Origin of the sequence: Erwinia sp. MYb375 (genome assembly GCF_037479175.1) — a bacterium.
Classification (GTDB): Bacteria; Pseudomonadota; Gammaproteobacteria; order Enterobacterales; family Enterobacteriaceae; genus Erwinia; species Erwinia rhapontici.
Window position 1 is genome coordinate 1 of sequence record NZ_JBBGZS010000019.1, and the last position, 52,992, is coordinate 52,992.

A 52,992-nucleotide genomic window follows, 5' to 3' on the forward strand; every position below is an offset into this window, starting at 1 on the left:
CTTCATACACGCGGCATGGCTGCATCAGGCTTGCGCCCATTGTGCAATATTCCCCACTGCTGCCTCCCGTAGGAGTCTGGACCGTGTCTCAGTTCCAGTGTGGCTGGTCATCCTCTCAGACCAGCTAGGGATCGTCGCCTAGGTGAGCCATTACCCCACCTACTAGCTAATCCCACCTGGGCACATCCGATGGTGTGAGGCCCGAAGGTCCCCCACTTTGGTCCGAAGACGTTATGCGGTATTAGCTACCGTTTCCAGTAGTTATCCCCCTCCATCGGGCAGTTTCCCAGGCATTACTCACCCGTCCGCCACTCGTCACCCGGGGAGCAAGCTCCCCTGTGCTACCGTTCGACTTGCATGTGTTAGGCCTGCCGCCAGCGTTCAATCTGAGCCATGATCAAACTCTTCAATTAAAAGTTCGATTTGCTGCAACAAGTGCAGCGATGCTCAAGTGTAAAACGTCATAATGAATTTCATTATGTGTTCACTCTTAAGACTTGATATTTTTTGTCACCCTAAGGTGACTGATATCAATCCTGCGAGTGCCCACACAGATTGTCTGATAAATTGTTAAAGAGCGGTGCAATCAGTGCCGAAGCTTCCTGTTGCGAGGTGGCGTATATTACGCTTTCCTCCTTCGGAGTCAACTTCTTTTTGAGAAGTTTTTCCGGCGGTTCAGATACTTCCTGAACCTCCTGACACGTTGACTTGTAAGCCGTTGTTCCGTGTCAGTGGAGGCGCAGTATAGGGATTTTCTGGAGAGTGACAAGGGCTAATTGCAAAAAACTTTTCACATGCTTATTTTTCATGCAAAACCCGCTTTTAACCTCGATTTATGCTGCTTTAATAAACAGAAATGGGCCAAAGGCCCATTTCTGTTACTTACCGTGATTACTGATGTGCGACGATTACGCCATCCTGCACATCCATTTCTATGGTTTTCCCCGGAACCAGCGCACCAGAAAGTATCTGCTGTGCCAGCGGGTTCTCAATTTGCTGCTGAATTGCACGTTTCAGTGGCCTTGCGCCATAGACTGGGTCATAACCATTTTCACCCAGCTTCTGCAGCGCAGCTTCAGAGATATGCAGAGCATACCCACGATCGTCCAGACGCTGATACAGGCGTGCAAGCTGGATGCGTGCAATAGACGCTATATGTTGCTCACCCAGCGGATGGAACACGACCAGTTCATCGATACGGTTAATGAACTCCGGACGGAAGTTCTGGCTGACAACCGACAACACCAGTTCTTTCATCTCAGCGTAGCTCAATGCACCGAAGCGTTCCTGGATCAAATCAGACCCCAGGTTCGATGTCATGATCACCACCGTATTACGGAAATCGACCGTCCTGCCCTGCCCGTCAGTCAGACGACCATCATCCAGCACCTGCAACAGGATGTTAAACACATCCGGATGCGCCTTTTCTACTTCATCCAGAAGGATGACAGAGTAAGGTCTGCGGCGAACCGCCTCGGTCAGATAGCCCCCTTCTTCATAACCGACATAGCCCGGAGGTGCCCCGACGAGACGAGACACTGAGTGTTTTTCCATAAACTCGGACATATCGATACGCACCATCGCGTCATCGCTGTCGAACATAAAGTTAGCCAGTGCCTTACACAGCTCAGTTTTCCCTACCCCAGTTGGCCCAAGGAAAAGGAACGAACCAATCGGGCGATTCGGATCGGCCAGGCCAGCACGGCTGCGACGAATCGCATTCGATACCGCTTCCACGGCCTCATTCTGACCAATCACCCGCGTATGCAACTCCTGCTCCATACGCAGTAACTTGTCACGCTCACCTTCCATCATGCGGTCGACAGGAATACCAGTCCAACGCGCTAACACATCAGCAATTTCAACATCGGTAACACGGTTACGCAGCAGCCGCATGGTTTTACCTTCGGTCTGCGTTGCGGCAGCAAGCTGTTTTTCCAGCTCTGGAATTTTGCCGTATTGCAACTCGGACATCTGCCCGAGGTCTCCCTGACGACGCGCCTGCTCCATGGCCAGCTTCGCCTGTTCTAACTCAGCTTTAATATGCTGAGTACCAGAGAGCTCCGCTTTTTCAGCTTTCCACTCTTCTTCCAGTTCTGAGTATTCACGCTCTTTCTGGTTCAGCTCAGTTTCCAGCATCTCCAGCCGTTTGATACTGGCGTCATCAGACTCTTTCTTCAGCGCCTGCTGTTCCAGTTTCAGCTGAATGATACGTCGCTCAAGTCGGTCAAGAGACTCTGGCTTCGAGTCGATCTGCATACGAATACTCGACGCAGCCTCATCAATCAGGTCAATCGCCTTATCCGGTAACTTACGGTCGGAAATGTAGCGATGCGATAAAGTCGCCGCTGCCACGATAGCCGGGTCAGTAATCTGCACATGGTGATGCAGCTCATAACGCTCTTTCAGCCCACGCAGGATCGCGATGGTATCTTCCACACTCGGTTCAGCAACAAAGACCTTCTGGAAGCGTCGCTCCAGCGCAGCATCTTTTTCTATATACTGGCGATATTCGTCCAGGGTGGTGGCCCCCACACAGTGCAGTTCACCTCGCGCCAGTGCAGGTTTCAGCATGTTGCCCGCATCCATCGCGCCATCAGCCTTACCGGCACCGACCATGGTGTGCAACTCGTCAATAAACAGAATGACATTGCCTTCCTGTTTTGACAGATCGCTGAGAACCGCTTTCAGGCGCTCTTCGAATTCACCACGATATTTGGCACCCGCCACCAGCGCCCCCATATCAAGTGCCAGTACCCGGCGGCCTTTCAGACCTTCAGGCACTTCACCATTAATGATGCGCTGCGCGAGGCCTTCAACGATGGCGGTTTTACCAACACCAGGTTCACCGATCAGTACCGGGTTGTTTTTAGTACGGCGCTGCAAGACCTGAATCGTACGGCGAATTTCTTCGTCACGGCCAATAACCGGGTCAAGTTTACCCAGCTCCGCGCGCTCGGTCAGATCGATGGTGTATTTTTTCAATGCCTGGCGCTGATCTTCAGCTCCCTGGTCGTTCACGCTATCGCCTCCACGCATCTGGTCGATCGCTTTCGTCAGCTTATCGCTGGTTACCCCCGCAGATTTGAGCAAATCTGCCAGAGAACCACGCGAGTCGAGCGCCGCCAGAACGAATAATTCGGATGAAATAAAGTTGTCAGCACGTTTTTGCGCCAGTTTGTCACACAGGTTAAGTACCCGTACCAGGTCAGCAGAAGGTTGAACATCACCCTCGGTGCCTTCGACCTGCGGTAAACGGCTGAGTGCCTGTTCAATGTTGGTACGCAGTGAAGCGACATCAACACCGGCAGCGGTCAGTAAAGGACGAACGGATCCGCCATCCTGATTGAGCAATGCGCTCATCAGATGCAGAGGTTCGATGAATTGATTGTCACGGCCGAGGGCCAGAGATTGAGCATCAGCCAGAGCCAGCTGAAATTTGTTAGTAAGACGATCCAGACGCATAATTTCCCCCTATCAGGTCAAATTGCTACTGGAGATTAAATGAGGTCATCCCTCAAATTTTTCAAGGTAATGACCTGACATTTTGGAGAAAAAAACATCAATCCGGACCGTCTTATGGCGCTAGGTTATATCAGCCAGATCAAACTTGCCATACGGCCAGTGACGCCATCGCGTCGGAAGGAGAAAAATTGCTCACTTTGATTGAGGGTACATTGGCCGTGACCCCAGACGTGGCGCACGCCGATGGCCTCTAAACGCTGTTTTGCTAAATGTCCGAGATCGGCATAAAACTTTTCACCTTTTGGAAGAAAAGCGGCTGCGGCGGCTGGATTTTGCGCAATAAAAGCCTCACGCACTTCCGGCCCGACCTCAAAAGCATCCGGACCAATCGCCGGGCCAAGCCAGGCGAAAATCTGCGACGGAGGGGCAGAAAAGGCATTAATGGTTGCCTCCAGCACGCCGTCACATAATCCACGCCAGCCAGCATGCGCGGCAGCCACTTCCTGGCCATCCTGCGAACAAAAAAGTACCGGAAGACAGTCAGCCGTCATCACTGCACAGACAACGCCTGGCGTGCGGGTATAAGCCGCATCCGCACGCAGTGAAGCCGGTACCTTCCAGTCCAGCGTCAGAACTTCTGTACCATGTACCTGCTCAAGCCATTGCGGCATGGACGGTAAATCAGCCAGTTCCAGCAGGCGCTGACGGTTAGTCTGCACATGCTGTAACTCATCGCCCACATGAGCACCGAGGTTAAGACTGTCCCACGGTGCCTGGCTGACGCCCCCCTGACGCGTACTACTGCACGCGCGAACGTTAGCGGGGGCCGACCACTTAGGTACAATCAGGCTCATTACCAGTCCAGTTGCTCTTTAAATTCTTCGGTATCCGCTTTCAGTGCATTGATCAAATCGACCATGTCCTGTGGCAGCGGTGCATGCCATTCCATTTCAATCCCGGTAATCGGGTGATAGAGACGGAGCATCGTGGCGTGCAGGGCCTGACGATCGAAACCACGCAGCGTACTGATAAAGGCATCTGATGCCCCTTTCGGTGGGCGTGGACGACCACCGTACAGCGGATCACCCACCAGAGGATGATTAATGTGCGACATATGCACACGGATCTGGTGAGTACGGCCAGTTTCCAGACGCAGGCGTAAACGCGTATGGGCACGGAAATGCTCCATAATGCGGTAATGCGTCGTTGCTGGTTTACCCATCGGATGCACTGCCATGTGGGTGCGTTTAGTCGAGTGACGACTGATCGGTTGATCAACCGTACCGCCTGCTGTCATACGACCAATAGCCACGGCTTCATACTCGCGCGTGAATTCGCGCAGTTGGAGTGACTCCACCAGATGCGTCTGCGCAGGGACCGTTTTCGCCACCACCATCAGACCTGTAGTATCTTTATCCAGACGGTGCACAATGCCAGCACGAGGCACATCAGCAATCGCCGGGAAATGATGCAACAGTGCATTCAGTACCGTGCCATCAGGATTACCGGCTCCCGGATGAACCACCAGATCGCGCGGTTTGTTAATCACCAGAATGTCGTCATCTTCATAGACGATGTTCAGTGGGATATCCTGCGCTTCCCAGCGAGCTTCTTCGTCAATTTCCGCATCGATGATAATTTGCTCACCGCCGAGCACTTTTTCTTTCGGTTTGTCGATAATTGCACCGTTGACGGTGATGCGACGGTCGAGAATCCATTCTTTTATGCGAGAACGTGAATAATCAGGGAACAATTCGGCCAAAGCCTGATCTAAGCGTTGTCCGAGTTGCGATTCGGATACCGTTGCGTTGAGTTTTACTTGTTGTGCCATAAATAAACAGCTTCTTCGTTAACGTTGGGTTTTCACGGCGATGCCGTTTAATATAATGTGCTATCGTACCTGGTCACTATCGGAAGCTTAACGGACAGCTTCCTGAATAACACTCTGAGGATAAGCAAATCGTCATGACGCGTATGAAATATCTGGTGGCTGCAGCCACGTTGAGCCTGGCATTAGCTGGATGTTCCGGCTCCAAGGATGTGGTGCCTGACAGCCCGCCTTCCGAGATTTATGCCACTGCCCAGCAAAAACTGCAGGACGGTAACTTTAAAGGAGCAATAACGCAACTGGAAGCGCTTGATAACCGCTATCCATTCGGCCCTTACTCCCAGCAAGTTCAGCTAGACCTGATCTACGCATACTACAAAAATGCCGATTTGCCGCTGGCGCAAGCCGCCATTGACCGCTTTATGCGCCTGAATCCAACGCATCCGAACATTGATTACGTTATTTATATGCGTGGTCTGACGGACATGGCGCTGGATGACAGTGCATTGCAAGGCTTTTTTGGTATCGACCGCTCAGACCGCGATCCAACCCATGCGCGTGATGCTTTCAAAGACTTCTCGCAGCTGCTGCGTGGCTATCCAAACAGCCAGTATGCAACCGATGCACGCAAGCGCCTGGTGTTCCTGAAAGATCGTCTGGCAAAATATGAGTTATCCGTGGCGGAATTCTACACTAAACGCGAGGCGTATGTCGCTGTGGTTAACCGTGTAGAGCAAATGCTGAAAGATTACCCGGATACAATGGCTACGCGCACTGCACTGCCGCTGATGGAAAATGCATACCGTCATCTGCAGCTGAATACAGAAGCCGATCGTGTGGCAAAAATCATTGCAACCAATCAGGCTTGAGTCTGACCTGACAAAAATGGCAGCCTCTGGGCTGCCATTTTTTTTGACTAAAAACGGCAAAATGCCAAATTTCCAGTCAGGTTAACCTATCAACAATGCCACTGAAAATGCCCCTCGACAACCCCCTTAGCCTTATTTACCAACCCGTCTCACAGTTTTGTCCTTCTTGACAAAAAGCGACAAAATAACGTGATTTTGATCACACATTCTCACACTTTTCGCGGTATGCTGGGTTCACCAAGACGGAAATGACAGAGAGGTAAGCACTATGGTACTGAACATTACCAGCAAGCAAATGGAAATTACTCCGGCTATCCGCCAACATGTCGAAGACCGTCTCGCCAAACTTGAAAAGTGGCAAACTCATCTGATAAATCCACATATTGTTCTGTCAAAAGAGCCGAAGGAGTTTGTTGCCGATGCAACTATTAATACGCCAAACGGCCCGCTGATCGCCAGCGCCAAGCATGAAGATATGTACACAGCCATCAACGATCTGATTAACAAGCTGGAACGTCAGCTGAATAAAGTTCAGCATAAAGGTGAAGCGCGCCGCGCCACCGCCAGTGTTAAAGATCTGACGGTGGTTGAGACAGACGAAGAGTAATCGGGTTAAAACCGTCATAACGCGCCTACGGGCGCGTTTTTTATTGACAGAATGAAATTGCAGCGGTTACTTTATCCTTCCAGACATCATGGATAGCACAATGAAATCAGCACCGTTTTTCTTCGCATTCTTTTTTACCTTCTTTACCTTCCCCTGATCTGGGAGGCAATTCGTCGTGTAAGAGTGAATGCGAAGACGAACATTAAAGCCTCCCAAACGGGAGGCTTTTTTTTTAGTAACATCTGACAGGTAGCAAATATGAATCCCGAAAATCCTTTGCTGGCCCTGCGCGGTAAGATCAGCGCACTGGACGAACAACTGCTGGACCTGCTGGCCCAGCGCCGTGCGCTGGCTGTAGAAGTTGCTGAGGCCAAAATGGCCACCCACCGTCCCGTCCGTGATATCGACCGCGAACGCGATCTGCTTGAGCACCTGATCACTCTGGGCAAAGGCCATAAGCTGGATGCTCATTACATCACACGCCTGTTTCAGCAGATCATTGAAGATTCCGTGCTGACTCAGCAGGCGCTGCTGCAAAAACACCTGAACAACACCAACGCTCACTCTGCGCGCATCGCCTTTCTCGGGCCAAAAGGTTCTTACTCGCATCTGGCATCACGCCACTATGCCGCACGTCATTTCGATAACTTCATTGAGAGTGGCTGCCTGAAGTTTCACGATATCTTCAATCAGGTTGAAACCGGGCTGGCTGACTACGCCGTGCTGCCGGTTGAGAACACGACTTCGGGGTCAATCACTGATGTCTATGACCTGTTGCAGCAAACCAGCCTGTCTATTGTCGGTGAGATCACTATCCCTATTGATCACTGCGTCCTCGTCTCTGGTAATACTGACCTGCAGCAGATTGAGACCGTCTACAGCCACCCGCAGCCATTCCAGCAGTGCAGCCAGTTCATCAATCGTCATCCGCACTGGAAAATTGAGTACACCGAAAGTACTGCGGCTGCGATGGAGAGAGTCGCCGCCATGAATTCACCCAAAGTTGCCGCGCTGGGCAGTGAAGCCGGAGGTGAGCTTTATGGTTTACAGGTGCTGGAGCGGAATCTGGCTAACCAGCGCCAGAATATTACCCGCTTCATCGTACTGGCCCGTAAGCCGGTCGAGGTTTCACTCCAGGTTCCGGCAAAAACTACGCTGATTATGGCCACCGGCCAGCAGGCGGGCGCCCTGGTGGAAGCCCTGCTGGTGCTGCGCAAACATAATCTGACAATGAGTAAACTGGAGTCGCGCCCGATTAATGGTAATCCGTGGCAGGAGATGTTTTACATCGATTTCCAGGGCAACCTGAATACCGACGACGTGCAGCAGGCGCTACGCGAGCTGACGCCAATCACACGCTCCCTGAAGGTACTGGGCTGCTACCCTAGCGAAAACGTCGTCGCCATCGATCCACAGTAACGCCTGACCCCTCGCCAGCCCAATCGCGGCTGGCGATTTTCCCCTTTTGCCACAGAGAATCATTTACCCTGTGATGTCGATCGCTATATCATAAGATATACAACGATACTCAGGCAGCGATGATGACTTCCCTTTTCCGCCCTTTTGCCGCACTTATTCTTTCTGCTTTATTCGTTTTTTCTGCGCAAGCATCACGCCAGGTCACCGATCAGCTCGGTCGTCAGGTGACATTGCCCGATCGCGTTGACCGGGTCGTCGTCCTTCAGCATCAGACCTTAAATTTACTGGTACAGCTCGATGCCACGGAAAAAATGGTCGGTATTCTCAGCAACTGGAAACAGCAGTTGGGCGACGGCTATGCGCGTCTGGTCCCCCCGTTGAATACGTTGCCGATGCTGGGCGATCTGACCCATGTTGATCTGGAGAAGCTGGTTGCCCTGCATCCGCAGGTGGTGTTTGTCACGAACTATGCGCCCCAGGAAATGATTAATCAGATTCAGGATCTCGGCATCGCTGTTATTGCCATCTCTCTGCGTACAGACAGCGACACACAGCAGGCCCAGCTCAACCCACAGTTAGAAAATGAAGAACAGGCCTACAATGATGGCCTTGCACAGGGTATCCGTCTGATTGGCGAGGTGGTCAATCAGCAAAAGCAGGCCGACGCTCTGGTTGCAGCCACCTTTAAACAGCGTCAGCAGGTTGCCGACCGGCTGAAAGACATTCCGGAAAAAGAGCGTATTCGTGTCTACATGGCTAACCCCGACCTGACAACCTATGGTTCGGGTAAATACACCGGGCTGATGATGGCGCATGCCGGAGCAATGAACGTTGCCGCATCGACCGTTAAGGGCTACAAGCAGGTTTCAATGGAGCAAATTCTGGCATGGAATCCGCAGGTCATCTTTGTCCAGGACCGTTATCCAAAAGTACTCGACGAGATTAACCAGCAGCCCGCCTGGCAGGTCGTGGATGCCGTCAAAAATCACCGGGTTTATCTGATGCCAGAGTATGCCAAGGCCTGGGGCTACCCGATGCCGGAAGCGATGGCACTGGGAGAATTGTGGATTGCGAAGAAACTGTACCCGGCCAGATTTGCGGATATTGATATGCAGCAGCAGGCAGACAGCTGGTATCAACGTTTTTACCGTACTCACTACCACAGCAACAACGGATGAAGCCTTTACAGGTATTGGCCGCGGGCAGCCTGCGTCACGTCTGGCCAGGCGTGGTAAGTGCATTCCAGCACCATTACCCGGCGGGGATAGAAACGCAGTTCGGTCCAGCCGGAATACTGCGTCAGCGTATAGAGCAAGGTGAGGCCTGCGATTTGTTCGTCTCTGCCAGTATTGCCCATCCGCAGACACTGTTACAGGCAGGGCTGGCACAACGGACAGGCGTATTCTGCCATAACTTTTTGTGCCTGAACGTTCGCAGCGATCGCGTCGATTCGGCGGCTGACTGGCTCGATCTGTTGCGCAATCCCGCCCTGCGCCTCGCCACCTCAACACCTGGCTGCGATCCCTGTGGCGATTACGCCTGGCAGCTATTCGAACGTATTGAACAGCAGGAGACTGAACTGGGCCAACGGTTAAAGCAGCGTGCGATGCCACTGGTCGGTGGAAAGGATTCCGTACCCGTACCTCCGGGGATGCAGGCTTCAGTCTGGTTACTAAAGTCAGGGCAGGCCGATCTCTTTATTGGCTACCACAGCTATGCGCATCTTCTTCAGGCGAATGAGGGTATTACGACGTTGTTGATACCTGAGGCGTGGCAAACTCGCGCTGACTATGGCTATGCCGTTTGTCAGCCCGCAGGCCACAAGCTCGCTGAGCTGTTGTTAACTTGTGAGGGACAGGAGATTTTCGTCAAGGCGGGGTTTGGTACGATTAAAACGGAGGGGCCAGATATGTCGGCCCCTCCTGTTAAACACTAGGGTCTGCTGTCATTTGCCTGACGCAGTAACGTGCGGCTTTCTGCCTGGAAGCGTTTCGCGTGGTCGCCAAACCAATGCTCTACCCGGCGGAAGCTGTCGATAAACGCCTGCTTATCGCCCTGCTCCAGCAGCTTTATTGCCTCTCCAAACCGCTTATAATAGCGTTTGATCAGGGCCAGATTACTTTCTGACGACATAATAATGTCGGCGTAGAGCTGTGGATCCTGAGCAAACAGACGTCCGACCATCGCCAGCTCCAGTCGGTAAATCGGTGATGAAAGCGCCAGCAGCTGGTCCAGTTGAACATTTTCTTCTGCCAGATGCAGACCATAAGCAAACGTAGCGAAGTGGCGCAATGCCTGAATAAACGCCATATTCTGGTCATGCTCCACGGCACTGATCCGGTGCAGGCGTGCGCCCCATACCTGAATCTGTTCCAGGAACCACTGATAGGCTTCCGGCTGACGACCATCACACCACACCACCACCTGCTTCGCCAGGCTGCCACTGTCCGGCCCGAACATGGGGTGCAACCCCAGTACCGGTCCGGCGTGCGCAGCCAGCATGGCCTGCAACGGTTTATTTTTCACCGAGGCCAGATCCACCAGGATGCAATCCTGCGGCAGCGGAGGCAGTTCACCAATCACCTGCTCGGTCAGATGGATAGGAACGCTAATAATCACCATGCCCGCGTTGGCCAGCATCGCTTCTGCGTTATCCCAGTCACCTTTATCGAGGATCTGTACCTGATAACCCGACAGGGTAAGCATCTTCTCAAACAGACGCCCCATCTGCCCCTTACCGCCAACAATCACTACCGGACGCAGTTCGGGACAGAGAGTTTTAAAGCCTTTATCGTTTTCGCTGGTGTAGGATTCACGCATCACGCGGCGCAGAACATCCTCGATCAGATCGGGAGGCACGCCCAGCAACTCCGCTTCATGACGGCGTGAGGCCAGCATCGTGGCCTCACGCTCAGGAACATAAATCGGTAACCCGTAGCGGCTTTTTACCTCGCCGACTTCGGCGACCAGCGTCAGCCGTTTCGCCAGCAGATCCAATAGCGCTTTATCGACTTCATCAATTTGATCGCGTAACGCGGTCAGTTCAGCCACCATAACTCATTAACCCTCTTACGACAGACGCGCCGCCAGTACTCCGGTCAAATCCTGATGAATTTCACGCAGCAGGGTTTCCGTTGTTTCCCAGTTAATACAGGCATCGGTAACGGAAACGCCGTAGCGCATATCACTGCGCGGCTGCTCAGAAGACTGGTTGCCTTCGTGAATGTTGCTTTCCAGCATCAGGCCCATAATTGAACGGTTGCCATCTTTAATCTGCGCAACGGCAGACTCGGCCACGCCGGACTGGCGACGAAAATCTTTGTTAGAATTGCCATGACTGCAATCTATCATCAAGGAAGGACGGAGTCCCGCCTGCTGCATCTCTTTTTCGCACTGCGCCACATCGGCCGGACCGTAGTTCGGGCTTTTCCCACCGCGCAGGATCACATGCCCGTCAGGATTACCCTGGGTTTGCAGCAGGCACACCTGCCCTGCCTGGTTGATACCGACAAAACGATGTGGCATCGCGGCTGCACGCATCGCATTAATCGCGGTGCCAAGGCTGCCATCGGTACCATTTTTGAAGCCTACCGGCATTGAGAGGCCCGACGCCATTTCGCGGTGTGTCTGCGATTCGGTGGTACGTGCACCGATGGCCGACCAGCTGAACAGATCGCCAAGGTATTGCGGGCTGTTTGGATCCAGCGCTTCCGTTGCCAGTGGCAAACCCATCTCCACCAGATTCAGCAGTAGCTGACGGGCAATATGAAGACCGGCTTCCATATCAAAGGTGTTATCCATATGCGGATCGTTGATCAGACCTTTCCAGCCAACTGTGGTACGTGGCTTTTCAAAGTAGACGCGCATCACAATGTAGAGCTGGTCTTCCACCTGGTCCGCCAGTGCTTTCAAATCGCGGGCATAGGCCAGTGCAGCTTCAGTATCGTGGATAGAACAAGGGCCACAGACCACCAGCAAACGATGATCTTTTCCGCTGATGATATCGGAAATAGTCTGACGTGAAGCGGCAACCTGCCCTTCCAGTACGCTGTTCAGCGGAAACTGTTTTTTCAGCTCTTCCGGAGTAATCAGAATCTGTTCGTCAGCGATGTGAACGTTATTCAGCGCATCTTTTTGCATGATCATTATCCTGGGTCATTCGTTTAATAGGGATCCTCAGTGAGGTTGCTGACAACTGTACCAGAATACGTACATAAAACAATATCTTGATGTACAGATTTATTACCACAAAGGAAAAAACCACACAGGAAAATACATTTAAATGAATAAATACAATAAGATAAACAAAAGAAACAAACAATACATCACACCTATAACTGTAATTATATCTTTACACAAAGTATTTCAACATAAAAAAAGCCCATCATTTCCAACACCTGCCCTCCTGAGACGCGCTATCATTTCTGTCCGTCAGGAAAATAATCCAGAGTAAATCATGAAAATAGTTATACGCCCATTCGAACACAGTGATGCTGCCGCCTTCGTCGAGGCCGTCAGGGAGTCACTGAAGAGTTTAATACCGTGGATGGTATGGGCGCATGAAGATTACACCGAAGAGGACGCACTGAAGTGGTTCAGCTACACCCATTTACAGCGTCGTCAGGGCGTAGCGAATGAATGCGGGTTATTTACAGAAGACGGGCGGCTTCTGGGGGGCGTGGGGCTGCGTTACAGCAGCGGACCCGATATCCCTGCCGCTCTTGGTTACTGGGTACGACGTAGCGAACAGCGTAAAGGTATTGCCCGTCAGGCTGTGTGCCAGATTGCAACGCAGGCTTTTGAACAACCGGATATTGATGTCATCGAGATCCTGGCGGCTGAAAGCAATATCGCCAGCCGCGCTGTTGCCATCCGCGTAGGCGCAGAGCTGATTGCCATACGCTACGGGCTTATCGTATTAAAGAGTGGGCCAATTAACACTGCCATCTATCGGCTTTATCGCCCGCATCAGGTTGCTGAGTGACTGTCGCTGCTGCCCACTGGCATCAATATTCTCTGCAGAAAGCCACTGAGTCAGCACCTGGTTAATCGCTGGCCACTCACTATCAATAATCGAGAACCAGTCTGAATCTCGTGAACGTCCTTTGCGGGCCATCATTTGACGAAAGGTTCCTTCCCAGGTAAACCCCAGACGCAGTGCTGCCTGACGTGAGGGTTCGTTGAGAGAGTCACACTTCCATTCACAGCGGCGATACCCCAGCGTAAAGGCATTGTTAATCATCAGCCAAAGCGCTTCCGTACCGATCACCGTACGTTTCATCAAAGGTGACCATGTGACACCACCAATCTCCAGCACGCCGTTAGACGGGTCGATACGTAAATACGATACCAGGCCGACAGGCTGATCACGCTTTGCACAAAAGAGGGTAAAGGTCACAAAATCTTTCTGCGCTGCACGCTGACTGAGCCAGATACGAAAGGCCTCCAGCGATTCCGGGCGTTCTTCCGTCAGCCAGGTCCAGTCCCGACCATCAGGCGCTGAAGCATAGGCCGTATAAAGGTCCTCGCAATGAAGCTCAACATTCAGGGGTTCTAATCGGCAGTAAATGCCGACCATACTGTTTGCTTCTGGTGCCGGCACAGGCTGCCAATAAGGCAATGCCGGGCCGACTGGTTGGCCAAATTCATTCACACGCTGCGTCATGTCTCTCTCCGTAGTCTGCACTGATTTTCAGCTTAGAAATAAATTTAGCGGCTTGCCAGCATCATGACTGTGCAGTAGCATCCTTTTTTACCTGCACAGGAAACACTCATGATCCGTTTAGCTCTGGTTGGCGACTATCGCCCCGATGCCGTTGCGCATCAGGCCATTCCAAAAGCAGTTCAACTCGCCGCACACGCCCTTCAACGAGATATCAGCTCGCAGTGGCTTCCCACTGAATCCATCAATGATAGCGGGATTTTGCAGGAATATGATGCCCTGTGGCTAACGCCGGGTAGTCCGTATATTAACGACGAGGGGGCATTCCTCACTCTCCGTTATGCCCGGGAAAACAACGTGCCCTTTCTCGGCTCCTGCGGGGGGTTTCAGTATGCCATCGTTGAGTACGCGCGTAATGTCATGGGTTGGAGCGATGCAGGACATGCCGAAACCGACAGCGGTGGGCGCCTGGTGATCGCGCCATTAAGCTGTTCGCTGGTAGAAAAAACCGGGGATATTGTGATTGAACCTGGCTCGCTTCTGGCACAGGCTTACGGTAAGACAGAAATCAGCGAAGGCTATCACTGTAACTTTGGCGTCAACCCGGATTTTGTTGCCGATCTAAAAACGTATCCGCTGCGACTCACCGCCTGGGATCGTGAGGGTGATGTGCGGGCAATGGAACTACCGGGACACAAATTCTATGTAGCCACATTATTCCAGTCCGAACGCGCTGCGCTGCGTGATGAGCTGTCGCCACTGGTCGTCGAACTGCTGCGCGCCGCCAGATAAGGAGCTGCCTCGCCGGGGATGGCCGACGAGGCAGAGCATCTTTCAGCACGCTCAGGGAGCGCTGATGACAACCGCTACACGACGATTTTCTGCCCGGCCCTGTGATGTTTTGTTGCTCTGTACCGGGTCGCTGTCACCCAAACCGCGGGTCGTGATATTGCTGCGTGGTACACCCGCTCCGCTTGCCCAGGCATCGGCGACCACGTTGGCACGCTTCAGTGACAACGCCTGGTTATATTTCTCATCACCATAGTTATCGGTATGTCCATCAAGGCGCGCGTGATGCAGTCCAGTGCTGGAGAGTAACTTCGCCATGCGCTGAACGGTCGCCACACTCTCCGGCGTCAACTCTGACTTATTTTTACCAAACAGGATCTTCTCAGAGATCCCCAACATCCATCCTTCCGGGATTTCACTAAACCCCTGTGACCGCATAGCGCTGATCTGTTCAGGCGAGAATTTACCCTGAGGTGCGCTCTGGCAGGCCGCCAGTAACAGCGCCAATACGAGTCCAGTCATCATTCTTATTTTTTTCATCATATCTCCCATGATTATCACTAAGAAGCAGCACGCTGATGATGCTGCTGCTTCTCCAGATACATACTGCGATCGGCCGCTTCCATCACGCCTTCGGCAGTCGCAGCCTGGCTGGCTACCGCGCGGCCAATACTTAATGTCATCACCACGGACTCACCGCCCTGAAGATCAATCGGCTCAGCCATGCGCAGATTAATTGCGTCAATCACCGCCTGGACTTCATTATCATGGCTGACATTTTCAAGGATCATGGCAAATTCATCCCCCCCGAAACGGCAGACAAGATGGGTGTTTGCAGCACAGTCAGACAATCGCTGCGCTATCGCCATCAGGACTTCATCTCCTGCTGCATGCCCCCAGGTATCATTGATACCCTTAAAGTTATCCCCATCCATAAACAACAGCGCAGTATGGGTTTTACGGGCACTATCACTCAGCACGCTGTCCAGTGCACTGCGAAATGCAGCACGATTGGCCAGCCCGGTCAGCGGATCGTGCAGCGCGCGTTTCAGCAGAGAATCTCGCTCCTGTTGTTCACGCAGTTGCCACTTTTCAATTTCGGTCAGCAGGCTGTTAAAATCCTCACCGAACACGTGCAGTTCATTAATTTTTGACGGAGGAACCCGACGTGAAAAATTACGCGTGGCGCGAATATCATGCACAACACCGGTCATGCTCCTTAATGCCGCGATCAGCCCACTGAATAAATGACGAGTAAACAGGAGTGCGACCAGCGAGGCCAGCAGCAAACAGATCGTCAGCACACTCAGGGAGCGGTAGACAAAGTCCGTCACGGTGGCATCTTCGCCTGTTAGTGTGATATTGCCGACTTTTACGCCATTATGCAGGATGGGTTGCTGTACCGGTTTGGGGAACAACCAACCGGAGACCGCACGCGCCAGTGGGTCTGTATTGATTTCATGTTCATTCCCATCCCCCCAATGGGCAAGTTCATTGCCTTGTATATCGGTCACCACTGCCGAAGAGAACTGTCCCTGTTTTCCCAGCTCATTCAGGGTGTCCATAGCGGCATTACCGTCACGAAATACCACAGCAGCTTCCAGGCTGTGGCTGACGGTATAAGCCAGCAGTTGCAGATTCTTATCAGCATACTGACGGAATGACAGCATTGAGGTGGCGGAAATAAACAGCCACGCTACTGTCATCGTGGTCACGACGCTGATCACACTGATACGTAACAGCGTATTGCGAAAGCTGGCCCTGTTGTAATCTGCCGAGGATTTATCCATGTCGCTTACTCCCTGAAGATGCCAGCATTAATACATCGGGATGCACCCGAACGCCGCTTCGACCCAGCGAGTCGAGGTTCACCGAGAAACTCACCCGGTGATTAATAAATTTAAGGCAAAATGCGCTGCCGGTTGCGCACTCAGGGGTTTGTTCTGCGATGGTGAGCAGCGGGCGCATCTGATAGCTGTTAATCAGCTCAACCTGCTGCTGCGAAGATTCACGGCCAAAGTAGAGAATATCGCACTGCGAGACCAGCGCCTGTTGGGCATCCTCTACGGGGATTGCCTGCCAGACAGCAGGAGGATGCTCAACTGAGGCCTCGGTGAGCGCAGGAGCGAAGTAGGCAGAGCGAAAGATACACAGGCGGGGAAGCCCGGTAAGATGTGGCCATCGGGTATAACTGATAATACCTGCGACGGTCTGGCGCACGTCTGCTGCTGACACGCCCGAAGGTGCATCCGTTAACGTTTCACTCCTGATCGGCAGAGTGATGCTACTCAGCAAGAGCGACAGTAACAGCACGCGTATTTTCGCCATGAAACCTCTATCATCCCGGCCATTAATTTGGCCCCGTCATCACGGGTTTCATCACCCCACCTCTATTCAGAAATATCCTAACATTCTGTGAAACATTCGTCATCATGTGGCAAATGACAAAAAAGGCCAGCCTCACGGCCAGCCCATTATTCACCCCGGCTTATTGCACTCTCAACCGCTCACATTTAGCGGCGTGATCGCCCGGCGATGACGCCGTTCAAAGTACATGGAAATCACCCCACCGGTCACAACCAGACCCGCCCCGAAAATAGTCGCTAACTCTGGCAATGTGTCCCAGAACAGATAGCCAATAAATACCGACCAGATCAACGTACTGTAATCAAACGGTGCCAGCAAAGAAGCATCCGCATATTTCAAACTCAGGGTCAGCAGGATTTGCGTAATCCCTCCCAGCAGACCGCAACCAAGCAATAGCATCAGTTGCCTGCCATTCGGTATCGTCCAGCCAAACCACAGTGTGAAAAGCGATGTCAGCGTGGTGGTTATCGCAAACCAGAAAGCGATGGCCCCTGGCTTCTCAATACCATTCAGATAACGGATCTGGATTGATGCACCTGCAATGCACACCGCTGCCATCAACGCCAGAATCATGCCAAGCGTAGACAGCCAGCTCACCGAGCTTAATGCCCCTTCCCGGCCAAAAAATAGCTGGCCAGACATCATCACCAGGATACCAATAAATCCGGCAATCACTGCCACCCAGCGATGATACTTCACCTTCTCACGCAGAAAAATTGCCGCCATGATCACGGTAATCAACGGCGCCGCATAGTTGATGGCTGTCACATCGGTCAGGGAGATATACAGCAGTGCAAGGTAGCTAAAGTACAGGCCACCCGTTCCCGCCAGACCACGGAGAAAATGCCCCTTCACATTGCGGGTTCGAATGCCATCAAGGATATTGCCCTGGCACCAGAGCCAGATAAACAGAGGGATCAGCGCACCAGAAGAACGAAAGAAGATCACCTCTCCGACCGGAATGGTGCCATCCAGTCCTTTAACGCAGGCCATCATCAACGTAGAGGTCAGGGCACCGGCGATTTTCATCGACACACCGGTCGAGGGACTGGGCGAAGGGCGCATAGCGTGCAGAATTCCTGGCAGTAGATAGGTATCTATCAAACATACGCGGAATTTTTTTTATATCAGCTTAAATATCAGCAGGAAACGACTTTTTATTTTTTTTCGCGGAGGCAAAAGGCAGTAAATTTCGCGGGATGCGCGCGACCGTGTTACCAGCGTAAAAAAAGGGGCCAACCTTTCGGTCAGCCCCTTTATTGCTATTAACTATCAGATGTCGCTTAAGCGCCCAGACGTTCTTTGATACGTGCAGACTTACCAGTACGCTCACGCAGGTAGTACAGTTTGGCTTTACGTACAGCACCACGACGTTTCACAGCAATCGAGTCGATTACTGGGGAGTGAGTCTGGAATACACGCTCAACGCCTTCGCCGTTAGAAATTTTGCGAACAGTGAATGCAGAATGCAGACCGCGGTTACGAATAGCGATAACCACGCCCTCGAATGCCTGCAGACGCTTTTTAGCACCTTCAACGACCCATACTTTCACTTCCACGGAATCACCCGGACGGAATGAAGGTACGTCCTGTTTCATCTGTTCTTGTTCGATCTGCTTAATAATGTTGCTCATAATTAAATCTCTTATCCTGGGTAAACTGATAGTTAAGGCGAACTAAGCGCTATGCCCGTTCAACCGTATCATCGTTTTGTTGCCTGGGTGTGTTCCCGTTGGAACTCAGCCAGCAACTTTGCTTGCTCTTCAGTCAGAGCCAGGTTTTCCAGAAGTTCAGGTCTTCTAAGCCAGGTACGGCCCAGCGACTGTTTCAGGCGCCACCGGCGAATATCAGCATGGTTGCCCGACAGTAGAACTGGCGGAACCTCCATCCCTTCTAACACCTCAGGCCGGGTATAGTGTGGGCAATCCAGCAAACCATCGGAAAACGAATCTTCCTCGGCTGAAGCCTGTTTTCCCAGTACCCCCGGAATAAACCGGGAAACCGAGTCAATTAGCGTCATTGCTGGCAGCTCGCCACCACTGAGTACGTAATCCCCAATCGACCATTCTTCATCGATCTCGGTTTTAATCACGCGCTCATCAATCCCTTCGTAACGACCACAGACCAGAATTAATTTCTGGTTGGTCGCCAGCTCGCAAACCCCATCTTGATCGAGTTTACGCCCCTGAGGTGACAGATAAATCACCTTAGCGCCTTCTCCTGCCGCCGCTTTTGCTGCGTGGATGGCATCCCGTAAGGGTTGAACCATCATTAGCATTCCCGGTCCGCCGCCGTAAGGACGTTCGTCCACGGTACGGTGCCGATCATGAGCGAAGTCACGTGGACTCCAGCTCTGAATGCTGAGCAGGCCATTTTTTACTGCCCGGCCAGTTACTCCGTAATCGGTAATTGCGCGAAACATTTCAGGAAACAGGCTGATTACACCAATCCACATACTTTGCGCCGGAGTATTACCGTTTTGTTCGGAGCTCAAAAACCAGGATCCCAATCTACCGTGATAACACGAGTAGTGAGATCGACATTCTTGATAACCTGTTCATCGAGGAACGGAATTAACCGCTCCTGCGCACCGAATGCATCCTTCAGGTTTGCCTTGACGACGATAACGTCGTTCGAACCGGTTTCCATCATATCGATGACTTTACCCAGCTCGTAGCCTTCAGTCGTGACCACCTGGCAGCCCATAAGGTCTTTCCAGTAGTAGTCGCCGTTATCCAGATCTGGCAGTTGCTCTGAGTCCACGACAAATTCGCAATTGGTCAGTAGGCCCGCGGCATCACGATCGTCAATGCCTTTGACTTTGATGATCATGTCCTGATTGTGGCGCTTCCAGCCTTCCAGCTCGACAAGCTGCCATTGACCCGCCCGCTGGATAAACCACGGCTGATAGTCAAAAATGCTTTCGGCATCTTCGGTGGAGGAAAACACTTTGAGCCAACCACGAATACCGTAGGCCGAGCCCATCTTCCCCAGAATTAACGGGTTAGCGGGAGGCTGGGCGGTGAGTTGCTTGCTCATGTTGACCACCGTGACAGATTAAGCTGCTTTCTTAGCTTGTTTGATCAGCGCGTTAACGCGATCAGACAGAGTAGCGCCCTGGCCAACCCAGTGCTCAATGCGGTCCAGATCCAGACGCAGTGGTTCAGCCTGACCTGAAGCGATCGGGTTGAAGAAACCAACGCGCTCAATGAAGCGACCGTTGCGAGCATTACGGCTGTCGGTTACGACTACCTGATAAAACGGACGCTTTTTAGCGCCGTGACGTGCCAAACGAATTGTTACCATAACATCCTCTTTAGTTAATAAAACAGCCGGGCCCCATTGAGGGAACGGGGCCCGGATGCAATATAAAAAGCCCGAAAATTTTACTCATTTTGGCGCAAAAAGCAATCTAATTCGCCTGAGTCATTTTCTGGCTAACTTAGCGGCCAGGGAAGCCCGGCGGCATCATACCTTTCATGCCGCGCATCATCTTCGCCATACCGCCCTTCTTCATCTTCTTCATCATGCGCTGCATGTCGTCGAACTGCTTCAATAAGCGGTTAACGTCCTGCACCTGCATACCTGAACCGGTGGCAATGCGGCGCTTACGGGAGCCTTTGATAATCTCAGGTTTTTCACGCTCTTTGCGTGTCATTGAGTTAATCATCGCTTCCATGCGCACCAGCACTTTGTCGTCCATCTGCGATTTAACATTATCTGGCAGTTGGCCCATGCCCGGCAGCTTGCCCATCAGGCTCGCCATGCCGCCCATGTTGCGCATCTGTTTCAACTGGTCGAGGAAGTCGTTCAGATCGAAACCATCCCCCTTCTTCAGCTTACTGGCCAGTTTTTCTGCCTGCGCACGGTCTACTTTGCTTTCAATATCTTCGATCAGCGACAACATGTCGCCCATACCGAGGATACGAGAGGCAATGCGATCCGGGTAGAACGGTTCCAGGGCTTCGGTTTTCTCACCGACGCCCATAAATTTAATCGGCTTACCGGTAATATGACGAATCGACAGCGCAGCACCACCGCGGGCATCACCGTCGACTTTCGTCAGTACCACCCCCGTCAACGGTAACGCTTCGTTGAACGCTTTCGCGGTGTTGGCGGCATCCTGGCCAGTCATCGCATCGACGACAAACAGTGTTTCAACCGGATTAATCGCGGCGTGAATCTGTTTGATCTCGTCCATCATCGCTTCATCAACGTGCAAGCGACCTGCGGTATCCACCAGCAGCACATCGTAGAATTTCAGCTTCGCCTGTTGCAGCGCGCTGGTAACGATATCGACCGGTTTCTGACTGAGGTCTGACGGGCAGAAATCAACGCCGACCTGCTCTGCCAGTGTTTCCAACTGTTTAATCGCCGCAGGGCGATAAACGTCAGCAGACACCACCAGCACTTTTTTCTTGTGCTTTTCACGCAGGAACTTACCCAGCTTACCGACGCTGGTGGTTTTACCCGCACCCTGCAAACCCGCCATCAGTACCACAGCAGGTGGCTGAGCAGCCAGGTTCAGAGTGTTGTTCTCTTCCCCCATGGCAGCAACCAGTTCGTTTTTCACGATCTTGACGAACTCCTGACCCGGGGTCAGGCTTTTGTTCACTTCATGACCGACGGCGCGCTCTTTGACGCGTCCGATAAAGTCACGGACGACGGGCAGCGCGACGTCAGCTTCCAGCAACGCCATGCGCACTTCGCGCAGCGTGTCTTTAATATTATCTTCAGTCAGCCGCCCGCGGCCACTGATATTGCGCAGGGTCTGCGACAGTCTGTCGGTTAAATTATCAAACATCGTCTCTCGCTCAACGTAATGAGAGGCCGCCTCGGCGACACAATGGCGCGGATTATAACATAGAGGCGCTGGGATCTCAGCCATATGCGATGAGATCGTTTGGAGCCAGCAGCCGCTGGCGCTATACTGACTTTTTTCTCCTCTGGCCGATACCTGACGAATTCTATGTCTGTAATTGCGATTCTGGCGCTACTTGCCTACTCATTCAGCCTTGCACTGATCGTTCCCAGCCTGTTGCGTAAAAACAGCACCTGGCGTCGTCTGGCAGTGCTTTCTGCCATCGCCGCCCTGGTGTGCCATGCCGTGGCACTTGAGCAGCGTATTTTCGGGCCAGATGGCGGGCAGAACCTCAGCCTGCTGAACATTGGTTCACTGGTGAGCCTGCTGATCTGTGCGATTATGACGATTGTTGCCTCGCGCAACCGTGGCTGGATTTTGCTGCCGATTGTTTACAGCTTTGCGCTGATCAACCTGGCATTTGCCACATTTGTGCCTAACGCCTTTATTACCCACCTGGAAACCACGCCGGGCATGATGGTGCACATCGGGCTGGCACTTTTCGCCTATGCCACACTAATTATTGCCGCACTGTATGCATTACAGCTGGCCTGGATTGACTGGCTACTGAAGAACAAGAAGCTGGCCTTCAGCAACGATATCCCTCCGCTGATGACCATCGAACGTAAAATGTTTCATATCACCCAGATCGGCGTGGTGCTGTTAACGCTGGTACTCTGTACCGGATTGTTCTATCTGCAAGATCTGTTCAGCCGTGAAAATATCGATAAAGCCGTGCTGTCTATCCTGGCCTGGTTCCTCTATATCGTCCTGCTGTGGGGCCATTATCATGAAGGCTGGCGCGGTCGCCGTGTTGTATGGTTCAACTGCGGAGGCGCATTTTTACTGACCATGGCTTATTTCGGTAGCCGCATGTTGCAGCACTTCCTAACCTCCTGATTGACCACCACAAGGATTTCCCTTGGAACACGTTTCAACCACGTCCCTGATCATTACGCTGGTTATTATGATTTTGGTGTCGGCGTACTTTTCCGGTTCCGAAACCGGCATGATGACGCTCAACCGCTACAAACTGCGTCATCAGGCTAAAAATGGTGACCGTGCCGCACGTCGTGTCGAAAAGTTACTGCGTCGTCCTGACCGACTGATCAGCCTGGTGCTGATCGGCAATAACCTGGTCAATATTCTGGCCTCTGCGCTGGGAACCATTGTCGGCATGCGTTTGTATGGCGATGCCGGTGTGGCGATTGCTACCGGTATTCTGACCTTTCTTGTGTTGGTCTTTGCTGAAATATTGCCAAAAACCATCGCAGCGCTCTACCCGGAGAAAGTCGCTTTCCCCAGCAGCGTGCTACTCGGCCCATTGCAGATTATTATGATGCCGCTGGTATGGCTGCTGAACACCATTACCCGCATGCTGATGCGTCTGGTGGGAATGAAGAGCGATGGCGCAATCAGCGCGGCTCTGAGCAAAGACGAACTGCGTACCATCGTTTACGAGTCGCGTTCACTGATGTCACGCCGCAATCAGGATATGCTGCTGTCCGTCCTCGATCTTGAAAAAGTGAATGTCGATGACATCATGGTGCCGCGTAACGAAATTGTCGGTATCAATATTAACGACGACTGGAAATCGATCGTACGCCAGCTGACTCACTCACCCCACGGCCGTATCGTCCTGTATCGCGACACCCTCGACAATGCCATGAGCATGCTGCGTGTGCGCGAAGCTTATCGTCTGATGACCGAGAAGAAAGAGTTCACCAAAGAGGTGATGCTGCGCGCCGCGGATGAAATTTACTATGTGCCGGAAGGAACGCCGCTCAACGTACAGCTGGTAAAGTTCCAGCGGAATAAGAAGAAGGTCGGGCTGGTCGTCGATGAGTACGGCGATATCAAGGGTCTGGTGACCATCGAAGATATTCTGGAAGAGATTGTCGGCGACTTCACCACGTCCATGTCCCCGACGCTGGCCGAAGAAGTAGTACCACAGAATGATGGTTCGGTATTGATTGAGGGCAGTGCAAACATACGCGAGCTCAATAAAGCCTTTAACTGGACACTGCCGGAAGTCGAAGCCCGCACCGTTAACGGCATGATCCTTGAGGCATTGCAGGATATTCCGCTCGCCAATACCACGGTACAAATTGGCCATTATGCCGTCGACATTCTGGACGTGCAGGACAATATGATTAAACAGGTACGGATTACACCGCAAACGTCGCTAAAGGAGTCGGTGGGATCGTCGTAGGGGTCAGGCATGCCTGACCCAGGCGAAGCATGCTTCGCCCCTACGATTTAGATATGCAGTTCTTTCAGTTTTTCTTTCGGCAGCGCCAGTTCATCGTTACGGTTAACGCGAATGTCGTTGTCGAGGATGTTACGCGCGATGTCCTGCGCTTCATCCAGTGAGTGCATTTCACAGGTCCCGCACTGATAAATATTCAGTTCAGGGATATCACTCTGGTTTTTCACTTTCAGCACATCAGCCATCGCGGCTTTCCATGCTTTTGCTACACGCTGCTCGTCCGGCGTGCCAATCAGGCTCATGTAGAAGCCCGTACGGCAACCCATTGGCGAAATATCAATGATTTCCACACCGTCACCGTTCAGGTGATCGCGCATGAAGCCGGCAAAAAGGTGCTCCAGCGTGTGGATACCGCGTTCGGTCAAAATCTCGATATTCGGTCGGCAGAAACGCAGATCGAAAACCGTGATGGTGTCGCCAGCAGGCGTGTTCATGGTTTTAGCTACGCGTACAGCAGGAGCGGCCATGATGGTGTGATCGACGGTAAAGCTATCCAGCAATGGCATACTTGTTACCTCAACAAATGAATTTATTTTTGAACTGATGAAACTTTCTCGAACGCTGCGCGTCTGAATATATGAAAGACGCGCATTTGTTATCATCCATCTCATCCCTGACAACAACAGAGATGCGAATTTTGGCCACAGTTATGTGGCCTTTTTCTTTTGTATCGCTTAGCTCTTACCTTTCAAAAAGGTTTCAAGGTCAAGCGTATCACTTTCTTCAATGTCCTGCTGACTATCCTGCGAGCGTTGCGCTTCATCGCTAAACTGCTGTTCGCTCAGCACTTCCAGTGACTCTTCGCTTAGCTGAGCACGATACTGCTCGGCCAGGGCCAGCCCGGCACCCGCGATACCGTTCTCTTTTAATATGTCCAGGAATTGCGCGGAATAGGTCAGGTCAGGATCGTCGAATGATGCCACCAGTCGGTCACAAACTTCCTGGTAATGATGTTCGTCACTCTGACTGTCGAGCGTTTCCGCCACGCGACGGAGATCGCTGAACAATGCCTTGCCCACATCAACCAGCAAATGCTGCGACTCTTCGCATCCCATGCTGATCGTCTGACCGGGTTTGCGCCCTTCAAGGATCACTCGATTCCAGTTTTTACGTGTGCAGGCAAGCTCAGCACTGTTCATCTCAGGCGCATCGGCCAGCGTACACCAGACCAGGAACAAGTCGAGGAACCGCACCTGGTTCGCATCCACACCAATCGGTGAGAAGGGATTAATGTCCAGTGAGCGGACTTCGATATATTCAATCCCCCCACGCTGCAGTGCATCCGAAGGTGCCTCGCCAGAACGTGTCACACGCTTTGGTCGGATCGGCGCGTACAGCTCGTTTTCAATCTGCAATACGTTGGTATTCAGCTGTAACCAGTCACCGTTTTCATCTTTCACCCCCATCGCAGCAAACTCTTCCGACGGTGTTTTAATCGCCGCTTTCAGACCAGTTATGTAGTCCGGAAGATTGTTGAAGGTGATGCCAAGATTACTCTGGGATTTATTGGTATAGCCCAAATCGCTCAGACGCAGTGAGGTCGCATACGGCAGTGACAGCATTCCCTTATCACTGCGATCAAACGGCAGTGCGCTCTCCTTGCCTTGCAGGAATGAGGAACAGATCGCCGGTGAAGCACCGAACAGATAAGGGATCACCCAGCCAAAGCGATAATAGTTACGGATAAGGCGCAGATAGCCATCAGAGATAGCCTCTTTTCCGCTTTCAGCATCCTTCACCCCAGCCCACTCCTGCCAGAAGGAGAGCGGCAGTGAGAAGTTATAATGCACGCCAGAGATAATCTGCATAAGCGCACCGTAACGGTTTTTGAGACCCTGGCGATACAGTGTTTTCATCTGGCCAATATTCGAACGACCATACTGCGCCAGCTCGATATCCTGATCGGGAGCGATCATGCATGGCATGCTCATCGGCCACATACGTTCTTCGCCTAACTCACGGGCGACATGGCGATGGATATCCCGCAAGAATGCCAGCAGATGATCAATATCCTGATGGACCGGCGTGATAAATTCTAATAATGCTTCGGCAAAGTCAGTGGTAATCCACTTATGTGTTAAAGCTGAACCAAGAGAAGCTGGGTGTCCGGTAGTGGCAAGATGGCCATCCGGCCTGACGCGCAGCGTTTCGCGCTCAATGCCGCGACCAATACCTTTAAGTGCGTCAGGATGAGCTTCCAGCCAGGAAAGCGCCTGTGATACGTCCGGGATCAAATTGACCTCCCGCTCAGAGAAAAATTTATTATTGTTCAGCATAATGTTAACCGTAGCGCCGCCTTAAAGCGAATCAATGCCACCATTCCATGCCCTGTAGTGTTGCGGCTGCCAGCACCAGATAACGCAGGGTCTTACCGATAGCGAGACATATCACCATCGGCAGCCAGGCGAAACGTAGCCAGCCAGCAAGAACGCATAGCAGATCACCAATCACTGGTAACCAGCTAAAAAGCAGCGCAGCAGGCCCCATTCGGTGCAGCCACGCCGTTGCTGTGTTGTGCCATCGCCCCTGACTTTTTAATGGAAGCAGGCGACCAATAACGATGTTGGTTAAACCACCCAGAGTATTTCCCAGTGCGGCAATCAGGATCAATGCCGTGACAGAAACCTTCCCCGCCAGCAGTAACCCCACCAGTAACGCTTCAGAACTCCCCGGCAATAACGTGGCGCTCAAAAAGCTACTGGCAAACATCGAACCGTAAGCTAACCATTCACTCACAGCAGACGGACATCCACCGCATCCATACCTGCCGCACGTGCCGCCTGTATACCAAAATCAGCGTCTTCAAACACCACACAGCGTGCAGCGGGTACGCCGATCAATTCAGCGCAACGCAGAAATGTATCAGGTTCTGGCTTATGGCGTTTAACATCATCTGCTCCGACAATGGCATCAAAGTGATTCAGTAGCCCCAGATGCTGTAACAGCCCCACCGCCATTGCATGCTCACTGCCAGTGCCTACCGCCATCGGGCGGCGCCCTTTATAGGCCTTCACCACATCAATGAGCGGTAATGGCTGTACGCTGTCGAACAGCATCGTTTTCAGTAATGCCGTCTTTTCTTCGGCCAACCGGTAAGGATCAAGATCGCTTTGCTGGCTGGCAATGATCACCTGCGCAATGTGCCAGGTTGGCGAACCGTTCAGGCCAATGATGGCCGTTTCATCGAAGGTCATGCCATATTGCCCCAGCACCTGATGCCAGGCTTTACGGTGTGTTGGCTCGGTATCGAGGATGGTGCCATCCATATCGAATATCAGGCCGTCATAAGCATCGTACATTCTCGCATCCATTCTGATAACGGAACGATTACTTTAGCGTAAAAGCACCCTCGTTGTCGCTGTTGGCATGGATCAGCAAATGCTTTGAAAAATATAGGGATTTTGATTATCAGATAAATGCGTGAGATAAAGCGCAGGTTAATTTGAGTTAAGTGAGTAATTCGTAAGAAGGATTTTCAGAAAAGTGCAGAAAGGGGTAATGGTGTTAACCGTACAAAGGGGCTTTTAATCTTGTAAAAGATGGTGCATCCAGGAGGATGATTCGGCTTCGCCTTACCCTGACGGGCCGTCGCAAGCGACGTTATCCTCCTTTGTGCTGGCGTTCACTGCTCTACAACATGCCAGTACAGAGGTGCTTCTAATCCTGCAAAATATGGTGCATCCAGGAGGATTCGAACCTCCGACCGCTCGGTTCGTAGCCGAGTACTCTATCCAGCTGAGCTATGGATGCATTGGTAAAACGTATGACACTGTGTTGTGAAGAATAGGGTACTTCCCATTCTTACAAAATAGGGTGCATCCAGGAGGATGATTCGGCTTCGCCTCACCCTGACGGGCCGTCGCAAGCGACGTTATCCTCCTTTGTGCTGGCGTTCACTGCTCTACAACATGCCAGTACAGAGGTGCTTCTAATCCTACAAAATATGGTGCATCCAGGAGGATTCGAACCTCCGACCGCTCGGTTCGTAGCCGAGTACTCTATCCAGCTGAGCTATGGATGCATTGGTAAAGCTATGCAGTGGTTTACTCTGCAAGGGTAACGCTATTGGGGGAGGTAAAGCGACAAACCTGAGGAGATACTGAAAAATGGTGCATCCAGGAGGATTCGAACCTCCGACCGCTCGGTTCGTAGCCGAGTACTCTATCCAGCTGAGCTATGGATGCATTTTAATTCTTGTATAACGCAGGGTGCTGACTACTCACCGTGACGCAGGGCTGCTAACGCTGCGTCGGTACTACCCAAAATTAAAGCCGCACTAAGCAGCTTTAAAGAAGATGGTGCATCCAGGAGGATTCGAACCTCCGACCGCTCGGTTCGTAGCCGAGTACTCTATCCAGCTGAGCTATGGATGCAAAATGGCGGTGAGGCGGGGATTCGAACCCCGGATGCAGCTTTTGACCGCATACTCCCTTAGCAGGGGAGCGCCTTCAGCCTCTCGGCCACCTCACCACTAGCACTCTTTCGAGTTGTGCTTCAGAACGTTGTATCTGCTCATCGGCACTGCGTGGCGCACATATTACTTTCTGGGCGTTGTAAGTCAAACAATTTCTCCCCCTTTTTTCATCACTCGCGTCTGATTGCACAAAAGCCACGCAAGTCGACCACTTTGACGACAAAAAGAGTGATTTATCAACAAAGAATACCGCGAATTTCAGGTGAAACAACGACGACGAAAATGAGCACAGCAGAAAAATTCTGGCAAAAGAATGACGCAAATGGGGGGTAAATGGGGAAAAAGCTAACAGGAGATAGATAAAGGGGGGCGAAAACCGGTAGCGGGGGGGGGGGGGGGGGGGGGGGGGGGCCCCCCCCCCCCCCCCCCCCCCCCCCAAAACCGGTAGCGCCTCGCTACTGGGAGCGAGGCGCTGGATCCGTTAGTAACTTGTTTGCTGAGTCTTTTCGGCCTGGATGCGCTGATAGATCTCTTCACGATGCACCGAAACTTCTTTAGGGGCGTTCACACCAATACGTACCTGGTTACCTTTGACTCCCAGCACAGTTACAGTCACCTCATCACCGATCATGAGGGTTTCACCAACTCGACGAGTTAGAATAAGCATTCTTTGCTCCTTGAAAGATTAAAAGAGTCGGGTTACGTGCTTCCCGGCATTATCCATCGTACAACGCTAAATGTAGATTATGACAAATACACCAATTGCGCACCTGTCTGCCAATACATTCTGCTGATACTTAGTTTAGCCGAAAACCAGATCATCAACCTGACTTTATGATTACAGGGGCGTATCGCTTGAACAAACGCCCATCCCAGAGGGCCTGAGCGCTTCTCCACGATACATTTTTATAGTGTTACAGTTTTGCAGCCACCCATGCCTCAACGTCAGCCAGAGCCGCAGGCAGCGCCTGCGCATCTGTACCGCCGGCCTGAGCCATATCCGGTCGACCGCCACCCTTACCGCCGACCCGCTGGGCCAATTCGCCCACCAGTTCGCCCGCTTTTACGCGATCGGTCAGGTCTTTAGTCACCCCGGCAATCAGGGATACTTTGCCATCAGCGACGGTTGCCAGCACGATAACCGCAGAGCCAAGCTGGTTTTTCAGGTCATCGACCATCGTACGCAGCATCTTAGGCTCGACGTTGCTCAGTTCGCTGACCAGCAGCCTGGTGCCCTTCAACGCAATAGCTTTACTGCTCAGTGACGCGCTTTCTTGCGCAGCTTGTTGATCTTTCAACTGCTGCAACTCTTTTTCCAGCCCGCGCGCATGGTCAATCAGCGCACGAACTTTTTCGTTCAGATTACTGTTATTGGCTTTCACCAGATGAGCAATATCAAGCAACTGCTCATTCTGGCTGTAAACCTGCGCCAGCGCGCCTTCACCGGTCACCGCTTCAATACGGCGTACGCCTGCGGCAGTGCCCGACTCTGACGTAATACGGAACAGACCGATATCACCGGTACGGCTGGCGTGAACACCACCACACAGCTCGGTAGAGAAGTCGCCCATGCCAACCACGCGCACATGATCATCATACTTCTCACCAAACAACGCCATCGCACCGTGTGCTTTCGCCGCTTCCAGTTCCATGATGTTGGTATCAATCGGCAGGTTACGACGGATCTGGGCGTTGACGATCTCTTCGACCTGACGAATTTCAACCGGCTTCATCGCTTCGAAATGCGAGAAGTCAAAACGCAGGTACTTATCGTTAACCAGAGAGCCTTTCTGCGCGACATGGTCGCCCAGAACCTGGCGCAACGCAGCATGCAGCAGGTGCGTTGCCGAGTGGTTAAGGCGAATGCGTGCACGACGAGCTTCATTGACCTGAGCCGCAAGGCGATCGCCTACACGCAGTTGGCCGGAAGCCAGTTTACCGATATGACCGATCGCTTGTGCGTATTTCTGTGTATCGTTAACCGTGAACGTGGCACCCTTTTCGCTTTTCAGCTCACCGGTATCGCCTACCTGACCACCGGATTCACCATAGAATGGTGTTTCGTCAAGAACGATCACCCCTTCCTGACCGGCACTGATTTCATCCGCTGCCTGTCCGTCAACGAAAATGGCAGTCACCGCCGCATTCAGCGCTAACTGCTCGTAGCCTTTAAAAGCTGACGCCTGCTCGATACGGATAACATTGTTGTAGTCCGTCCCGAAACCACTGCCACTGCGCGCACGTTGACGCTGCTGCTCCATCGCCTGTTCAAAGCCAGCTTCATCAATTTTCAGGTTACGCTCACGGCACACATCGGCAGTGAGGTCAGCCGGGAAACCGAAGGTGTCGTACAGACGGAAGACCGTTTCACCGTCCAGCGTATCGCCCTCCAGGTTTTCCAGTTCTTCATCCAGTAAAGCGAGACCGCGTTCCAGCGTTTTCGCAAACTGCTCTTCTTCCGTTTTAAGGATTTTTTCAACCAGCGACTGATGATTTTTCAACTCTTCGCCAGCCGCACCCATCACGGCGATCAGCGGAGCCACCAGCTTGTAGAAGAATGTCCCTTCTGCACCCAGCATATTGCCATGACGCACTGCGCGACGAATGATACGACGCAGCACATAACCCCGGTTTTCACTGGACGGGATGACGCCATCAGCGATCAGGAACGCACAGGAACGAATGTGGTCAGCGATCACGCGCAGGGATTTATTCCCCAGATCGGTGGCTCCGGTCTCTTGTGCAACTGATTGGATCAACTGTGCAAACAGGTCGATTTCATAGTTTGAGTTCACATGTTGCAGGACCGCGCTGATACGTTCCAGGCCCATGCCGGTATCCACTGAAGGTTTCGGCAGTGGCAGCATCGTGCCGTCAGACTGACGGTTGAACTGCATAAAGACGATGTTCCAGATCTCAATGTAACGATCGCCATCTTCTTCCGGGCTACCCGGAGGGCCACCCCAGATGTGATCGCCGTGGTCGAAGAAGATCTCAGAGCACGGGCCGCATGGACCGGTATCGCCCATTTGCCAGAAGTTATCAGAGGCGTAGGCGCCACCTTTGTTGTCACCGATACGGATAATACGCTCACGCGGTACACCGATCTCGTTTTCCCAGATGCCGTAAGCTTCGTCATCGGTTTCGTATACGGTCACCCACAGTTTCTCTTTAGGCAGACCGAACCACTCGGGGCTGGTCAGCAACTCCCATGCAAAGGCAATCGCTTCTTTTTTGAAGTAATCACCAAAGCTGAAGTTACCCAACATTTCGAAGAAAGTGTGGTGACGGGCGGTGTAACCTACGTTTTCAAGGTCGTTGTGTTTACCACCGGCACGCACGCAGCGCTGCGAGGTCGTCGCCCGGGAGTAGTTGCGCTTATCCTGACCAAGGAAAACGTCTTTAAACTGGTTCATCCCGGCGTTAGTGAATAACAGCGTCGGGTCATTGTTCGGGACGAGGGAGCTACTGGCTACAACCTGATGTCCCTTGCTCTGGAAAAAGTCGAGAAACGCTTGACGAATCTCCGCAGTGCTCTTGCTCATATTTGTCCTGGAATCACGCTAACGAACGTTTCGTGGGTCTTGCTACGCCGGTATTGCTTTCGCCAGCGACGACACACGAACAAAAAGTGGTGAATAAGATAAATTTTCTTCAGGGGGAAGTAAAATCCCATCGACGGTCAATGATCAAAATTCTCGAAAATTGACCGGATATCTTCCATAAAGAAGCCTTTAGCCATCAGATAACGCTGCACTTTCGCTTTTTCCTTCCATTCAGATGGCAGGGGCAGACCAAACTTACGTTCAGCCAGCATAAAAGCCTGTGCTTGCCAGTCAATTTCTGCGGCAAACAGCGTCTCATCGATCAGCGTTTTATCGATACCCTTCTGCCCCAACTCCATACGAATGCGTTGCGGCCCGTAACCTTTACGGCTTCGCCCTGCCACATAACGCTCAGCGAAGCGGGGATCATCCAGCCAGTTGTGCTGGTAGCACCATTCGACAACACGGTCGATCTCTTCCGGGGCCAGCGGCTCTGGGGATGTTTCTTGTTTAGCGCCCTGCTGTTTCTCGCCCTGTTGTTTAGCGAATTGGGCAGCGCGCTCGCTTGAAATAACCAGCTTGCGGCGAAACTCTGCTTCACTGTGATCGCGCATTGCGAGAATACGCATTGCCCGCTCCAGCAGTTTCGCGTGCCGGGTTCGTTCAGTGGTCTCTGACATAATGCCCCACACAGCGTTGAGTCAATGTAACAGGTGATCAAGGGTAACGTCTGATGGCAGTGCTTGCGAGGAAAATGCGCAGAAAGAGGAGGATAAGTCGCGGGTTTATACGTTTCGGGTGGAGCCAGTCGTTACACAATGAAAAAAGGGAACCACTTTTGCGGTTCCCTTCTGGTACAGCGGGTCGAATCTCATCGCCCCTACCGATAATCAGAGGTCTTCGTTGACTTCGTTTTCTGCTTCATGCGGTGCAGGAACAAAATCAGGCTTGGCATCCGGATTGTTCAGCAGCATTTCACGCAGCTTCGCTTCGATTTCGTTAGCAATAGCCGGGTTTTCTTTCAGGAAGTTACCCGAGTTAGCCTTACCCTGACCAATTTTATCACCGTTGTAGCTGTACCAGGCACCCGCTTTTTCGATCAGCTTGTGCTTCACGCCCAGGTCAACCAGCTCACCAAAGACGTTGATACCTTCGCCGTACAAGATCTGGAATTCAGCCTGCTTGAATGGCGCAGCGATTTTGTTTTTCACCACTTTAACGCGGGTTTCACTGCCCACCACTTCATCGCCCTCTTTGATCGCGCCGATGCGGCGAATATCCAGACGGACAGAAGCGTAGAATTTAAGAGCGTTGCCGCCGGTGGTGGTTTCCGGGTTACCGAACATGACACCAATTTTCATACGGATCTGGTTGATGAAGATCAGCAGCGTACCCGAGTTTTTCAGGTTACCGGCCAGCTTACGCATCGCCTGGCTCATCATACGTGCCGCAAGGCCCATGTGAGAGTCGCCGATTTCCCCTTCAATTTCCGCTTTCGGCGTCAGTGCCGCCACGGAATCGACAATGATGACGTCAACCGCGCCAGAACGTGCCAGCGCATCACAGATTTCCAACGCCTGCTCACCAGTATCCGGCTGTGAACACAGCAGGTTGTCGATATCTACGCCCAATTTTTTGGCGTAAACCGGGTCCAGTGCGTGCTCGGCATCGATAAACGCACAGGTTTTACCTTTGCGCTGTGCCGAAGCAATCACCTGCAGGGTCAGCGTCGTTTTACCGGAAGACTCTGGACCATAAATTTCGACGATACGGCCCATCGGCAGGCCGCCGGCCCCCAGCGCGATATCCAGTGATAAAGAACCGGTTGAGATGGTTTCCACATCCATAGTGCGGTCTTCACCCAGGCGCATGATGGAGCCTTTACCAAATTGCTTTTCAATCTGGCCCAGCGCTGCTGCCAGTGCTTTCTGCTTGTTTTCGTCGATAGCCATTTTTACTCCTAATCATGCGGGTAAAGCACACGTAGATGCTGCTTCGTCTCTAAAATATGCGCTGATTATACTGTATGGTCATACAGTATCAAGTTTAATTTTTGAGAAAATGATCGTGCAAGGTCTGGAGCGCCCAGGCTGTTGCCTGGCGACGAACGGCCTCACGGTCACCGCTAAAGCGCTGCACCAGCGTCAGCACTTCACCGCTGGCAGAAGCGAAGCCAAACCAGACGGTCCCCACGGGTTTTTCGTCACTGCCGCCATCCGGCCCGGCGACCCCGCTGACCGAGATAGCGTACTGCGCCCCGGCTTCACGCAACGCGCCCTGCGCCATTTCCTGCACAACCTGCTCACTGACCGCGCCGAACTGCGTCAGCGAGGCTTCCGTCACACCGATCATCTGTTGCTTGGCGTCATTACTGTAGGTCACAAAGCCGCGCTGGAACCAGGCTGAGCTGCCCGCAACATCCGTCAGCACTTTGGCAATCCAGCCCCCGGTGCAGGACTCAGCCGTGGTCACACTGGCATGACGTGCCAGCAAACGCTCGCCAACACGGGTACTCAATTGGATTAATTCGTTATCGGTCATCGTGCTCTCTGCTCCCTGATAATGAAGAGCCAGAGAGTAGCACTTTTCCCGGGTTCACGCGGCGTCGAAACCCGTTTTTTACGGCGCGGCTTCCAGGCTTTCTATCAGACTTTCTGCGCCACCAGAAACAAACGCGGAAAGGCCAGCAGCAGATTGCCGTCCTGCCGGGGTGGATACGCGCGGGCGATCTCAGCATGGTAGTCTGCCAGCCATAACGCCTGCTCCGCGTCGTCCAGCGCGGCGAGATACGGACGTAATCCGGTTGCACGCAGCCAGTCGATAATCGCCTGTGGCGACGGCATCACGTGATAGTAAGTGGTGCGCCAGAGATCAACACGGCAACCGGCTGTGGTCAGCAGATCATAATAGTCATCGGTCGACAGCAGGCGTTTACGCGCCGCAGCCTGCGGGTCCGTTTTCGCCTGCCAGGCCGGACGTTCTGCCACATGACGCATCAGACGATGGCTTGGCTCGTCAAGATTATCCGGCATCTGTATGGCCAGTACCCCGCCAGGGGCAAGCTGAGTCACCAGATGAGGCAGCAACACCGGATGATCGGTCAGCCACTGAAGTGACGCATTGGCATAAATCACATCCTGCGGCGGCGTTGCCTGCCAGTGGCGAATATCCGCTAGCGTAAACTTACAGTCCGGCAGACGGCGTTGCGCCTGATCGAGCATCGCCTGTGAGCTGTCAAGGCCCGCCACCTGAGCCTCAGGCCAGTTCTGATGCAATAATTCAGTGCTGTTACCAGGGCCGCAGCCGAGGTCGGTGACATACGCGGGGGATAAGAGGGGAATACGGTTGAGGAGTTCCTGCGCCGGGCGCGTGCGTTCAGCTTCGAACTGACGATAAAGATCGGGGTTCCAGTCTTTCATTATTCCTCGCTCAGGGATGAAGTGGCAGTCAGGTCTACTGTAGACCTGGCTACCACTGCGATAAATAACAAAATTGCGTCAAAATACTAAGCCGTGTTTAGCGCGCCTGTTTCACCGCAAGCCCCAGTTGCCACACCGCCATCGCATAATGGTTGCTGTGGTTATAACGGGTAATGGCATAGAAGTTCGGCAAGCCGTACCAGTACTGGTAACGCGTCCCCATATCAAATTTCAACAGGCTGACCTGCTGGTTATTATCCAGAGGGATAACCGGTGACAGCCCGGCTTCTGCCAGCTTAGCCACGGTATAACGGGTTTTAAACCCGCTTTCCAGACCGGGCGCCTGACCATTGGCCTCGACGGCAACGGTACCGTTAGTCAGCCAGCCGTGCGCCTGGAAGTAGTGCGCCACGCTGCCAATCGCATCAACCGGGTCCCACAGGTTAATATGCCCGTCGCCGTTGAAGTCCACCGCGTACTGCTTAAATGCAGAAGGCATAAACTGCCCGTAGCCCATTGCACCAGCAAACGAGCCACGCAGATCAAGCGGGTCATCATCCTCTTCACGTGCCATCAGCAGGAAGGTTTCCAGCTCACCGCTGAAGTATTCAGCTCGGCGCGGGTAGTTAAAGGACAACGTTGCCAGAGCATCAAGAATACGTGTTTTCCCCATCACGCGGCCCCAACGGGTTTCCACGCCGATAATGCCAACAATGATTTCCGGTGGCACACCATAGGTCTGCTCTGCACGCTGCAACGCGTCCTGATACTGATTCCAGAATGCCACGCCGTTCTGCACGTTATCCGGGGTAATAAATTTGCTGCGATAACGCATCCACGCGCCGTTGGGCCCGGTAGGTCCCTGCGCCGTGGGGGTCGGTGCCTGACGATCCATCAGGCGGACAATCCAGTCGAGATTCTTCGCCTGGGCCAGCACGTTGTGCAGCTGCTCGCGTTCAAAACCGTGCTTACGCACCATTTTGTCGATAAATGCATTGGCAGCCTGGTTATTGGCAAAATCGCCACCCAATACGGCCCCGCTGTGGGAGGGTTCCAGCAGGAATCCACCGTTGCCTTTAAACGGATTGCCATGGGGTTCAGCCGGGGCCGTCTTCGGCTGGCTGCTACAGGCGGTGAGTAATGCGAGGACAGGGAGAAGCGAAACCAGATAACGCATTAGATATCCATATTGCCGTTTAATAGTGTCAGAAACAGATGGTAAAGCATTGATGAGGAGGAGTTAAGCGGATTTACCAAACCTGATAAGGGATGGGTGTGAAAATCTCCCCTGCCCGGGCAGGCAGAGGAGAAAAGAGGATCACGCCTGGCAGAAGACGCTGAGATCCTGGTGCTGCGAAAACAGGTCATCCAGCTCGTTCTGATGGGTGATCGCCACCACCGTTGTCCCCGGCAGTTCAGCACGGACAAGCATCAGCAGTTGACGGGCAGCCCCCTGATCGAGACTGCTGGTCGCCTCGTCCAGATACAGAGTATCCGGCCGGGCAATCAGCGCACGAGCAAACGCCAACCGCTGGCGTTCACCGCCGGAAAATACCCGATCCCAGTTCTGCTGCGCCGCCAGCTTGTCACGCCAGGCCGACAATCCGACCTTGTCCAGCACATCCCCCAGGAATGCGCTATCCAGCAACGGTGGCTGCGGATAGCAGAGAATCTCTGCCAGCGTCCCCTGCCCGAGATAGCTCTGTTGCGGCAGCAGCAAACTGCGCCCTTCCTGTGCCTGCCACTCTCCATCGTAATAAGGCCACAAGCCGTTCAGGGTACGCAACAGCGTGGACTTGCCCAATCCGCTGCGACCAGAGAGCTTGTTCCAGCTACCGGGTGCACACTGCAATACCACGTTACGCATCAGCAGCTGCCCCTGCGGCGTAGTAAAAGAGAGACCGCGGACGTTCAGTGCTGGCCCCGTCGGTGGCGGTGCCTGCTGCGTCTGATGCGCCTGGATTTCCATCCGGAACTGGGAAAGGCGTTGCATACTGGCCGACAACAGCGCCAGCTCATGGTACATACGAATAAACCAGCTCAGGCCACTATGTACCTGACCAAAGGCACTGCGGATTTGCATCAACCCGCCCAGCGTCACCGCTTTACTGAGAAACACAGGCAAAGCAGCAAACACCGGGACAATCAGGCTGATGCGCATATAACCCGTGGTAAATAAACCGAGGTTACGCTTTGCATTCATCAGTGAGCGCCAGTTCTGCACAATGGCTATAAAATTACGCGTCAGGTGGCGTTTTTCCTGCTGTTCACCAGCATACTGTGCAATCTGTTCAGCATGGTCATGCTTACGCAGCAGCGAGGCGCGGAAATCGGCTTCCGCCTTCTGTTTATGGTAGTTCAGACCGTGCAATTTTTTCCCGATCAGATGCGTCACCAGGCTGCCCACCAGCGTATAAATCAGCACCACCCACACCAGATAGCCTTTTATCACCCACTCGCGACCCAACAGCGTGAAATGCTGCACGCCGGAGAGCTGCCAGAGAATGATGACAAACGAGAACAGCTGCGCCACCACAATGAGGAAATTGACCGTCAGGCTGACGGTTTTATCGACAAACAGATCCACATCCTGCGCAATACGCTGATCGGGATTGTCGGTATTTCCGGTGAGCGACATACGATAGAACGCCCGCTTTGCCAGCCAGCGGTCCACCAGCTCTGACGTCAGCGCAGTACGCCAGCGAATAATCAGTAGCTCAGTAAACCAATCCTGATAGACAAACACCCCGATATAAATCGCGATATAGACAAAGTAATCTTTGATCAACGACCAGAGCAGGCCGCTGTTATACGCCCCCAGCGCGTCATAAAAGCTTTTCGTCCAGCTATTAAACAGCACATTAAGCCAGACGATGGTGCCCCCCATCGCCACGATCACGGCAATCAGCAGCCAGCCCTGCCAGCTGCGGCGGTTGCCCCAGAAAGGGCGACACAGCGCCCAGAATTGTTCGGCAACGATCTTCACGGTTTACCCTGCTGCGGCAGAGAAATATGGAGCACCCGGTTATCGGCATTAAACAGGCGACCTGCAGCCTCACGCACGCCCGCCAGGGTAATGCTGTCGGCAAGCTGTGCCACGTCGCTCAGATAACGCGGATCGTCGAAGTGGCGATAGCTGAGTTCCAGGCGACGTTGTAGCGTGGTGATATCCTGCTTACGGGCATTTTCAGCACGAATGAAGAGGTGTTTTTGTTCATCCACCTGTTGCTGAGTGATCTGTTCTGGAGGCTGCACAAACACCCGTTCAGCACGCTGCCACAACTCCTGCGCCCGCTGCGGGGAACTGGTAAATGTCACTTCCGTTTCGATGCGCTGATGCAGGTCCGACAGCTCGCTGTTCATTTGCAGGCGATAAATCCCCAGCGCATCGTCACGCAGGCTGTTTTTGAGTGCCTGATTCGCCAGATTACGCGCAATACTCACCTGCACGGCGGCCTGTGGCGACCAGCTGACGGGCGTAAAGCTCCAGGCTTTGACCTCGGCGCGGGGTTCGATATTCACCGCCACCTGGGCATCAAAACGCCCTGTACGCGGCAACTCAGGTGCAGTAGCATTCATCGGTGTGCGTGGAATGGAAGCCAGATAACGCTCTGCCAGTGGCAATAGCTGTTCAGCAGGCATATCAGCCAGTAAATACCAGGTGACCGGGGCCGATGCCGTGATGTGCCACTGCTGCAATAATGAGGTGGACTCCAGTTGCTTTAACGCTTGTGCATCCGGTGCCTGCCATCCTGGCTGACCATAGCGCAACAGACGGATCTGCCGTGCACGGCTATCCTGTACCGTTTGTCTCTGCGTTGTTTGCTGACGGGCCAGACGCAGTATATTGTCTTTCATGATGCGGGTATCAATACCCGGTTCAACCTGCAGCGCATGGCTCAGCGCCAGCAGATTTTCCAGCTCACTCCGCGAACTCTGGCCGGAATACTGCAATGCTTCAGCCTGCTGAGAAACGGAAAGTGACAGCGATCGCTGTTGTTTCCACGCCTGTAGCTGCTCGCTCTGCCAGCCCTGTGGGCCACTTTGACCCACCAGCTGCGTCGCCAGCTGCGCCTGCCACGGGTTCAGCCCCTGTGAACGGAAACCGGCCACACTGCTGCCGGATAACCAGACCTTATCTCCTGCCAGCGGCGTACGCAGCCAGACCAGGCGATCGCCGTTGCTCAGCGTCCACTGCTCCACCTGCTGCGCGGGCCAGGTTTTCACCGCCGTACGTGCCCCCCGCGCCTTAACAGCGTTCAACACCATTACGGTCTGATCCACGCTGCGTTCTGGCGCTGCCAGCGGCGCCTTTTTCAACTGCTGCTCCTGGCGTAAAACAGCCTGAACCGTCGGCAGACTGAAAGGCGTCAGCCCGGGGACGCTGAACTGCACCAGACGATCTGGAATACTTAACCAGCGCTGAAACAGTGCATTCACCTGCTGATTATCAATGCTGTCTAACAGCGCCAGTGCCTGACGGCCGCGCTGCTGGCTGCCGGTATAAGGCTTGTCCTGTGCCCAGACGGTCGCAATCTGCTGCACCCAGTCGGCAAACTCGCGCTGCTCTTCTTTGCGCGCCATGCGCTGAGCGACATCGCGGATATCCTGCTTCACGGCCGCAATATCCACATCACTCAAGCCATAGCGCCGCATACGCTCCTGCTCACGCAGTAGCACCGTCAGCGCGGCGGCATGACCATCGGGCATCACATCGGCAAACAGGCCCAGCGCCTGGGTCGTTTTACCGATATCGGATTTGCGCACCACCAGACTGCTGACCTCCACCGGCAGATCAGACTTCTGACGGCGCATCTGACGGCTCCAGGCTGACAGCGCAATCTGGCTGGTCAGCCGCTCACGCAGCGTGGTTTGTCCGGGATTAAAACGCAGTACCAAAGACACCTGGCTGCTGCCGCTCTCGCTGTCCTGCAGACGTACCACTTTTAACTGCGGTTTCAGCGGCGGCTCATAATAATCGCGTGCCGGGACAGTGCCCGCAGGCAGCGCGGCGAAAGTCCGGTGTATTTCTGCAGCTACTTCGGCCGGTGCAAAATCACCGATAATCAGCAGGCGCATATTGCCAGGGTGATACCAGCGCTGGTAGAACTGCTGAAGGGTACTGGCAGGCGTGGTCCGAATCGAGGCTTCAGTGCCAATAGTTGGACGTTCCGGGTAGCGCGAACCGTGACGAATAGCCTGCACACGCTGCTGGTTCATCCGTGTTGCCACACCCAACTTGCCGCGCCACTCCTCCAGAATGATGCGACGTTCGTCGTTCAGATCGCGCTGCGTCAGGCGCGCATGGCCCACCATCTGACTCAACGCCTGAAAGGCGCTGTTCAGATCCTTTGCACCGCCCGGTGGGCTCATCATATACAGCGTACGTTCGTAGTTGGTCATCGCATTATAGTGTTGCGCCCGCACCCAGCCTTGCTGGTGCAACTGTGTTGCCACGCCCTGCGGGTAAGCCGCGCTGGCACGGAACACCATATGCTCCAGCATATGCGCCACGCCGGACTCATCGTCCTGCTCATCAATCGACCCCACGTCGACGCTCAGACGCACATCCACCCGCTGTTTCTGGCCACTGAGCGGCACCAGCGTATAACGCAGGCCGTTATCCAGAACGCCCTGAGTGATCTGCGGCAGCGGGCTGAGTGGCTCTGCCGCCCGCACGCTGCTGAAAGAAAAGAGCAGGCTGAGGAGTGCCACCAGCCCGCTGAATTGACGCCATTGCTTCATTGCATTTTTCCTGTGCCGGAGTACGCAAGCACGCACTCACGGTGTGCTGACAAACAGGGCAGACCGGATGACCTGCCCTGGTGAGGAGTTACCAGTTGTACGCCACGCCCAGCCAGAACTGCCGCCCGGTTTTGTAGGTCACCGTTTTGCTGTTGCCTGAAGCCGTGGTTTGTGAGGTTTCAATCACGTTATCCAGCACGTTGATCACGTCCAGCGTCAGATCCACGCTCTGATCTTTGTACAGCGGCTGGGTGTAGTTAAAGCGCCAGTCGTAAGTGAAGTAATTTTTGTATTTGGTTTTCTGGTATTCAGTGGCACTCCCCTCGTAGCTACCGCAGGCGCTGTTCGCATCCGGGCAACTGACTGTCACGGTGGTGTAACCGTTATAGCCAGCGGTATAGCCAAAATTCTGATTCCAGTTCAGGCGTAGCGCCGGGAAATAGGTGTTGAGGTTAACGAAGGCGTTCCACGGCGTGTTGAAGTCCAGCGCATCCATTTCGCTTCTTTCCATCAGGCGGCCATCAAAGATCACTTTCTTTTCATCATCCTCGCCACTGCCTGAATCGTAGTAAGCCTGGGCACTGGATTTATTTTTCACATAGCTGGCGCCGAGTGACCAGCTCAGGTCGGCCCAGGCAAAGTGGGTCGGGCTGATCGGTTCCGCGCTGAGGGAGAAAGTGCTGCCGCGGGTTTTAGCATTGTTATCCAGCACGTAGTAACGATCGCCTTCACTATTGGTGATCGTTTTACGGCCAAACTGGTCCTGCCCGCTGCGTCCGGTCCATTTCACCGTCAACAGCGTATCCGCCACGCGCTGAGAGACCCCAAGCGACAGCTCATCGCTGTACGGGGTTTTCAGATTGGAAATATCGTAATCAATCGACGCGGTGCGAACATCGCCGTCAGTCCAGGCGGCACCGGCATTAGAGCGGGTACGAATAGAGTAGGAGCTGATACCGGAGCGCAGCTTGTAGGCCAGCAGGTTCTGCCCGTAGTAGCGGTTGGCCCCACCGAATACGCGGGTGGTACGGTCACCGAACACGTCATAGGAGGCAGCAAAGCGCGGGGCCAGCGTCAGGTTTTTCAGGAAGTCGTCATACTGTGCACGCACACCCGGCGTCACTTCCAGGTTGCCGAAGTTCATACTGTCCTGCAGATAGACCGCATAGTTGGTGTAATTGCCTTCCACTTCGCGGGCAGGATAGAGCGTTACATTTTTATAATATTGTTCACCGTCGATGCAGAAATCATCCCCGGACTGGCAAACGGTATTCGCAGAAACAGTAACGGTGCCACGCGACAACGATACATCACGAAAGCGCTGGTAGCGGGCACTGTAAACATCGACCTGCCAGCCAAGATCAATTTGATGCTGTAATCCTGCCAGATTAAGCGGATTAAGTTCGTAGTCCTGTTTCAGCGTCGTGGTACGTTTCTCAGTCGCAAAGGAACCATAACCACCTATATAGGCACTCTGGAAATTCGCTCCCGGTGTACCGCTACTCCAGTTAATCGTATCAGATACAAAATTGGTTGCTCTGTTATAACGGCGCCAGGACTGATAGGTATCAGCGCCATGATCGATTTTATTCTGCTCAAACTGATAGCCCGCCAGGCTGGTCATTTTCCCCCAGTCAGCATTATGCTCCCATTCCATATTGGCACGGTAACCACCACCGGTATTGGTATAACCGCCGTTCTTCACATCCTTGCGATAATACTTCGACTCATGCGGAGAATACATACCAGTCAGGCGGAACATATCGCCGTTATCGGCCAGATAGCTCCCTTTCAGTAAATAAGTTTCGGCCAGGCGTTCCTGATCGTGCCACTCTTCGAGCCAGGTATGATAATTAGGGATCGTCGACTTCTGACGGTTATAGGCAAAGATAAACCCGGCCTTATCGCTTAGCGGCTGATTAGCGCTAAACGAGTAAAACTCTTTTTTAAACTTCGGCTGCTGCGTCAATTCGGTGGCCAGTTCAAAGGCTTCAGCATCGCTGGCGTCAATATGGTATCGCGTCCAGCTGTCGCGCGTGGTGCGGTACGAAATTTTTCCGGAGGCTTTTTCTAAATTGGGATCTTTTAAGCGTGCATCCACCACGCCGCCGGTAAAGTCGCCGTACTTGGCCGACACGTTGCTGTCGAACACTTCCAGCTGCTCCACCAGCTCAGAGTTAATCCAGAACGACTGCGTACCACCTGCAGGCAGGTCGGTGGGACTGTAACCGTCGGGCGAGTTGCTCAACTCACCGCCGTTCGCACCGGGATTGATGGTGTTATTATTCGATAACCCATCAATCATAAAGTTGTTGTTATAAAACTTCTCACCGTGGAATGAAACATTCTCCGGGGCCAGTTCGCCAGGGGTATTACTGCTGTCCGTGGTATTAGAGAAGCGCACATTGGGATTGTGCTTCAACAATTCGGTAATACTGCCGTTGGCGGTGGGAAACTGCTTAATCTGCTCTGCCGTCAGAATTTGCGTGCCCATCGACTGGCTGGTTGGCGTGGAGCGCACCAGAATCGTATCTTCTGTCTCTGTTGCGTCCTGTTCCTGCTGTGTCTCTTTTTTGCTGCTGGTTTGTTGTTGCGTCAGGCTATCGCCCTGCTGCGCCCAGGTGGCGGCAGGCAATAACGAAACGGCCATTATCAGGCCAAGTTTTTTATTCACGTCTTTCCCCAGAGATAAATAAACCCGTCATACCTCAAGCCTCCTTATAAGGGCTCGAATTATTTTGGGTATACGCTACATAATGAAAATGGTTATTTAGTTTTCCAGCTCAACCTGGCCGTTTAATTTGAAAACGATGGTGACCGTTTGATCGTTCACTTCCGCCTGGGTCTGATAACGCCAGCGGGACATATCTTTGGTGATCGCGGCGGCAAATACGCCGGTCGGTGTTTCAGACAATATGCGCACATCGGTAATCGTACCGCTGGCGGTAATATTGAATTTCACTCTGACGCGCCCTTCCACGCCCATCGCTTTAGCACGCTGCGGGTAATTCACCCGGCGATGTAAGGCTTTAACATTCTGAGTTGCGCTGCTTCCCGCCCCCACCTGCGCACGGCCGCTGTCGCTGCTGCCGGTTCTCGCCGCGCTGACACTGCTGGCGGCCCCTGCGGCCGTATTCGTCTGCGCCGTCTTCTCGCCGGACGTATCTGTCGCTGTCGCGATCGGTGCCTGAACCGGTTTAACCGTCTGCGGCGGGCTCTGTGGTTGGCGCTCTACCCGCCGCGCAGTTGGTACTTCACGAACGGCGTTCTGCTGCGGCTTTTCCACTTTCCGTGGCGCACGCTCACGTTTTTTCTCATTAGTCGCAGGCAGTTTAATCACTGCGTCAGGCTGGGCTAACGCAGGCATTTTTATCGCCCGGGAAGGCAATTCCGTCTCTGTTTTTTCCTGCGGCACAGGCTCCGTCAGCGGTTCAGCGGTCGGGGCCACGGGCAATCTGTGGCTGGCCACGCTAACCATCGTCATTGCCACCACACCACCTTCAGCACCAGCCATTAATAACGCAGGCACATTATCGTTACGCAAAAAACCGGCAATCAGCGCCAGATGCAGCAGTAGCGACACCGCGACAAACCCCGGCATACGCCAGGCATGCCGCGCCGTAAAAGGGGGCATGACGTTTGCGGTAATGGACTGTGGGTGACTCACTGCGCCTTTCTCCTGATCGCCTGCATCCGCCAGACAAATGACCTGGGTCAGGTGAAGCGCGGATCTGCTAAACAAAATCGGGCGACACCTGAAGCAGGTCTGCTTCAGCGCTGACTCATAAGAGTGCAAGTAAGATCAATAAGTTATTAATCGTAATGTTAATGATAATTATTTTACAGATCATAATGATTATCAATTAATATTTACATCTCACACGAAGTGCATGACAAAAAACACGTTAAAAACGGGAGTAATCATCACACAGGTTATTGAATAAGAAAGGAAAGAAGCAATGCTTAAAGATATGTCAATTTACGTCAGCGAGGGGTGAGACAGGAGTGGCACCTTCAGTACCACTCACGTCAGGGGACGAACGGATGATCTCGTCCCGCCAGGGCTGGCGGGAGTCAGGGGTAACGATTAGCGCTTGTAATAAATCTCACCCTGTTTCGCCTGCAGGATTTTTCCTTCAGCGTTGGTGATCAACACGTAGTTGCCGCCCATATAGGTCCAGTGGCTATCGGCTTCCGGTGCTGGCAGGTGGCGCACCTTCCACTGAACGATTTCATATTGTTTAGTGCGATAGACTTCAGGCACCACATCACCAATAGCAAAACGTGTAAAATCAGCAAAGAAATATTGCAGATCGTAAGGGTCGTTCGGATTCGTTTGTGGGGCGGTAGCCGGTGGATCCTGCGACAACGAGTTCTGACTTTCCGGGGTTTGAACAGCAGGTGCCTGTACTTCAGGGGCCGCTTCTGCACTCTGCTCACCTTCCGCCCAGGCGGCAGGGACGCTGGATAACGCCGCAGCCGAGAACAGCGCAGAACACAGTACCACTTTCAACTTACGCATACTTTCTCCAAAAATTAGGCTATCTGGCAGCGATCAGCTGCGAAATCAACAAATATAAATACGGCGATAATCCATCATCAGCCGGTCCCATCAATGCCCGATAATACTTAGAGATCCCCGCAGCAAGATGGTTCCGACACAGTTACTTACGATAATAATGTGATGTCGGTCAGACACCGCAGAAATTATTGTTAAGAAACATGACCTGACCTGTTTCCAGGCCCCGTCATGCCGCTGCCCTGATACGCCCCGGCAGACTATTTCGGCTGACGCTGCACCTCGCGCCAGACCTTCAATGCCAGCATCACCAGGCCACCTGCGCCAATAATTAACAACGCCCAGAGCAGCCCTTTCTGCCACAGTTCGCTTTTCTCTGCCCCGCCAGTGGCGGTTAATCTTTCCCGTCCCCCAAGGGTTTGTATTGATGACGTGGTTCCGGCATCAGGCAGAACCAGCCAGCGATTGGTTTCCGGTGGGATCAGCGTATCCAGACTTATCGCCTGCGCTGCGGCAATCTTATTGCCCCACACCAGCATAAACGGTGGACTGCCCTGAGCATTAAACACCAGTTTTCGCACCTCTCGCTCCCCACTGACCAGCGGTGGCATCCCGCTCCACTGCTGGTTAATGCCTTTAACCCGGATCGCCTGAATCAGCTCACCCTGCAGCACCAGCGGAACCGAGGCGCTTTCCCCCAGGCTGTAAACCACCTGTTTGCCCAGCGGATGCCAGCTGTCCTGCGCGCTGCTGCGGTAATCAATTTCCAGCGGTAACACCGCATTACTCTGGGCAGGTTTAATACTCACCCGACTGAATGGCTGCGGCGATGACCAGCTGTATTCGGCTTCACTCTCTGACAGCGCTTTTACTGTCGGCGCCAGGGTCACGTAGTGCGAGCGTGGTAACGGGTTGGTCGACTTCTCAATCCCCGTGATGGCGCTGAGGTCAAGGTTCGCGGGCTGCCCATCGTCTTTAAACACCAACATCAGGTAGCGCGCACGCGGGGTACGGCGGTCATAACGCAGGTCGATGGTATCCAGCAACAGCCGATCGCTGCCAGAGGTGAGATCCATCAACGGCGCATCGTCGTTCAACGTATCCCAGCTTTTCAGATCCTGACTGTAAAGCACGCTGACCCGCGCCTGCCAGTTCTGCGGCAAGCGCGTCCAGGTCAGTTTCAACCCACTTAGCCTCGGATAGAAGTCTTCCCCCTCCTGCGGCACTTCCAGCAACAAACTGCGTCCTGAGGATTTTTCGCCCTCTGTGGGCAGCGTCACCTCAATCCCGTTGGCCGCTTTGACTGTGATCTGCGACTGACCGCTCGCTCCACGCTGCGGATTATCCAGCGGGAAGACGCGGAGCGGCCAGGTCTGACTCTGCGTCTCGTGGGTCTCTGTCGAATAGAGAGCAAACGGCACCGTCACACCCTGGCTGTTAAACACCCGCAGGTCGCGCATATCGGGCCAGGCCGTTTGCTGGTACACATCGCCAGGCAATGCGACTTCGAAGAACGGCTCAGAGCCCTGGGTGGTCAGCGGCAGACCATAAGCATAATCCTTCGGCGCTTCGCCCGTCTTCGCGCTCACGCTGGCTGACAGGCACAGTGCGGCCAACCACAGTCCGTGACTCAACTTATTCTTCATGTTTTCCCTCATTGACTGTCACAGCATCCTCTTTATGTCCGGTTTTCGGTGGCAGGGGTGAAAAATACCCGGCAATCAGCACCAGGATTGCCACACCGATAAAGCCCACAGCACGCGCCAGGCCACCGCCATGCGCACTGTCGACCAGAATTAATTTAATAATTACCACCCCCAGCAAACCTGCCCCGCCAAACCAACCCTGGCGATCACGGCATCGCGTTGACCACAGCATGATCATCAGTGCTGTCAGCATCCACAGCAGCGCAAAGGTGGTCTGCACCAGACGCGATGACCATAGTGCTTCTGCCTGCCACGCAATAGCACCATAGTGAGCCAGCAAACGCATCACCAGACCATTGCCCCACCAGAACAGCAGGGCTACCGCGGCCAGGCGCAAGGCGAAATCACACCACGGAAGCACAGCGGCAAAACGGTCACGCAGCAGCCCGCCCCACAGTAAAAGTGCAAATATCAGTACCAGTGCGCCCTCTTCCAGTGGGTTGAGCAGGGGCAGATAGCGCCAGTCAATCATCACACCATCATGCAGGTTACCCAGCAGCAGCAATATCAATGCACAAGGGGCCAGTGGCAACAGCCCAAGCTGGGTGTACAGGCGCGCATGAGCGACAAACGGCCAGATGCCGCGCCGCAGCGCCCACAGCATCAGCAGAATAATCCCGGCGATAAATACCATCAGTACAGCAATACGCCATTCATCCATGCCCCACGGCAGCTTATCCGTGATACGCCAGACCTCGATTCCTGTCGTCAGCAGCATCCAGAACAGCGATAAATGCAGCCCCTGTTCCAGCATCAGAGGTTTCAGTCTGCCTTCTTCACGCTTCAGCAGCCCGTAAGCCGCACCCAGCACCGGCAGCCAGACCAGATTGAGCCAACCTGCCGCCAGCAGGGAGTTATCGATCACCTGTTGATAAAGCACGACCAGCAGCATAGCCAGCCACAATAGCCACGGCATGTAACCCAGTTCAGGCCAGGCAAAACGTCGGCTGGCCAGATGCCAGGCAACGGCGGACAGGGCAATAAGCCCCAGTAGCGGGAACAGGAAGTCATCATCCGGGACCGGGGTGGCTGCCAGCCCACCGATCAGTGTCGCCAGCCACCAGAGAATGCCGCCGCCCAGCAGCACGCGCGACACCACGTTGTTAGCGTTGCGCCACAGCCAGGCCCCACCGAGCCAGGTCAGAGCCAGTACGGCAAAGATCAGACTGAAGGAGAAAGCATAGATGCCATTGAAGCAGGCCATCAGCGCGGAACCCAGAGCCAGCAGCAGCAATCCGGTACCGCTGTAGCTGACACGTGACTGACGCTGCGACTGCCCCAGCCAAAGCATACCCAGCCCTTCCAGTGCCCAGGCCATTGACGTCCATTGTGCAGAGAGTGCCAGCGGGATCGCCAGGGTGGTGAACACGCCTCCTAACGCCAGCCCGGCAACGGCCAACTGCCGCCCCAGCGCAGGATAGCGGCGCAACGCGACCCAGGCCAAAAGCAAATAAGCCAGACCAAAGCCCAGCGCGGAGAAGGCCGGACCAAACGCCCAGTGCTGCGTCATGTGGTACTGCATGCCAAAGCCGACCAGTGGCGGCCCGAATAGCAGTACGCCATCGATCACCTTCTCGCCTTTCACCTGCCCGCGCAGCGATAACCCCAGCGCCAGCACGCCGAAAATCACCATATTGGCGATCAGGAACAGCTGGCAGCTCAGGTAAAATTCTGGCTGATACCCCTTCAGGCCCCACAATCCCGCCACGCCAAAGGAGAAGGCAAAGCCCAGCAGATTAAGCGGCCGCCAGGGCTGCCAGACGGTGATCGCCAGAATCCCCAGCGACAGCAGCAGGTAATAGGAGAACAGCGCGATATGACTGCCGCCGCCGGTAGACAGCAGCAGGGGAGAAAGATAACCGCCGATACTGGCCAGCATTGCCAGGCTCAGGGCGCGTTGCAGTACGGCCAGACCCACGCTGGCGGCACAGATCACCAGCATCAGGGCAAAGGCCAGCAAATGGGGTAGCAAGGCATACAACCGGAAGGCACCAAACACCGTAATATAAAGCGCGCCAACCGCCCCGCCCTGCAGGATCAACGCATAAAGCGACTGTTTTGTCCTGAGCCGCCAACCCAGCCCCAGCATCGCCAGGCTGACCAGCGCGGCACCCGCCAGGCGCAACTCGATGGGCAGCATATCGCGCTCAACCGAATATTTGAGCAGATAGGCCAAACCGAAGAACATCAACAGCACGCCCAGTTTCGCCAGCGGGTTGCCTTTCATAAACCAGGCCAACAGGCCGGAAAGCAGGCCCGAGACCCTATCAGGCTGCTGATCACGGGGTTGAGGCTGAACGCGAACCGGAGTGACAGAGGGGGTTTCCGGGTTCTGCACGGCGACAGTAGGGGCTTCTTGCCGGAGGCGTTCCTCGCCCGCCCTGGCCGATGCCTCCGTCGGCACCACCCGTTTCGGTGCGTCATCGACGGAGGTTTCACCCCGCTGCCATTTCGCCAGCTTCTGCTGTAACTGGGTGACCGTCTGTTTGAGTTGCGCCAGCTCACGCTCATTACGTTTGCTGCGTGACAGTGAAATCATCACCATTATCGGCAGTACGACTACGGTGAATACGGCAACCAGCCCGGCAAAGAGCAGAAGCTCATCCATGACACCATCCCATGTGTGAAATAATAGTTACATTCTGACATGAAAAAGAAGAAGTCATGCAATAAATCACTGCGCCTTTTCCTGCGTAGTTTGCGGGATGCTTTCAATTTTTACCTGTGACAGCGCGTGACCCGCTGGGATAATATAGTCACATTACATATCCTGATGCCTGTCATGCCGTCATGTGCGCGTAAGACCCGGTTTTCACCCCTATCAGCCATCTCCTTGCCAGGATGCTTCATCATCGATACTGTTTGATATGGCAAGGATTTTCAATGGATTGGAGCATTCCACCTGATGAACAACACCGAAAATTTATCCTCGCACACGCCGATGATGCAGCAGTATCTTCGCCTCAAGGCTGACCATCCGGAGATTCTGCTGTTCTATCGTATGGGCGACTTCTACGAACTGTTCTATGACGATGCAAAACGCGCCTCTCAGCTGCTGGAAATCTCCCTGACCAAACGCGGTGCCTCGGCCGGTGAACCGATCCCGATGGCGGGCGTGCCTTATCATTCACTGGAAAACTACCTGGCGAAGCTGGTACAGCTGGGCGAATCGGTGGCGATTTGCGAACAGATCGGTGATCCGGCGTTAAGCAAAGGTCCGGTTGAGCGTAAAGTGGTGCGCATTGTCACCCCCGGTACCATCAGCGACGAAGCCCTGCTGAATGAACGTCAGGACAATCTGCTCGCGGCGATCTGGCAAAGCCAGCGCGGCTTTGGTTATGCCACACTCGATATCAGCTCCGGCCGTTTCCGCCTGGCTGAACCGACCGATCTTGAAACCATGGCAGCCGAACTGCAACGAACCAACCCGGCAGAGCTGCTGTACCCGGAAGACTTCGCCGCGATGGCGTTGATTGAAAACCGTCGTGGCCTGCGCCGTCGTCCGCTGTGGGAATATGAGCTGGACACCGCGCGCCAGCAGCTGAATCTGCAATTTGCCACCCGCGATCTCAGCGGCTTTGGCGTCGAACAGGCGTATCATGCCCTGCGCGCGGCGGGCTGCCTGTTGCAGTACGTCAAAGATACTCAGCGCACCTCGCTGCCACATATCCGTGCGCTGACGATGGAGCGCCAGCAGGATGGCATTATTATGGATGCCGCCACCCGCCGTAATCTGGAGATCACTCAGAACCTCTCGGGGGGCATTGAGAACACCCTCGCATCGGTGTTGGATAAAACCGTAACGCCGATGGGCAGCCGTATGCTGAAACGCTGGCTGCATATGCCGGTGCGCGATACCCAGATCATTAGTCAACGCCAGCAGAGCATCAGTGCGTTGCAGGATCGCCATGAGGGCCTGACGCCATTGCTGCGTCAGGTCGGCGATCTCGAGCGAATTCTGGCGCGTCTGGCACTGCGCACGGCACGTCCACGCGACCTGGCGCGTATGCGCCACGCTTTCCAGCAATTACCGTTACTGAACAGCGAGTTGGAAAATACCGAGATTGCACACCTGCAAACCCTGCGCGGGCAAATGGGTGAATTCACCGAACTGCGCGAGCTGCTGGAACGCGCCATTATTGAGGCACCGCCTGTGCTGGTGCGCGATGGCGGTGTGATTGCCCCCGGCTACAATGACGAACTGGACGAATGGCGTGCGCTGGCCGACGGTGCGACCGACTATCTGGATCGTCTGGAGATCCGTGAGCGCGAAAAACTGGGGCTGGATACGCTGAAGGTCGGGTTTAATGGCGTTCACGGCTATTACATCCAGGTCAGTCGCGGACAGAGCCATTTGGTACCCATCCACTATGTGCGCCGTCAGACGCTGAAAAATGCCGAACGCTACATTATTCCTGAGCTGAAAGAGTATGAAGATAAGGTGCTGACCTCCAAAGGGAAGGCGCTGTCGCTGGAGAAAGCGTTATACGACCAGCTGCTCGATATGCTGCTGCCGCATCTGGAAGCCCTGCAGGACAGTGCGGCTGCGCTGGCCGAACTGGATGTGTTAAGTAACCTGGCGGAACGCGCCTGGACGCTGAACTACAGCTGCCCGACTCTGACCGATAAACCGGGGATTAAACTGACCGGCGGCCGTCATCCGGTGGTGGAACAGGTCCTGAAAGAGCCGTTTATCGCCAACCCACTGTCGCTCTCTCCTCAGCGTCGCATGCTGGTGGTAACCGGGCCTAACATGGGCGGTAAAAGTACCTATATGCGTCAGGCGGCGCTGATCACCCTGATGGCCTACATCGGCAGCTTTGTGCCTGCAACCCAGGCCGTAATTGGCCCGGTGGACCGTATCTTTACCCGCGTTGGCGCAGCCGATGATCTGGCTTCAGGCCGTTCAACCTTTATGGTCGAGATGACGGAAACCGCCAATATCCTGCATAACGCCACCGAATTCAGCCTGGTATTGATGGATGAGATTGGGCGCGGAACCTCAACCTACGATGGTCTGTCGCTGGCCTGGGCCTGTGCCGAAAGTCTGGCCAGCCGCATCAAGGCGATGACTTTGTTTGCCACTCACTATTTCGAACTGACCACACTGCCGGAACAGATTGAAGGCGTGGCGAACGTGCATCTGGATGCTGTGGAGCATGGCGATACCATCGCCTTTATGCACAGCGTGCAGGAGGGAGCAGCCAGTAAAAGCTACGGGCTCGCCGTCGCTGCACTGGCCGGTGTGCCAAAAGAGGTAATTAAACGCGCGCGTCAGAAGCTGAAAGAGCTGGAAGCGTTATCAGGCAGCGCGGCAGCGACGAAAGCGGACGGATCGCAGCTTCCGTTGCTGGTGGAGGAGACTTCACCGGCATTAGAAGCCCTTGAAGCGCTGGACCCGGATTCACTCTCACCGCGCCAGGCGCTGGAGTGGATCTATCGGTTGAAGTCTCTGGTGTAACACAGCCAGGGCGGGGGATGACCCCCCCCCCCCGAATATAAAAAAAA

General features: G+C 53.7%; 44 protein-coding genes, 5 tRNA genes, 1 rRNA gene and 1 other annotated feature. Of the genes, 11 read left to right on the forward strand and 39 right to left on the reverse strand.

From position 1 onward, the window contains the following. The 4 genes from WH279_RS10790 to rluD all read right to left on the reverse strand — a co-directional run. A 16S ribosomal RNA gene (locus tag WH279_RS10790) occupies positions 1–413 on the reverse strand; the annotation flags it as partial. 478 nt (positions 414–891) lie between these two features. Further along, positions 892–3,465, reverse strand: a complete 2,574-nt coding sequence (clpB, locus tag WH279_RS10795) for an ATP-dependent chaperone ClpB (protein ID WP_339456493.1) — start codon at positions 3,463–3,465, stop codon at positions 892–894. A gap of 125 nt (positions 3,466–3,590) precedes the next feature. Further along, on the reverse strand, positions 3,591–4,319 hold the full coding sequence (yfiH, locus tag WH279_RS10800) for a purine nucleoside phosphorylase YfiH (RefSeq protein WP_339456494.1): 729 nt from the start codon (positions 4,317–4,319) through the stop codon (positions 3,591–3,593). Continuing rightward, positions 4,319–5,296 carry a 23S rRNA pseudouridine(1911/1915/1917) synthase RluD gene (gene rluD / locus WH279_RS10805; protein ID WP_133845971.1) on the reverse strand — a complete coding sequence of 326 codons (978 nt, stop codon included), beginning with the start codon at positions 5,294–5,296 and terminating at the stop codon, positions 4,319–4,321. The genes yfiH and rluD overlap by 1 nt, the downstream gene beginning before the upstream one ends. Positions 5,297–5,430: 134 nt before the next feature. Between rluD and bamD the strand changes: the two genes are divergently transcribed. The 6 genes from bamD to WH279_RS10835 all read left to right on the forward strand — a co-directional run bounded on the left by bamD (position 5,431) and on the right by WH279_RS10835 (position 10,124). Further along, positions 5,431–6,162, forward strand: a complete 732-nt coding sequence (gene bamD / locus WH279_RS10810; protein WP_339456498.1) for an outer membrane protein assembly factor BamD — start codon at positions 5,431–5,433, stop codon at positions 6,160–6,162. A gap of 268 nt (positions 6,163–6,430) precedes the next feature. Beyond that, positions 6,431–6,769, forward strand: a complete 339-nt coding sequence (raiA, locus tag WH279_RS10815; protein ID WP_200643252.1) for a ribosome-associated translation inhibitor RaiA — start codon at positions 6,431–6,433, stop codon at positions 6,767–6,769. A gap of 99 nt (positions 6,770–6,868) precedes the next feature. After that, positions 6,869–7,003, forward strand: a sequence feature (Phe leader region). Then, positions 6,870–6,926, forward strand: a complete 57-nt coding sequence (gene pheL / locus WH279_RS10820; RefSeq protein ID WP_197931246.1) for a pheA operon leader peptide PheL — start codon at positions 6,870–6,872, stop codon at positions 6,924–6,926. Its footprint overlaps the feature before it by 57 nt. A 24-nt stretch (positions 7,004–7,027) precedes the next feature. Then, positions 7,028–8,188, forward strand: coding sequence for a bifunctional chorismate mutase/prephenate dehydratase (gene pheA, locus WH279_RS10825; RefSeq protein ID WP_339456508.1), 1,161 nt, complete (start codon positions 7,028–7,030; stop codon positions 8,186–8,188). A 119-nt stretch (positions 8,189–8,307) separates the two neighbouring features. Beyond that, the gene (locus WH279_RS10830) at positions 8,308–9,366 is read left to right on the forward strand and encodes an ABC transporter substrate-binding protein (RefSeq protein ID WP_339456510.1); all 1,059 of its coding nucleotides are present in this window, start codon (positions 8,308–8,310) and stop codon (positions 9,364–9,366) included. Continuing rightward, on the forward strand, positions 9,363–10,124 hold the full coding sequence (locus WH279_RS10835) for a substrate-binding domain-containing protein (RefSeq protein ID WP_339456512.1): 762 nt from the start codon (positions 9,363–9,365) through the stop codon (positions 10,122–10,124). The genes WH279_RS10830 and WH279_RS10835 overlap by 4 nt, the downstream gene beginning before the upstream one ends. Here the strand turns inward: WH279_RS10835 and tyrA are convergent. Together tyrA and WH279_RS10845 are read right to left on the reverse strand one after the other, a co-directional pair. Further along, positions 10,121–11,242, reverse strand: a complete 1,122-nt coding sequence (gene tyrA / locus WH279_RS10840; protein WP_133845976.1) for a bifunctional chorismate mutase/prephenate dehydrogenase — start codon at positions 11,240–11,242, stop codon at positions 10,121–10,123. The two genes, WH279_RS10835 and tyrA, sit on opposite strands and share 4 nt — an antisense overlap. A 15-nt stretch (positions 11,243–11,257) precedes the next feature. Next, on the reverse strand, positions 11,258–12,328 hold the full coding sequence (locus WH279_RS10845; RefSeq protein WP_339456516.1) for a 3-deoxy-7-phosphoheptulonate synthase: 1,071 nt from the start codon (positions 12,326–12,328) through the stop codon (positions 11,258–11,260). Positions 12,329–12,644: 316 nt separating this feature from the next. Here WH279_RS10845 and WH279_RS10850 point away from each other — a divergent pair, with 316 nt between their 5' ends. Continuing rightward, the gene (locus WH279_RS10850) at positions 12,645–13,172 is read left to right on the forward strand and encodes a GNAT family N-acetyltransferase (protein ID WP_339456518.1); all 528 of its coding nucleotides are present in this window, start codon (positions 12,645–12,647) and stop codon (positions 13,170–13,172) included. Here the strand turns inward: WH279_RS10850 and WH279_RS10855 are convergent. Beyond that, positions 13,107–13,853, reverse strand: a complete 747-nt coding sequence (locus WH279_RS10855) for a GNAT family N-acetyltransferase (RefSeq protein ID WP_339456520.1) — start codon at positions 13,851–13,853, stop codon at positions 13,107–13,109. The two genes, WH279_RS10850 and WH279_RS10855, sit on opposite strands and share 66 nt — an antisense overlap. A 108-nt stretch (positions 13,854–13,961) precedes the next feature. Here WH279_RS10855 and WH279_RS10860 point away from each other — a divergent pair, with 108 nt between their 5' ends. Next, the gene (locus WH279_RS10860) at positions 13,962–14,642 is read left to right on the forward strand and encodes a CTP synthase C-terminal region-related (seleno)protein (protein WP_339456522.1); all 681 of its coding nucleotides are present in this window, start codon (positions 13,962–13,964) and stop codon (positions 14,640–14,642) included. 51 nt (positions 14,643–14,693) lie between these two features. Here the strand turns inward: WH279_RS10860 and WH279_RS10865 are convergent, their stop codons facing one another. The 9 genes from WH279_RS10865 to ffh all read right to left on the reverse strand — a co-directional run bounded on the left by WH279_RS10865 (position 14,694) and on the right by ffh (position 21,810). Further along, positions 14,694–15,182: an OmpA family protein gene (locus WH279_RS10865; protein WP_339456524.1), complete on the reverse strand. Its 489-nt coding sequence runs from the start codon at positions 15,180–15,182 to the stop codon at positions 14,694–14,696. 17 nt (positions 15,183–15,199) lie between these two features. Then, a complete protein-coding gene (gene dgcN / locus WH279_RS10870; protein WP_200643247.1) occupies positions 15,200–16,429 on the reverse strand; it encodes a diguanylate cyclase DgcN in 1,230 nt (409 codons plus the stop codon). Then, positions 16,422–16,967: a YfiR family protein gene (locus WH279_RS10875; RefSeq protein WP_200643246.1), complete on the reverse strand. Its 546-nt coding sequence runs from the start codon at positions 16,965–16,967 to the stop codon at positions 16,422–16,424. Before WH279_RS10875 ends, dgcN begins: the two co-directional genes overlap by 8 nt. A 171-nt stretch (positions 16,968–17,138) precedes the next feature. Continuing rightward, positions 17,139–18,071 carry a DMT family transporter gene (locus WH279_RS10880; RefSeq protein WP_200643245.1) on the reverse strand — a complete coding sequence of 311 codons (933 nt, stop codon included), beginning with the start codon at positions 18,069–18,071 and terminating at the stop codon, positions 17,139–17,141. Positions 18,072–18,289: 218 nt separating this feature from the next. Then, positions 18,290–18,640 carry a 50S ribosomal protein L19 gene (rplS, locus tag WH279_RS10885; protein WP_133845985.1) on the reverse strand — a complete coding sequence of 117 codons (351 nt, stop codon included), beginning with the start codon at positions 18,638–18,640 and terminating at the stop codon, positions 18,290–18,292. Positions 18,641–18,708: 68 nt separating this feature from the next. After that, positions 18,709–19,461 carry a tRNA (guanosine(37)-N1)-methyltransferase TrmD gene (trmD, locus tag WH279_RS10890; protein ID WP_133845986.1) on the reverse strand — a complete coding sequence of 251 codons (753 nt, stop codon included), beginning with the start codon at positions 19,459–19,461 and terminating at the stop codon, positions 18,709–18,711. Between the two features lie 35 nt (positions 19,462–19,496). Beyond that, on the reverse strand, positions 19,497–20,045 hold the full coding sequence (rimM, locus tag WH279_RS10895) for a ribosome maturation factor RimM (RefSeq protein ID WP_339456527.1): 549 nt from the start codon (positions 20,043–20,045) through the stop codon (positions 19,497–19,499). Between the two features lie 18 nt (positions 20,046–20,063). Further along, positions 20,064–20,312 (reverse strand): 30S ribosomal protein S16, encoded by a 249-nt coding sequence (rpsP, locus tag WH279_RS10900; RefSeq protein ID WP_004155935.1) that lies wholly within the window; start codon positions 20,310–20,312, stop codon positions 20,064–20,066. Positions 20,313–20,448: 136 nt separating this feature from the next. Then, positions 20,449–21,810: a signal recognition particle protein gene (ffh, locus tag WH279_RS10905; RefSeq protein WP_133845988.1), complete on the reverse strand. Its 1,362-nt coding sequence runs from the start codon at positions 21,808–21,810 to the stop codon at positions 20,449–20,451. A gap of 165 nt (positions 21,811–21,975) precedes the next feature. Between ffh and WH279_RS10910 the strand changes: the two genes are divergently transcribed. Beyond that, the gene (locus tag WH279_RS10910) at positions 21,976–22,767 is read left to right on the forward strand and encodes a cytochrome C assembly family protein (protein WP_133845989.1); all 792 of its coding nucleotides are present in this window, start codon (positions 21,976–21,978) and stop codon (positions 22,765–22,767) included. A gap of 22 nt (positions 22,768–22,789) precedes the next feature. Continuing rightward, on the forward strand, positions 22,790–24,079 hold the full coding sequence (locus tag WH279_RS10915; protein WP_200643243.1) for an HlyC/CorC family transporter: 1,290 nt from the start codon (positions 22,790–22,792) through the stop codon (positions 24,077–24,079). A 47-nt stretch (positions 24,080–24,126) separates the two neighbouring features. Here WH279_RS10915 and luxS read toward each other — a convergent pair whose 3' ends face one another. From luxS to WH279_RS11030, 23 genes are all read right to left on the reverse strand, one after another. Further along, positions 24,127–24,642, reverse strand: a complete 516-nt coding sequence (luxS, locus tag WH279_RS10920; RefSeq protein WP_133845991.1) for an S-ribosylhomocysteine lyase — start codon at positions 24,640–24,642, stop codon at positions 24,127–24,129. 168 nt (positions 24,643–24,810) lie between these two features. Beyond that, on the reverse strand, positions 24,811–26,412 hold the full coding sequence (gshA, locus tag WH279_RS10925) for a glutamate--cysteine ligase (protein ID WP_339456531.1): 1,602 nt from the start codon (positions 26,410–26,412) through the stop codon (positions 24,811–24,813). 31 nt (positions 26,413–26,443) lie between these two features. Beyond that, positions 26,444–26,872, reverse strand: coding sequence for a YqaA family protein (locus tag WH279_RS10930; RefSeq protein ID WP_339456533.1), 429 nt, complete (start codon positions 26,870–26,872; stop codon positions 26,444–26,446). Beyond that, a complete protein-coding gene (gene yqaB, locus WH279_RS10935) occupies positions 26,869–27,435 on the reverse strand; it encodes a fructose-1-phosphate/6-phosphogluconate phosphatase (RefSeq protein ID WP_133845993.1) in 567 nt (188 codons plus the stop codon). The genes WH279_RS10930 and yqaB overlap by 4 nt, the downstream gene beginning before the upstream one ends. A gap of 374 nt (positions 27,436–27,809) precedes the next feature. Next, positions 27,810–27,886: transfer RNA gene (locus tag WH279_RS10940), tRNA-Arg, on the reverse strand. Between the two features lie 194 nt (positions 27,887–28,080). Then, positions 28,081–28,157 (reverse strand) — tRNA-Arg (locus tag WH279_RS10945). Positions 28,158–28,243: 86 nt separating this feature from the next. Further along, positions 28,244–28,320 (reverse strand) — tRNA-Arg (locus WH279_RS10950). Between the two features lie 112 nt (positions 28,321–28,432). Next, positions 28,433–28,509, reverse strand: a tRNA-Arg gene (locus WH279_RS10955). A gap of 4 nt (positions 28,510–28,513) precedes the next feature. Beyond that, a tRNA-Ser gene (locus tag WH279_RS10960) sits at positions 28,514–28,606 on the reverse strand. Between the two features lie 425 nt (positions 28,607–29,031). Beyond that, positions 29,032–29,217: a carbon storage regulator CsrA gene (gene csrA, locus WH279_RS10965; protein WP_004155916.1), complete on the reverse strand. Its 186-nt coding sequence runs from the start codon at positions 29,215–29,217 to the stop codon at positions 29,032–29,034. A gap of 247 nt (positions 29,218–29,464) precedes the next feature. Continuing rightward, on the reverse strand, positions 29,465–32,095 hold the full coding sequence (gene alaS / locus WH279_RS10970; protein WP_339456536.1) for an alanine--tRNA ligase: 2,631 nt from the start codon (positions 32,093–32,095) through the stop codon (positions 29,465–29,467). A gap of 137 nt (positions 32,096–32,232) precedes the next feature. Then, positions 32,233–32,775 carry a regulatory protein RecX gene (locus WH279_RS10975; RefSeq protein WP_200643239.1) on the reverse strand — a complete coding sequence of 181 codons (543 nt, stop codon included), beginning with the start codon at positions 32,773–32,775 and terminating at the stop codon, positions 32,233–32,235. A 210-nt stretch (positions 32,776–32,985) separates the two neighbouring features. After that, a complete protein-coding gene (recA, locus tag WH279_RS10980) occupies positions 32,986–34,047 on the reverse strand; it encodes a recombinase RecA (RefSeq protein WP_133845996.1) in 1,062 nt (353 codons plus the stop codon). 94 nt (positions 34,048–34,141) lie between these two features. Continuing rightward, positions 34,142–34,636: a nicotinamide-nucleotide amidase gene (pncC, locus tag WH279_RS10985; protein WP_339456539.1), complete on the reverse strand. Its 495-nt coding sequence runs from the start codon at positions 34,634–34,636 to the stop codon at positions 34,142–34,144. A gap of 104 nt (positions 34,637–34,740) precedes the next feature. Further along, positions 34,741–35,514 carry a trans-aconitate 2-methyltransferase gene (gene tam, locus WH279_RS10990; RefSeq protein ID WP_339456541.1) on the reverse strand — a complete coding sequence of 258 codons (774 nt, stop codon included), beginning with the start codon at positions 35,512–35,514 and terminating at the stop codon, positions 34,741–34,743. Positions 35,515–35,611: 97 nt separating this feature from the next. Then, positions 35,612–36,691 carry a lytic murein transglycosylase B gene (mltB, locus tag WH279_RS10995; protein ID WP_133845999.1) on the reverse strand — a complete coding sequence of 360 codons (1,080 nt, stop codon included), beginning with the start codon at positions 36,689–36,691 and terminating at the stop codon, positions 35,612–35,614. 141 nt (positions 36,692–36,832) lie between these two features. Next, positions 36,833–38,500 (reverse strand): ABC transporter ATP-binding protein/permease, encoded by a 1,668-nt coding sequence (locus tag WH279_RS11000; protein ID WP_339456543.1) that lies wholly within the window; start codon positions 38,498–38,500, stop codon positions 36,833–36,835. Beyond that, positions 38,497–41,259, reverse strand: a complete 2,763-nt coding sequence (locus WH279_RS11005; protein ID WP_339456545.1) for a M16 family metallopeptidase — start codon at positions 41,257–41,259, stop codon at positions 38,497–38,499. The genes WH279_RS11000 and WH279_RS11005 overlap by 4 nt, the downstream gene beginning before the upstream one ends. 88 nt (positions 41,260–41,347) lie before the next feature. Beyond that, a complete protein-coding gene (locus WH279_RS11010; protein ID WP_339456547.1) occupies positions 41,348–43,933 on the reverse strand; it encodes a TonB-dependent receptor plug domain-containing protein in 2,586 nt (861 codons plus the stop codon). A gap of 96 nt (positions 43,934–44,029) precedes the next feature. Next, on the reverse strand, positions 44,030–45,001 hold the full coding sequence (locus tag WH279_RS11015) for a TonB family protein (protein WP_339456549.1): 972 nt from the start codon (positions 44,999–45,001) through the stop codon (positions 44,030–44,032). 345 nt (positions 45,002–45,346) lie between these two features. Next, the gene (locus WH279_RS11020) at positions 45,347–45,781 is read right to left on the reverse strand and encodes an RcnB family protein (protein WP_200643233.1); all 435 of its coding nucleotides are present in this window, start codon (positions 45,779–45,781) and stop codon (positions 45,347–45,349) included. A gap of 257 nt (positions 45,782–46,038) precedes the next feature. Beyond that, entirely contained in the window at positions 46,039–47,424 is a 1,386-nt protein-coding gene (locus WH279_RS11025; RefSeq protein ID WP_339456555.1) for a DUF3999 family protein, read from the reverse strand. Next, positions 47,414–50,092, reverse strand: coding sequence for a DUF2339 domain-containing protein (locus WH279_RS11030; RefSeq protein ID WP_339456557.1), 2,679 nt, complete (start codon positions 50,090–50,092; stop codon positions 47,414–47,416). The genes WH279_RS11025 and WH279_RS11030 overlap by 11 nt, the downstream gene beginning before the upstream one ends. Before the next feature lie 297 nt (positions 50,093–50,389). Between WH279_RS11030 and mutS the strand changes: the two genes are divergently transcribed. Further along, positions 50,390–52,945 (forward strand): DNA mismatch repair protein MutS, encoded by a 2,556-nt coding sequence (gene mutS / locus WH279_RS11035; RefSeq protein ID WP_159337956.1) that lies wholly within the window; start codon positions 50,390–50,392, stop codon positions 52,943–52,945. The last annotated feature ends 47 nt before the right edge of the window (positions 52,946–52,992 follow it).

Coding starts and splice junctions, on each gene's coding strand:
- clpB (WP_339456493.1), bottom strand. CDS start 3,465: ATGCGTCTGGATCGTCTTACTAACAAATTTCAGCTGGCTCTGGCTGAT.
- yfiH (WP_339456494.1), bottom strand. CDS start 4,319: ATGAGCCTGATTGTACCTAAGTGGTCGGCCCCCGCTAACGTTCGCGCG.
- rluD (WP_133845971.1), bottom strand. CDS start 5,296: ATGGCACAACAAGTAAAACTCAACGCAACGGTATCCGAATCGCAACTC.
- bamD (WP_339456498.1), top strand. CDS start 5,431: ATGACGCGTATGAAATATCTGGTGGCTGCAGCCACGTTGAGCCTGGCA.
- raiA (WP_200643252.1), top strand. CDS start 6,431: ATGGTACTGAACATTACCAGCAAGCAAATGGAAATTACTCCGGCTATC.
- pheA (WP_339456508.1), top strand. CDS start 7,028: ATGAATCCCGAAAATCCTTTGCTGGCCCTGCGCGGTAAGATCAGCGCA.
- WH279_RS10830 (WP_339456510.1), top strand. CDS start 8,308: ATGATGACTTCCCTTTTCCGCCCTTTTGCCGCACTTATTCTTTCTGCT.
- WH279_RS10835 (WP_339456512.1), top strand. CDS start 9,363: ATGAAGCCTTTACAGGTATTGGCCGCGGGCAGCCTGCGTCACGTCTGG.
- tyrA (WP_133845976.1), bottom strand. CDS start 11,242: ATGGTGGCTGAACTGACCGCGTTACGCGATCAAATTGATGAAGTCGAT.
- WH279_RS10845 (WP_339456516.1), bottom strand. CDS start 12,328: ATGCAAAAAGATGCGCTGAATAACGTTCACATCGCTGACGAACAGATT.
- WH279_RS10850 (WP_339456518.1), top strand. CDS start 12,645: ATGAAAATAGTTATACGCCCATTCGAACACAGTGATGCTGCCGCCTTC.
- WH279_RS10855 (WP_339456520.1), bottom strand. CDS start 13,853: ATGACGCAGCGTGTGAATGAATTTGGCCAACCAGTCGGCCCGGCATTG.
- WH279_RS10860 (WP_339456522.1), top strand. CDS start 13,962: ATGATCCGTTTAGCTCTGGTTGGCGACTATCGCCCCGATGCCGTTGCG.
- WH279_RS10865 (WP_339456524.1), bottom strand. CDS start 15,182: ATGATGAAAAAAATAAGAATGATGACTGGACTCGTATTGGCGCTGTTA.
- dgcN (WP_200643247.1), bottom strand. CDS start 16,429: ATGGATAAATCCTCGGCAGATTACAACAGGGCCAGCTTTCGCAATACG.
- WH279_RS10875 (WP_200643246.1), bottom strand. CDS start 16,967: ATGGCGAAAATACGCGTGCTGTTACTGTCGCTCTTGCTGAGTAGCATC.
- WH279_RS10880 (WP_200643245.1), bottom strand. CDS start 18,071: ATGCGCCCTTCGCCCAGTCCCTCGACCGGTGTGTCGATGAAAATCGCC.
- rplS (WP_133845985.1), bottom strand. CDS start 18,640: ATGAGCAACATTATTAAGCAGATCGAACAAGAACAGATGAAACAGGAC.
- trmD (WP_133845986.1), bottom strand. CDS start 19,461: ATGTGGATTGGTGTAATCAGCCTGTTTCCTGAAATGTTTCGCGCAATT.
- rimM (WP_339456527.1), bottom strand. CDS start 20,045: ATGAGCAAGCAACTCACCGCCCAGCCTCCCGCTAACCCGTTAATTCTG.
- rpsP (WP_004155935.1), bottom strand. CDS start 20,312: ATGGTAACAATTCGTTTGGCACGTCACGGCGCTAAAAAGCGTCCGTTT.
- ffh (WP_133845988.1), bottom strand. CDS start 21,810: ATGTTTGATAATTTAACCGACAGACTGTCGCAGACCCTGCGCAATATC.
- WH279_RS10910 (WP_133845989.1), top strand. CDS start 21,976: ATGTCTGTAATTGCGATTCTGGCGCTACTTGCCTACTCATTCAGCCTT.
- luxS (WP_133845991.1), bottom strand. CDS start 24,642: ATGCCATTGCTGGATAGCTTTACCGTCGATCACACCATCATGGCCGCT.
- gshA (WP_339456531.1), bottom strand. CDS start 26,412: ATGCTGAACAATAATAAATTTTTCTCTGAGCGGGAGGTCAATTTGATC.
- yqaB (WP_133845993.1), bottom strand. CDS start 27,435: ATGTACGATGCTTATGACGGCCTGATATTCGATATGGATGGCACCATC.
- csrA (WP_004155916.1), bottom strand. CDS start 29,217: ATGCTTATTCTAACTCGTCGAGTTGGTGAAACCCTCATGATCGGTGAT.
- alaS (WP_339456536.1), bottom strand. CDS start 32,095: ATGAGCAAGAGCACTGCGGAGATTCGTCAAGCGTTTCTCGACTTTTTC.
- WH279_RS10975 (WP_200643239.1), bottom strand. CDS start 32,775: ATGTCAGAGACCACTGAACGAACCCGGCACGCGAAACTGCTGGAGCGG.
- recA (WP_133845996.1), bottom strand. CDS start 34,047: ATGGCTATCGACGAAAACAAGCAGAAAGCACTGGCAGCAGCGCTGGGC.
- pncC (WP_339456539.1), bottom strand. CDS start 34,636: ATGACCGATAACGAATTAATCCAATTGAGTACCCGTGTTGGCGAGCGT.
- tam (WP_339456541.1), bottom strand. CDS start 35,514: ATGAAAGACTGGAACCCCGATCTTTATCGTCAGTTCGAAGCTGAACGC.
- mltB (WP_133845999.1), bottom strand. CDS start 36,691: ATGCGTTATCTGGTTTCGCTTCTCCCTGTCCTCGCATTACTCACCGCC.
- WH279_RS11005 (WP_339456545.1), bottom strand. CDS start 41,259: ATGAAGCAATGGCGTCAATTCAGCGGGCTGGTGGCACTCCTCAGCCTG.
- WH279_RS11020 (WP_200643233.1), bottom strand. CDS start 45,781: ATGCGTAAGTTGAAAGTGGTACTGTGTTCTGCGCTGTTCTCGGCTGCG.
- WH279_RS11025 (WP_339456555.1), bottom strand. CDS start 47,424: ATGAAGAATAAGTTGAGTCACGGACTGTGGTTGGCCGCACTGTGCCTG.
- WH279_RS11030 (WP_339456557.1), bottom strand. CDS start 50,092: ATGGATGAGCTTCTGCTCTTTGCCGGGCTGGTTGCCGTATTCACCGTA.
- mutS (WP_159337956.1), top strand. CDS start 50,390: ATGAACAACACCGAAAATTTATCCTCGCACACGCCGATGATGCAGCAG.